We start from the raw sequence: 47015 nt of genomic DNA, 5'->3' as shown, positions 1-47015 counted from the left end.
GGGGCAGTGGGGTTCATGGGCGTGACATCCAAACCAGGCATAAGGTTGCGAAATTCGCAGTTCAGCCAGTCGGCCATAACCCGCCAAAGAGGCTAACAGCGTTGGGATGTGAAGCGCGCCAGGCAGCGGGGCGCGGCGGCATTGTGCCAAGTTGCGGGGGAGGATTGAGGGGGGGTGGAGCGTTTAAATATGAGGCCTACATAAATTAGAGAAACGCCCTACGCGACCTGTTAGTTAGGTGTTGTAACCGCCAGCACCTCCCCGCCTAAGTGCCCAGGCCTAGGCGGTTAGCAAGGGACCTGTAAATACCCAGCGTGCGTAGGTGTTGGGTAAAGGCTGCTGGTAGCAAACGGGCTCTCCCGCGCGGGGGTACGCAGCCGCCCCACTAGGTGTTGCGCCCGGCACCCTTTACGGCCGAGCGCGGGTCAACCCGCTGGCTACTGAGCGCGTTGCCTGTGCAACTCGGTGTTCAACCAGGTGCCCGCTGGTTGCGAGCCCGTTGGGCAACGCACTTGGTAAGGCTTGCCGCTCATGCTGCTTTGGGTGGCGGCCAGTTCGATAAAGTCCTCGGCGCTGTTAATCCGTTTCTTGCCTTCCAAGTAGGTCAGTTTTTTTTGCAAATGCTCGCGCGCCTGCGGGGCCGGGTAGGCGGTGCCGTTGCGCACGAACTGGCAGCCGCTGTGCTCGACAAAGTCCAGCAAGCCTGTGATCTCGGCGCGCACCGGCGGCGCCACCTCGGCCTGGGCGGCGCCCATAACGAGCAGAAGCCCGGCAGCGGCCCCCAGCCGCCATTGTCCCCAGCCACTGTTGAATGCCTGCATGTTCGTTCCTCCGTCAAAAAAATGCCGACTTTAGCCGGTGCATAGCCGCCCGCCAATACCTCCCCCCTATGGGCACCTGGGCCAGCTCCCACAGTGATGAGTGCCCCCAGCCCTGGCGCGCATTTACGCAAAATGCGGCTAACGACTTGCCGATATCGGCTTTTTCGCCCCGCGCGCCGTGCCTACAGTGAGGGCGACTTCAACGGCGGGCCCTGCTCGCCCCGTTTCAGGAATCGTGCATGCCCAGCCTGTCCTTGCGTATCGAACGAATCGACCCGCTCACCCCGCGCATTCGCCGCCTGATCCTGGTGGCGGATGCCCAGCAGCCCCTGCCCGGCTTCACTCCAGGGGCGCACATCGAGATCCAGATTGCGGGCAGCAAGCCCCAATGGCGCGCCTATTCCCTGGTCAACCTGCCGGGCCGCGCCCACTACGAGATCGCCGTGCAACTGGAAGAACAGAGCAGCGGCGGTTCGCGCTGGATCCACCAATTGCAGGTCGGCCAGCCGCTACAGGTGCGGGCACCGAAGAATCATTTCCCCTTGGTGACGCAGGCCAGCGACTACCTGTTGATCGCCGGCGGCATTGGCATCACCCCGATGCTGGGCATGGCCCGTGCGCTTGCCGCCGGCCAGCAGCCCTTCACCCTGCACTACGCCGGGCGCGAGGCCCAGGGCATGGCGTACCTGGAAGAAGTCCGGGCCCTGGGCAGCGCCCACTGCTGGATCAGCGGCGGCGACCCGGCGCGGCGCCTGCCCCTGGCCAGCCTACTGGCCCCCCCCCATAACGGCCGCCAGCTCTATGTGTGCGGGCCCAAAGCCCTGATCGCCAGCGTGCTGCACAGCGCCCGTGAGTTGGGCTGGGACGACAGCCACGTACACAGCGAATTGTTCACCGGCAGCCTCGACGCCGCGGGCGACGCCAGTTTTGAAGTGGAACTGCGCAGCAGCGGCATCACCCTCCAGGTGCCTGCGGGCAAGAGTGTGCTGGAGGCCATGCTCGACGCCGACCTGGACCCGCTGTTCGATTGCCGCCGTGGCGACTGCGGGGTCTGCGTGGCCCAGGTGCTCGAAGGCAGCGCCGAGCACCGCGACATCTGCCTGTCAGCGCGCGAGCGCAGCGACGGCCGTTTCTGCACCTGTGTCTCGCGCGCCTCCAGCGCTCGGCTGGTGCTCGACTTGTAAGTGCGTGGCCACCCCACGCGCCTGTTTATGGCTGGTTAAAAGGAGACACCATGATTCCCACGAACGAACAGATCGCCGCCCTGGTGCGCGATGACAGCGTGCACAAAAGCGTCTACACCGACCCTCAGTTGTTTGCCCTAGAAATGCAGCGTATCTACGGCCAGGCCTGGATCTACGTGGGTCACGAGAGCCAGGTGAAAAACCCCGGCGACTACCACACCACCCGCATCGGCGATCAAGACGTGATCCTGGTGCGTGGCGCCGACAAGCGCGTCAACGTGCTGTACAACCGCTGCCCGCACAAGGGCGCCAAGCTGGTAGCCGAAGGCGACGGCAACGTCGGCAAGTTCTTCCGCTGCCCGTACCACGCCTGGACCTTCAAGCTCGACGGCCAGCACCTCTCGGCACCGCTGAAAAACGCCTTCGAGGGCACCTGCTTCAACCCCAGCCACCCGGATTTCTCCATGGTGGGCCTGGCACGGGTCGACAGCTATCGCGGCTTCGTGTTCGCCAGCCAAAGCCCCCATGGGCCGGACCTCAAGGGCTTTCTCGGCGGCGTCATCACCTCCATCGACAACCTCTGCGACCGCTCGCCGGTGGGTGAAGTGGAAGTGGCCGGCGGTATTTTCCGGGTGGTGCAGCGCTCCAACTGGAAGGTCTTCTACGAGAACCTGCACGACACCATGCACGCCCGCGTCACCCACGAATCCTCGGTGGACGCGGCCCGCAGCGAGGCGCAGAGCCTGGGCGAGATGCCGTTCGAGCTGCTCATCATGGACGGCAACGGCGAGCCCTACGACTTCTGGGAAAAACTCGAACTGCGCGCTTACCACAACGGCCATGGCTACATGGAAGCGATCTTCGACCCAGCCGCCGCCGAGCGCGACGAGGTGTCCAAGGCCCACTTCGAGTGCCTGAGCGCGGCCTATGGCGAAGAACGCGCCCGCGCCATCCTGGGCATGAACCGCCACAACACGGTGATCTACGGCAGCGGCTCGCCCCATACCGTGTTCATGCAGTTTCGGATCATCCGCCCGATGGCCGTGGACCAGACCCTGGTGGAAATCCAGACGTTCCGCTGCAAAGGCGCGCCGGATGCGGTGTTCGACCGGGCGCTGACCTACGCCAACGTCATCAACTCACCCTCCTCCAACGTCATGCCCGATGACGTGGAGGTCTACGCCCGTTGCCAGGAAGGCAACATGACCCGCGGCGGCGAATGGATCAGCCAGCATCGTTATGCCGGCACCGACCAGGGGCTGCCCGACGGCGCAATCTCCACCAACGGCACCAGCGAGCTGCCCATGCGCAACCAGTTTGCCGCGTGGAAGCACTACATGACCGCCACCCTGATCGCCAAGGAGAGCACCCATGCTGTTTGATCGCACCTTCGACGTCGCCACGGACAACCTGGCCCCGGCCCACGTGCCCGGCGACACCCTGCGTGAGCTGGAACAGTTCCTCTACCGCGAAGCGCGCCTGCTGGACGAGCGGCGCTTCTGGGAATGGGACCGCTTGTTCACCGACAGCGGCATGTACTGGGCGCCGCAGCAGCACGGCCAGGCCAACCCGTTCGAGCATATTTCGCTGTTCTGGGAAAACCGCATGCTGCGCGAGGTGCGCATCCGCCGCGTGGAAAACCCGCGCAACTGGTCGCAACAACCGCCCACCCGCACCGCCCACCTGGTGGGCAACGTGATGGTCGAAGGCCTCGACCGCCAGGGCCTGCTGGTGGTGAGCGCCACCTTCCAGGTCAGCGAATGGCGCCTGGTGCAACGCCAATTGGCCGGGCGCTATACCTACAAACTGGCCAGCCAGGAGGGGGGCGGCTGGAAGATCCAGCTCAAGCGCGTCGACCTCATCAACTGCAACGACGTGTTCGCCAACCTGGAGGTATTTGTCTGATGGGGCGCCCGACCGTTCTTGCCCTGCACTACCAGAACGACGTGCTGCACCCCGACGGGCGCATCCGCGTCGGCCTGGCCGCCGACGACCCGGCCCGCGCCACCGTGCTGGACGCGGCCATGCGCCTGCAACACGGCGCCCGCGCCCGGGGCTGGCCGATCATTCATGTGCGCGTGGCCTATCGCCCGGACTACGCCGACCTGGTGCAGAACGCGCCGATCCTGCGCGCCGTGGCGGCCAGCGGTGCGGTGCGCGAAGGCACCTGGGGCGCGCAGTTCCACGACGCCCTGCAACCCTTGGCCAGCGCCACCGAGTTTGTCGTCACCCACACCCGCATCAACGCCTTCTACGGCACGCCCCTGGACACCCTGCTGCGCCAGCTCGACGCACGCCAATTGCTGGTGGCGGGCGTAGCCACCCATTCGGTGGTGGAAAGCACCGTGCGCCATGCCGTCGATTGCGGTTTCGAGGTCACGGTCCTGGCCGATGCCTGCGCCGCCGCCAACCCTGAAACCCACCGCGCAGCGCTACAGAGCATGAGCCTGATCGCCACCCTCAGCGATGTCGCCAGCACCCTGGGGGATCGGCCATGAAGCCCCTGCCGACTGCCGACCTGCAAAGCCAGGTGGCGATCGTCACCGGCAGCACCCAGGGCCTGGGCACCGACATTGCCCGCCAACTGCTGCGTGCCGGCGCCAGCGTCACCTTGGTGGGACGCAACCGCGACACGGGCGCGGCCCTGGCCGAGGCATTGGGTGAACGCTGCCGTTTTGCAGCCTGCGACGTCGAGCGCGACGACGATATCGATGCCTGCATCGCCGCCACCCTGGCCGCGTTCGGCCGCCTCGACATCCTGGTCAACAACGCCTGCGTGTATGACGACCAGGGGCTGCTGTCCGACCGTGCGCAATGGCTCAAGACCCTCAACGTCAACCTGGTGTCGGCGGCGATCTTCGTGCAAAAAGCCGCGCCCCACATGACGGGCGGCGGCACGGTCATCAACATCGGCAGCACCGGCGGCAAGTTCGGCGCCGCTGGCCGGGCCCTGTACCCAGCGTCCAAGGCCGGGCTTCTGCAACTGACCCGCAACCTCGCGGTGAGCCTGGCGCCGGCGGCGATCCGGGTCATCAGCGTCTCGCCGGCCTGGACCTGGTCGCCCTCGGTGGCCAGCCTCAGTGGCGGCGATGTGGCCGTGGCCGACCGGATCGGTGCTACCTTTCACCCGCTCGGGCGCGTGGGCCGCGGCGAGGAAATCGGCCAGGTAGTGGCCTTCCTGTGCAGCCAGGGTGCGTCGTGGATCACCGGCGTCGATATCCCGGTGGACGGCGGTTTCTCGATCCTCGGCCCCGACCAGGGCCTGTCGCCACGCACCTGGTTCGAGCGTTTGCGTGACCAGTAGGCAACTAAAACAACAACACCTGATGAGTCGAAAACGAGGTAACACCATGGGCAAGATGATGAAGGTACAGGCCAGCGACGGCAGCGGCAGTTTCAGCGGTTACCTGGCGCTCCCCGCCAGCGGCAAGGGGCCGGGGGTGGTAATCGGCCAGGAGATTTTCGGCATCAATGCCAACATGCGCGAAGTGGCCGACCTCTACGCCGAAGAAGGCTACGTCGCCTTGGTGCCAGACCTGTTCTGGCGCCTGGAACCTGGGGTGGACCTGGGCTACACCGAAGCCGACTTCGCCCGCGCCATCGACCTGTTCCAGCGCCTGGACATAGACAAGGCCGTCGAGGACATCGACGCCAGCTTCAAAGCCCTGCGTGAGCTGCCCGAGGTCGAAGCCAGCGGCCTGGGCTACGTGGGTTTCTGCATGGGCGGCAAGCTCGCCTACCTGACCGCGACCCGCACCGACGTGGCCTGCGCGGTGGGCTACTACGGCATGGGCATCGAGCACCTGCTGGACGAAGCCGAGCGCATCAAGGGCCACCTGGTGCTGCACTTCGCCGAACAGGACGGCTACTGCGACGCCAATGCCCGCGCCCTCATCAGCCAACGCCTGGGCGCGCGGCCCAACGTCGAGATCTACACCTACCCCGAGGTGGACCACGCCTTCGCCCGCCACGGCGGCATGCACTACAACAAACCCGCCGCCCTGATGGCCCACCAACGCAGCATCGCCGCGCTCAGGCAGGCCATCGGCCCGCACTACAACCTGTCCGCACTGTGGGAAAAACACATCGAGTTTGAATTCGCCGTGCGCGATGTTCCGGCGACCATGGCGACCATGGTCGCCGAGCCCTACGTCAACCACATTCCCACCATGACCGGGGGCGTGGGCTACCGCGAACTTAGCCGCTTCTATCAGAACCACTTTGTCCACGCCAACCCGCCGGACATGAAACTGGTGCCCATCTCCCGCACCGTGGGGGCCACGCAGATAGTCGATGAATTCGTCATGTGCTTTACCCACACCAGCGAAATCGACTGGATGCTGCCCAACGTCGCCCCCACCGGCAAATACGTGGAAATCCCCATGCTGGGGGTCATCAAGTTCCGCGGCGACAAGCTGTGCCATGAGCACATCTACTGGGACCAGGCCAGCGTCCTCGTGCAAATCGGCCTCCTCGACCCCACCGGCCTGCCGGTGGCCGGGGTAGAAACGGCGAGGAAACTGCTCGACGAACAACTGCCCTCCAACACCCTGATGGGCAAATGGGCGGACAGCGCCGAACGCTAGCGCCAGCCTTCCCCGTAAAGGCTGGCAAACGCTGTGGGAGCGGGCCTGCCCGCGATGGGTCCAAGCCAGGCGATACATTTGCTGCGGCTGATAGGCCGCCATCGCGGGCAGGCCCGCTCCCACAATTGAACGGTGGTGTGGGTGGGATTTTAATTTTTCCTCTGAGGGAGCGAGCCTGCTCGCGATGGGTCCAAGCCAGGCGATACATTTGCTGCGGCTGATAGGCCGCCCTCGCGGGCAGGCCCGCTCCCACAATTGAACGGTGGTGTGGCTGGGATTTAATTTTTCCCCTGTGGGAGCGAGCCTGCTCGCGATGGGTCCAAGCCAGGCGATACATTTGCTGCGGCTGATAGGCCGCCCTCGCGGGCAGGCCCGCTCCCATAATGGAACGGTGGTGTGGCTGGGATTTAATTTTTCCTCTGTGGGAGCGAGCCTGCTCGCGAGGGCGGCACTGAGTGGCGGTGACGAATGGTCGGGGTAAGACCCTTGCTCCCACAGTGGAGCGCGGGTGCAGGTGAGATGAGCGTCAGGCACTGCTCCCACAATTCAGTGAGGGTGATAGCGCAAGTGCGGCCAGGCCACCGCGCCACCGGTTACTTATCGGGCAATGGTCTGGTGCGGCAGCTCGCCGAAGCGTTCGCGGTAGTAACGGGCGAAGCGGCCGAGGTGGGCGAAGCCGTGTTCCAGGGCGACTTCGGTGATGCTCAGCTCGCGGCCATCGCGCAAGCGCTCGCGCACGGCTTCGAGCCGCAGGTTGCGCAGGCGCTCCATGGGGGTTTGCCCGTAGCAGCGCTGGCACAGGGTGTTGAGGCTGCGCACGCTCATCCCCGCCGTGGCCGCCAGTTCGGTGAGGGACAGCGCTTCCCCCAGGCGGCTGCGCATCAAGCCTTCGATCTTGTGCAACTGGCGCAACGCCTGGCGCTGGGCCGGGGACTCGGCCAAGGCCAAACCTTCGACTTTCGGCGGGTGGGTGAGCAAAAACAGCGGCAGGCTTTCTTCCAGGTGCCGCAGCCAGTGGCCATGGGCCGGTTCGCCGGCGCTGGCCCCCAGTTGTTCCAGCAGGTCATCCACCAAACGTAGCCAGCCACGGGCCTGGCCGGTGTCGAGGCGGTAGGCTGGCGGCAGGCTGAAATCGGCGGCCAGCCCACCTTCGTCCACCAGCCGTTCCTGCATCAGGCGCAACAACGCGCGCGGCACCTTGAGCAATAGCTGTTCGCAACCGCGGTGCCACACCAGCCGCGCCTGGCGGTTGGGCGAGAGCACCGCTACCTGCCCCGCTTCCAGCTCCAGGGCCAAGCCGTCGCATTCGATACTGGCGCGCCCGCGCAGGGGCATTTGCATCAGCACGAAATCGGTGAACGGCCGGGGCCGCACCTCAACCTCCGCGCCATAACGCAACACAAACAGTTGGCAGCGCCCCACTTGCGCGCGAAAGAACGCCGTATCGACCGTGCCTGCGCGCCAACTCAGGTCGTGCTCGACCAACTCACGGGCCAGCAGCCGATGGCTTTCCTGGCGCGATTGGCTGGTGAACACCGGCGTTTGGCACAGCCGCGACAGGTCGAGCCCCGCCCCCGCTAACCCGGCCATGGCTCAAAGCGACCGGTTGCGGCGGGCTTCGTTGCGTTGCAGGGTGCTGCTGGGCGTCTCGTCGAACAACTTGCGGTACTCGCTGGAGAAACGGCCCAGGTGGTTGAAGCCCCAGCCCATGGCGATCACCGAAATATTGCGCGCCGAGTTGTCTTCGAGGATTTCCTGGCGTACGGCGTCGAGGCGGTACTTTTTCAGGTAGGCCATGGGCGACATGCCGAAGTACTTCTTGAAGCCTTCGAACAGCTTGAACCGCGACACCCCGGAGATCGCCTCGATGTCCTCCAGGTGCAGCACCTCGCGGGCGTTATCGTGGATGTACTGCTTGGCGCGGATCAGGTAGTGCGGCAGCTTCACGCCGAGCACGTCGCGCAATTCGTCGGAGTAGTTGTTGGGCTGGGCGAGGATCAAGCCCTTGATAAGCGAACTTTCGATATCACGGGTGAAAAAGGTCTGGTCGTACAGCTCGCGGCTGCGCTCCAGTTCGCCGATGAAATAGCGCGCCATGCGCCACCAGGACGCAGACGCGCCGTTGACCGCGTCCATCACCGGCTCGAACCGCAGGGGCGTTTCCAGGGGCCGTTGCAGCATGTCTTCCAGGGATTTGCGCATGGCCGCGCGGGTGATAACCACCTGCACCTTGCGGCAGTCGCCATTGATGGTCAGTTCCTGGTTTTCGTGGGGCGAGACGATGATTGCGCTGTCGCGGTCGGAGGTCACCTGGCAGCCGTCCTTGCTCAGGTGCTGCTCGCCCACCAGGGGCAGGCTGAGGCTGTAGCTGTTGAGGTGTTCGACGTCTTCGATGCCCACCGTCACGTCCGTGCCGTACTCGATCACCCCCAGGGTGGTGGACATCGACTTGAGCACATTGGCGCTGTGATGGAACTGGATGCGGTTGGGGTACTGGGTCTTGAGCAGGTGCGGCCCGCAGATCCCGGCCATCCACTGTCGCGCGCCATTGAGGTCATAGCGCTCTATACGAATGTCTCGAACATGCACATCAAGGCTTGTACTCATCACGGGGCACCCACGGCTGTTTGCTGTTTTTTTGTACGCGCTCTGACGGCACGTCTTACGGTCAAACAGCAATCTTCATGCCGCGTGGGGCGCCGCGGGGCCCTTGCGAAATATGCGGATATCATTCAGCGACTAATCGGCCAGCGATAGCACAACGCCAGGAATTCCCGCTTCCCCACGCGCCCCAAACCACACAGTGGCGCTGCAAAAATGCACACAGATGAGCCGCCGGTGCGCCGGGCAGGTATCCCCCAGCGGCGGGGTTGGGTATTACCTGCCCAGATCGGCCGGCGGGTGTTACCCCACCGGCCGGCGGCACCGGTTTACCAGAATTTCCAGGTGTAGGTGGTAATCAGGCGGTTTTCGTCGAAGTCATTGCCGTGGCGGAACTTGACGTTGATGTTGCGCAGCTCTACGCCGAGGTTCTTCAGCGGCCCCTCCTGGACCACGTAGGAGAGGTAGATATTGCGCTCCGACTCGCTGTTGTCGCTCAGGGCGCCGCGGTCGATATCGCTGCCACGCATGTACCGCGTCATCAGGCGCAGGCCCGGCAGGCCGAGGCCGGCGAAGTCGTAGTCATAGCGCGCCTGCCAGGATTTTTCGTTGGGCTTGACGAAGGCAACCGCCGACCAGTTCACCAGGTACGGCTGCGGGGCGTAGCCATTGAGGGTGGGGAACGTGCTGTCGCCGAGCATGCGCTGGTAGCCCAGGCCAAAGGCGTGGGCGCCCTTGCGCAGGGTGGTCATGGCGCCGTAGGAGCGGTTGTCGATGCGCCCATAAAGGGCATCGCCGTCTTCCTTGTTATTGAAATAGCGCAGGTCGGTCTTGAGCGCATAGCCACTGCCCAGGTCGGCCAGGTAGGTGGCGCCCAGGTAATGCTGGCGGTAGATGTCTTCCAGTTGCCCGTAAAAGTAGGTGCCGGTCAGGGCCGGCGTGAAGGCGTAACTGGCGCCGCCGAAGCTCAAGCCGTCACTGCGCCGCTGCACATCGGGGCCGTTGAACAGGTACATTTTTTCGCTGTTGGAGGATTCGCGGCCGCTGATTTCGGTGAAGCGCCCACCGGTGAGGGTGAGTTTGTCCACTTCCTTGGATTCGATCAGCGTGCCGTGGTAGGTGGTCACCAATTGCCGCGAATCGTCGGTGTAGGCCACCGGCAGCGTCGGCCGGTGTTCGCCGTATTTGAGCTCGGTCTTGGAATAGCGCACTTTCGCCGTGTAACCGCCGCGCCCGTAGTCGGTGGCCTGCTCCTGGCGGCGGGTGCTGTAGGGGATGATGCTGTCCGGGCCGCGGCCGCCACCGCCGTCGAGCCGGTAGGCGTATTGCATCGAGGCGTCGAGGGCAAATTGCAGGGTGCCTTCGGTGTAGCCGGAGTTGAAGCGCAGGTCAAAACCCTGGGTCCAACTGCCGACCCGGGAGTTCTTCGGGTTGTCACCCTTGAAGTCGCGGTCGATATAAAAGTTACGCAACCCCAGGGCCAACTGGCTGTCTTCAACGAAGTCCGCCTGGGCCAACATCGGGGTCATTAATGCCGCCAGGCTGGCCGTTTGCATACCACGGGTAAACCAACTCGCTTGAAACATAACTTATCCCTCTCTTTTAATGTGCGGGCACATTAAGTAGCGGTGCGACCAAAGTAGCCGCCCCAATAGTTGGCAGTTGTTTCTTTATTAAATTTTTAAGCATGAGTCGTTAGGGTCGATGCCGGGCCGGCCACTGGGCAAACCCGCATCGCCAGTGATTAAGCGCCAATGGCGCCAGACTCTCTAGCCTGTTAATTCGAGACTCGTATCCAGTTACTTGGCGTTATCGCCCACGGCCAGGGCCGCGCCGGGCGGCCAATTTTACGGCCTGTGTTCACCGATAAAGCGGATAGACCCAACCCCCGGCAACTTATTTAATGCAGGCACAGCGTATTTATTGAATGCACGAATTAGCCCGATGCAACGAGGTATCGATTAATGAGCAGTGCAAGAAGCGTCGAACAATGGAAAAACTTTATTGAAGGCTGCCTGGACTTTCGCCCCGCCGACGGCGTCTTCCGGATTGCCCGGGATATATTCACCGAGCCGGACTTGTTTGATCTGGAAATGGAGTTGATCTTCGAGAAGAACTGGATCTACGCCTGCCACGAAAGCGAAATCGCCAACAAGCATGACTTCATGACGATGCGCGCCGGGCGCCAGCCGATGATTATTACCCGCGACGGCGAGGGCCAGCTCAATGCCCTTATCAACGCCTGCCAGCACCGCGGCACCACCCTGACCCGCGTCGGCAAGGGCAACCAGTCCACCTTCACCTGCCCGTTCCACGCCTGGTGCTACAAAAGCGACGGCCGCCTGGTCAAGGTCAAAGCCCCCGGCGAGTACCCCGAAGGGTTCGACAAGGCCACCCGTGGCCTGAAAAAAGCGCGCATCGAGAGCTACAAGGGCTTTGTGTTCATCAGCCTCGACGTCGACGGCCAGGACAGCCTCCAGGAATTTTTGGGCGACGCCAAAGTGTTCTTCGACATGATGGTCGCCCAATCACCCACCGGTGAGCTGGAGGTGCTGCCGGGCAAATCGGCCTACACCTACGACGGCAACTGGAAGCTGCAAAACGAAAACGGCCTGGACGGTTATCACGTCAGCACCGTGCACTACAACTACGTGGCCACCGTGCAGCACCGCCAGCAGGTCAACAGCGAAAAAGGCCTGACCAGCGCCGACACCCTGGACTACAGCAAGCTCGGCGCCGGCGACAAGGAAACCGACGACGGCTGGTTCGCCTTCCACAACGGCCACAGCGTGCTGTTCAGCGACATGCCCAACCCCAGCGTGCGCCCCGGCTACGCCACCATCATGCCGCGCCTGCTCCAAGAGTACGGCCAGGGCAAGGCGCAGTGGATGATGCACCGCCTGCGCAACCTGAACATCTACCCCAGCATGTTCTTTCTCGACCAGATCAGCTCGCAGTTGCGCATCATCCGCCCGATTGCCTGGAACAAGACCGAGATCAACAGCTTCTGCCTGGGCGTGGTGGGCGAGTCGGATGCCGACCGGGAAAACCGCATCCGCCAGTTCGAAGACTTCTTCAACGTCTCCGGCATGGGCACCCCCGATGACCTGGTGGAGTTCCGCGAAGCCCAGCGCGGCTTCCAGGCACGCCTGGAGCGCTGGAGCGACATCTCCCGGGGCGTGGGCAAATGGGTCGAAGGCCCCACGGCCAACAGCGAAACCATCGGCATCTCGCCGGTATTGACCGGCACTGAGTTCACCCACGAGGGCCTCTACGTCAACCAACACGGCAACTGGCAGCGCTTTTTGCTCGAAGGCCTGGCCCGCAAGGCCGAGCAAGAGCAACCGTTGAAACTGCGTGAGGTGTGAACATGAATTCGCAACTGCAATACCGCGTCGAGCAATTTCTCTATCGCAACGCCGAGGCCTGCGACGCCCAGGACTGGGACACCTACCTGTCGATGTTCAGCGACGACAGCGAATTCCACCTGCCGCAATGGGACTCGGAGCACGAGTACACCCGCGACCCGAAACGGGCCATGTCGCTGATCTACTACCCCAACCGGGGCGGCCTGGAAGACCGGGTGTTCCGCATCCGCACCGGCAAATCCGCCTCCACCGTGCCCATGCCGCGCACCCTGCACCTGCTCAGCAACGTGCGCATCGCGCCGCTGGCCGACGATGAGTTGGAGGTGCAAGTCAACTGGCACACCCTCTACTACCGCCTGCAAACCGCCGAGCAGTTCTTCGGCCGCGCCACCTACCGCCTGCGGCCCGATGGCGAGAGCTGGAAGATCGCCCGCAAGCACGTGCTGCTGCTCAACGACACCATCAATTCGGTGCTCGATTTCTATCACCTCTGACTGGCGGAAGTCTGGATCATGAGCCACAAGGTCGCCTTCAGTTTTGCCGACGGCAAAACCCTGTTCTTCCCGGTACAGAGCCACGAAATCCTGCTCGATGCGGCGTTGCGCAACGGCATCAACATCCCCCTGGACTGCCGCGAGGGCGTGTGCGGCACCTGCCAGGGGCGCTGCGAATCGGGCCAGTACAGCCAGGACTATGTCGACGACGAAGCGCTGTCGGCCGAAGACCTGCGCCAACGCAAGATGCTCACCTGCCAGACCCGGGTCAGCTCCGACGCCGCGTTCTACTTCGACTTCGCCTCCAGCCTGTGCAATGCCCCAGGGCCAGGCCGGCTCAAGGGCATCGTGCGCGCGGTGGAGCAGGTTTCGCCCAACACCGCGATCCTGCACCTGGACGCCGGCGCCGATGGCCAGCAACTGGATTTCCTGCCCGGCCAATATGCGCGCCTGCAAATACCCGGCACCCACGGCCAGCGCTCGTACTCCTTCGCCAACCGCCCTAACAGCGGCAACCAGTTGCAGTTCTTGATCCGTTTGCTGCCCGACGGGCTGATGAGCAACTACATCCGCGAACGCAGCCTGATCGGCGACGAAATCCTGCTGGAAGCGCCCCTGGGGGCCTTCTACCTGCGCCACGTCGACAAGCCGCTGGTGTTCGTCGCCGGCGGCACCGGCCTGTCGGCCTTTTTGGGCATGCTCGACGAAATCGCCGAGCGCGGCGGTTGCGGCCACCCGGTGCACCTGTACTACGGCGTGCGCAACGCCGCGGACCTGTGCGAAACCCAGCGCATCGCGGCCTACGCCGAACGCATCCCGGGCTTTCGCTTCACCCCGGTCATCAGCGACCCCAGCCCGGACTGGCACGGCAAGCGCGGCTACATCACCGAGCACTTCGACCTGGCCGAGTTCCGCGACCAGGCCCTGGACATGTACCTGTGCGGGCCGCCGCCGATGGTCGAGTCGATCAAGCAATGGCTCGACACCCAGGCCCTGGACCAGACCCGCCTGTACTACGAGAAATTCACCCAGAGCAACACCTGACACGGGAAGCCACCCCCACAACACATTCCAGGCGCCCGAAATTTTTTACTGCCCTCCACTAATAACTACAGCCCGTGCGATGCGGGCTTCACTAAAGGCGGCACTATGAAAAAACAACTCGTGGGTACACTCCTGGCGGCCAGTTGCCTGGCCAGCCTTGCGGCCCAGGCCCAAGACCCGGTGCGCATCGGCTTCATCACCACCCTCTCCACCCCGGCCGGTTACCTGGGGGAAGACTCGCGCGATGGCTTTCAACTGGCCATCGACCAGGAGGGCGGCAAGCTCGGCGGCGTACCGGTGAGCCTGCTGGTGGAGGACGATGGCCTGCAACCGGCGCGCGCCAAGCAGATCATCGACCGCATGAGCCTGGACGGCATCTCGCTGTACACCGGGGTGATCTTCTCCAACGTGCTGGCGGCGGTGGTCAACACCGCGACCAAGGACGGCTTCTACATCAGCAACAACACCGGCCCCTCCAGCCTGGCCGGCAAACAGTGCAAGCCCCACTACTTCGTGGCCTCGTACCAGAACGACACCATCCACGAAATGGCCGGCGTCGCCGCCAACGACCTGGGCTACAAGAAAATGGTCATCCTCGCCCCCAACTACCAGGGTGGCCGCGATGCCCTGGAAGGCTTCAAGCGCACCTTCAAGGGTGAAGTCACCGAGATCTACACCAAGCTCAACCAACTGGATTTCTCGGTGGAGCTGGCCCGGGTGCGCTCCTTGGCGCCTGACGCGATTTTCCAGTTCCACCCTGGTGGTGCCGGCATCAACTTCGCCAAGCAGTACGGCAGCTCGGGCCTGAACAAGAGCATCCCGATGGTGGTGCCGGTGTTCTCCATGGACGAACGCATGCTCGCCGCCACCGGTGATGTGGCCAAGGGCATGAACATCGTCACCCTGTGGAACCCCGGCTCCACCAACCCGGCCAACCAGGCCTTCGTCAAGGCCTTCAACGATAAGTACAAGCGCGTGCCCACCGTGTACGCCGCGCAAACCTACGACACCGCCCGCCTGATCGGCGCCGCCCTGAAAACCGTGGACGGCAACCTCAAAGACCCCGAGGCCTTGCGCAGTGCTCTGCGCAACGTCACGTTCGACTCGATCCGTGGCGACTTCGCCTTCGGCAAAAACCAGCACGCGGTCATCGACTGGTATTTGCTGCGGGTAGAGGCCGATGCCAACGGCAAGTTGGTCCAGGTGCCGGTGCAGACCATCGCCAAGGCGCAAGTGGACAGCTTCGCCGCCGAGTGCGCGCTGTAAGCCGACCTTCCGGTCCCGTGCCTGGCGGCCTTACCCGCCAGGCACCTTGCGTAGGATTCCCCGCATGCTGCTACTCGAACAAATCCTCAATGGCCTGCAATACAGCGCCCTGCTGTTTTTGCTGGCCTCCGGCCTGACGCTGATCTTCGGCATCATGGGCGTCATCAACCTGGCCCACGGCGCCTTCTACATGGTCGGCGCGTTCTGCGCGGCCTACACCGCGTCGCTGAGCGGCTCGTTCTGGCTCGCCGGGTTGGCGGCGGTGATCGGCTCGGCCCTGTACGGGCTGCTGATCGAAACCAGCATCATGCGCCGCCTCTACAACCGCGATCACCTCGACCAGGTACTGGCCACCCTGGCGGTGGTGTTCTTCACCAACGAGTTAATCACCGTGCTGTTCGGCCGCAGCCCACCGGCCATGCCCACGCCCGAGTGGTATTCGAGCTTCGTCGAAGTGCTGCCGGGGTTGATGTACCCGGTCAGCCGCTTGCTGTTCATCGCCGCCGGGGCCGTGGTGGCGATCGCCATGTGGCTGCTGATAAACCACACGCGCCTGGGCATGCTGATCCGCGCCGGGGCCGACGACCACGAAATGGTCGGCGCCCTGGGGGTGAACATCGCACGCCTGTACACCCTGGTGTTCGTGTTCGGCTGCGTGCTTTGCGGCCTCGCCGGGTTCATGGCCGCACCCTTGCTGTCGGTGGAAATCGGCATGGGCGAAAAGGTCTTGATTACCACCTTCGTGGTCATCGTGGTCGGCGGTGTCGGCTCGGTGCGCGGCGCCCTGGCCGGGGCCTTGCTGATCGGCATGGTCGATGGCCTGGGGCGTGCCTACATCCCGCAATTGCTGGACCAACTGTTGCCCGCCGAAGTCAGCGGCACCCTGAGCGGCGGGCTGATTTCCGCCAGCGCCTACATCGTCATGGCCGTGGTGTTGCTGGTCCGCCCCCGCGGCCTGCTGCCCGCCCGTGCCTGAGGAGAACCCCATGTCCCGTCGAGTCCTGATCGACCTGCTTTGCCTGGCGACGTTCGCCCTCCTGCCGCTGCTGGCCTCGCTGCTGCACGAACCCTTTCTGGTCAGCCTGTTTACGCGCCTGGCGATCTACGGCATGGCCGCCGCCAGCCTGGACCTGCTGATCGGCTATGGCGCGATGATTAGCTTCGGCCACGCGGCCTTCTTCGGCCTGGGCGGCTACGTGTTGGGGGTGATCGGTTTTCACACCTCCCAGGCCTTGCCGCTGTGGGGCTGGGACGGTTCCAACAGCGCGCTGCTCGTTTGGCCGCTGTCGCTGCTGGTGTGTGCGCTGTTTGCCGTGGTGGTGGGCTACCTGTCGCTGCGTACCAGCGGGGTGCAATTCATCATGATTACCCTGGCGTTCGGCCAGATGCTCTATTTCGTCCTCAGTTCGCTGTCGCTGTATGGCGGCGACGACGGCATTTTGCTCAGCGAGCGCAACACCCTGCCGGGCATCGACCTGGATAACCCGGTGCAGTTCTACTACCTGTGCCTGGGCCTGTTGGTGGCTTGGCTGCTGTTCTGCCGGCGCCTGGTCAATTCGCGTTTCGGCTACGTGCTGCGCGGCCTCAAGCAAAGCGAACGGCGCAGCATCAGCCTGGGCCTGCACCCGCTGCGCTATCGCCTCGGGGCGTTTGTCATCGCCGGTGTCGGGGGGGGCCTGGCGGGCATTCTCTGGGCCAACTACGCGATGTTCGTCAGCCCGGACATGGGCGCCTGGCACAAGTCCGGCGAACTGATGGCGATGGTCATCCTCGGCGGCGTCGGCACCCTGCTGGGGCCGGTCCTCGGCGCCGCCGTGTACCTGGGCCTGGAACAGGTGCTCAGCCTGTGGACCGAGCACTGGCTGCTGATCTTCGGCCCGTTGCTGCTGGTGGTGGTGCTGTTCGGCAAAAAAGGCCTCTACGGCTTGCTGCTCAGCCCCTGGCCATGGCGGCGCAAGCCGTCTGCCGCGCCAACCGCAATCGCCCAACACGAGGTACGCCCATGAACCCGCAACTGTCGGTCCAGGCCCTGGAAAAAACCTTTGGCGCGGTCAAGGCCACCAACGGTGCGAGCTTCGATATCGCCCCGGGGGAGCTGCACGCCATCATCGGCCCCAATGGCGCCGGCAAATCGACCCTGATCGCGCAGATCGCCGGGGAGATCCGCCCGGACAAGGGGCGCATTTTTCTCAACGGCCAGGACATCACCGACGTACCCGCCCACCAGCGCCCGCGCCTGGGCCTGGCGCGAGCCTTCCAGGTCAGCCAGCTGTACCCGGAATTCACCCTGCTGGAAAACGTCGCGGTGGCGATCGCCGCCCGCGACGGCCAGACCTTCGGCCTATGGAAGCCGATGGCCAGCGACCAGAGCCTGCTGGCCCCCGCCGCCGACTACCTGGCGCGGGTGGGCCTGGAGGCCCGCGGCCATGCGCAAGTGAGCGCGTTGTCCCACGGCGAGCGCCGGCAACTGGAAATCGCCCTGGCCCTGGCCCAGGAAGCCTCGGTGCTGTTGCTGGACGAACCGATGGCAGGCATGGGCGCCCAGGAGTCGGCGCGCATGACCCAACTGTTGCTCGAACTCAAGGGCCGCTACGCGATCCTGCTGGTGGAGCACGACATGGACGCCGTGTTTGCGTTGGCCGACCGTATCACCGTGCTCGTCTATGGCCAGACCATCCTCACCGGCAGCGTCGAGCAGGTGCGCAACGACCCGCACGTACGCGCCGCCTACCTGGGAGAAGAACATGCTTGAAGTCAGGGGTTTGCAGGCCGGCTACGGCCTGAGCCAAGTGTTGTTCGACATGCACTTGAGCATCGAACAAGGCCAGGTGGTGTCGCTGATCGGCCGTAATGGCATGGGCAAGACCACCACCGTCAAATCGATCATGGGCCTGCTCAAGCCCAGCGCTGGCAGCGTGCTGATCCACGGCCGGGAAATGCGCGGCGCGCCGTCCTACCGCATCGCCCAGGCCGGGTTGGGTCTGGTGCCCGAAGGCCGGCGCGGCTTCGCCAGCCTGAGCGTGCGGGAAAACCTGCTGGCCACCGCCACACGGGGCAAGTGGGACCTGGCGCGGGTCTACCAGTTGTTTCCGCGTTTGCAGGAGCGCCAGGACCAGTTGTCCAAGACCCTTTCCGGCGGCGAGCAGCAAATGATGGTGGTGGCCCGCGCCCTGCTGACCAACCCGCAGTTGCTGATCCTCGACGAAGCCACCGAAGGCCTGGCACCGATCATCCGCGAAACCATCTGGAGCTGCCTGGCCAGCCTCAAGGCCGAAGGCGAAACCATTTTGGTGATCGACAAGAACCTCAAGGAAATGGCCCGCGTGGTGGACTGCCACCACATCATCGAAAAAGGCCGCCAGGTGTGGAGCGGCACCCCCGCCCAACTGGCCCAGGCGCCGCAGTTGTCACAGCGCTACCTGGGGGTGTGAACAGGGAGGCGGTGCCAAACATCACTCTTGAACTGTGGGGGGCTTGTGTGGGAGCGGGCCGGCCCGCGATGGCGGCTTCTAAGTTGCAAGAAACGTATCGCCTGTACCGGCCCCATCGCGGGCAGGACCCGCTCCCACTGGGGATGGCCAGCCCCTTCTCCCACCGAGCACTGCGCCTGCCACGGTGTTTACTGCAACGGCGAAAACGGCGCTGGCAGGTACACGGCCGAGTGCATGTCGCGCAGTTGCGGGCCTGAGTTTTCCGGGGGCCAGACGCCGTCCTGCACCGCGCGGGTACGCACGTCCAAGCGTTGTTCCAAGGAGGCATAAGGCCAGATGTGCAGGTAGCGCGGCAAGCGGCCATCGGTGGCATAAAACGCGGCGTACACCGGCGAGTAGCCAGGCCCGGTGCGTGGCCCCACGGCGTTTTCCCAGCCCTTGAGCGTCGGCGCCAGGCCGGCGGGCACCAGGTCGTAGACGCGCAATTCATAGAACGGCCCATGGCGCCCGGCAGGCAACGGTTGCAGGAAGGGAAACAGCGAATAGTTCTCCACCCGCATATCGGTGAGGTAAGCGTCGATGCCAAAGGCGTCGGCTGTGGCCAGGTAACGCTCGCGCTCGGCCTGGCGTGCGCCTTCGTCGGCAAAGCCGCGCAGCACCGTGATCTGGTTCAGCGGGCCGATTTCCGAGGCCCAGCAGCCCATCAGCGTGCCCCCGGCCTGGGCCAAGCGCGGCTCAAGGCAGGCCATGGCCGAGGTGACGGTGCGCACGCGCACGGTAAAGGTCATCAATTCGTAAAGTTTCATCATTACCTCCTGCGCTCCCACAGGTTGTCGCGGCCCAAGAGGCTGAGGTGGGTGCAGCCCATCAGGTTGAGGGTTTGCACCAGTTCCTGGGTCAACAGATCCAGGGCCCGCCCGGCGCCCGCTTCGCCAGCCACGGCGACGCCGTAGAGGGTGGCGCGGCCCAGCAGCACGGCATCGGCGCCCAGGGCCAGGGCCTTGACGATGTCGCTGCCCCGGCGAATGCCGCCGTCCAGCAGCAGGCTGAGCCGGCCGCGGGCCTGGGGGGCGATGGCGGCCAGGGCGGCGAGGCTGCTCGGGGCGCCATCCAATTGCCGGCCGCCGTGGTTGGACACCACCACCCCATCGAGCCCCAGGGCAATGGCGCGCTCGACGTCCGCCGGGTGCAGCACGCCTTTGAGCAGCAGGCGTTCACCCCATTGGTCGCGTAGGCGCGCCAGTTTGTCCCAGTCGAGCAAGCTGTCCATCTGCCGGCCGATAAACGCCATCGAACCCAAGGCATTGCGTTCGTTGGGCGGCAGGTAAGGCTCCAGGTTGCCCATGCCCGGCAGCCCGGCCGGCCACATCACTTGCTGCAGCCAGCGCGGGTGGCGCAACACGTCGAGCATGTTGCGCCACGCCAACTGGCGCGGCTTGGCGAAATTGCGCCGGTCCCACTCGCGGTTGCCCAGCACCATGGCATCGCAGGTCAACAGCAGGGTGCGGCTGCCCACGGCAGCGGCGCGGCGCAGCAGGTCGTTTTGCACACGGGGGTCGCCCATGGCGTAGAGCTGGAACCACAGGTTCACTTCTGGCACCGCCGCCACCAATGCCTCAAGGGAAGTATTGGCAGCGGTGCTCAGGCAAAACGGCAAGCCTCGGGCCGTGGCCGCCCGGGCCAAGTGAATGTCGGCATCGCGGTGCAGCAAGCCGTTGTAGCCGGTCGGCCCGATCAGCAGGGGCACGGGCAACACCCGCCCCAGCACGGCCCGCGCCGTGGCGGGCGGATGGCACGGCACCATGGCGCGGGCGTGCAGGCCATAGGCGCTGAACCCATCGAGGTTGTCGGTGAGGGTCAGTTCATCCTGCGCCCCGCCGCTCAGGTATTCCCAGGCGAAATACGGCAGGCGCCGGCGGGCCATGTCGGCCAGTTCGGCAACGCTGTGGACCCGACTCAAGTCGCGGCCCCGGTAAAAACGACGCATAGGTAATCCTTGGAGGGCGGCGTAAACGCGCCGCGAAAAAAAGCCCGGCAAGAGTGGCCCGGGCGAAGGAAACCGGTGAAGCGCGAGGCTGCCCGATGCGCGGGCAGCACCGGAGCTGTCAGAACTTCCAGGTGTAGGTGGTAATCAGGCGGTTTTCCTCATAGTCCGCGCCCGAGGCCTTGCCGTTGCCGTAGCGGGTTTTCACGTCGATGCGCCGCCATTCAAACCCCACGTCCTTGAGTGGCCCGCTTTGCACCACATAACCAAGGACGATGTTGCGTTCACTCTCGACGTTTTGGTCCAGGTCGTTGCGGCCACGGTCCACGCCGCTGCCACGCAGGTAGCGGGTCATGAATTTGAGCCCCGGCAAGCCCATGCCGGCGAAGTTGTAGTCATAGCGCAATTGCCAGGAACTCTCGTTGGGCTTGACGAACGCCACCGTGGACCAGTTGACCAGGTACGGCTGCGGCGCGTAGCCGTTGAGGGTCGGGAAGGAGGAGTCGCCGAGCATGCGCTGATAGCCGACACCCAAGGCATGGGCGCCCTTTTTCAGGGTGGTCATGACGCCGTAGGACTGGTTGTCGATATCTCCATATAGGGCCTTGCCGTCTTCACTGTTATTGAAGTAACGCAAGTCCGTCTTCAGGCCATAACCGCCGCCCAAGTCATGGTTATAGGTCAAGCCCAGGTAATGTTGCTTATAGATATCTTCCAACTGCCCAAAAAAGTAAGTAGCCGACAAGTTCGGGGTAAATGCATAGGTCGCGCCACCAAAGTTCAAGCCGTCACTGCGCCGCTGCACATTGGGGCCGTTGAACAAGTACATCTTCTCGGTGTTGGAGGATTCGCGCGAACTGATTTCGGTAAAGCGCCCGGCGGTGAGGGTCAGGTTGTCCACGTCCTTGGATTCAAGTTGTACGCCGTGATAGGTGGTAATCAACTGCCGCGAATCGTCCATGTAGGCCACGGGCAACGTGGGCCTTAGTTCACCGATTTTCAGTTCCGTCTTGTTGTAGCGCACCTTGGCGGTGAGCGCCGCGCGGCCGTAGTCACGCACTTGCTCGCCCTTGCTGGCGTCATACGGGATGATCGTGTCTGGGCCCCGGCCACCGCCGCCGTCCAGGCGATAGGCGTACTGCGCCGAGAGGTCCAGGCCGAACTGCAGCGTGCCTTCGGTGTAGCCGGAGATCGCGCGAAAGTCGAAGCCTTGGGTCCAGCTGCCAATACGCGATTGCGGCGCTTCATGTTGTTTGTAGTCGCGGTCGATATAAAAGTTGCGCATCCCCAGGCTGACTTGGCTGTCATCAACGAAGTCGGCCTGTGCAACCACAGGTGTGAAGATCCCCATCACGGCCGCAGTGGTGACGCCACGGCTTACCCAGCTCTTCTGGAACATTGAACTTTCCTTCTTTTTTACATGCACACAGGCACGGCTAGTGGAAGCAGATTAATTCAGCAAAAGTGAAACTTCGGCAGTCAATCCGCAGTATTGTTTTTATAACCACTTACTGCAAAAAAGTCGTAACACAGCCATTCGCCATAACAGCGACAACCGCTTTTTTATTTATTCTTGAAACACAACGAACAGGAAAACTCTTATCAACTTACTGCATCAGGAAGTCGCTTTTGAGGCATCTCCCAAACGGTGGTAGGCGCGGTTGAAATACACCAGGCCTTCCTGGCTTTCGCCATTGCGGATACCCAATACCTCGCAATAGAAAATCGTGTGGGAACCCACTTCATGGGCCTGGGCAATGCGGCAGTCGAAACTCACCAGCGCCTCGTCCAGCAGCGGCGCGCCGCTTTCCAGGGTGCTCCAGGAGGCGCAGGAAAACCGTTGCTCGGTGTCCAGGTGACGGTTGGAAAACGCCCCCGAGACTTCCTGGTGCCCGGGCGTCAGCACGTTCACGCTGAGCACACCGTTGCTCTTGAAATGCACATTGGAAAACGACGAGCGATTCATGCACACCAGCAAGGTCGGCGGCTGGTCGGTGACGCTGCACACCGCCGAGGCGGTGAAGCCGAAACGCCCGGCGGGGCCGTCGGTGGTGATGACCGACACCGCGCCACCGAGCATTGCCATTGAGTTACGAAATCCAGTTGTATCGACCATGGTCTTACCCTCCGGTCTATCAGATATCCAGCACCAGTTTCTTGGACTTGGCCCGGGAACAGCACACCAGAATCTGGTCATTGGCGCTTTTTTCGTCGTCGGTGAGGTAGACGTCGCGGTGGTCCGGCTCGCCTTCAATCACGTCGCACAGGCAAGTGCCGCACACGCCCTGCTCACAGGACACTTCAATCTTGATACCCACCGCCGTCAGGGCCTCGACGATGCTTTGGCCTTCGGCCACTTGCACGGTCTTGCCGCTGCGCTGGGCCACCACTTCAAAGCCTGCGCCCGAGGCGTCGACTTCGACCTGGAAGTATTCGCGGTGCACATGGTCGTCCGCGTAGCCCGCGCCCAGGGCCTGGGCGATGACCCAGTCCATGAACCCGGCCGGCCCGCAGACGTACACATGCACCCCGGCCTGGGGCGTGCCCAGCACGCTGCGCAGGTCCAGCTTCTGAGCCTCGCCCTCGTCGTCGAAGTGGGTGTGCACCCGGGCCGCGAACGCCGCGTTGCCCAGTTCATCGAGGAAGGCGCTGCGGCCCCGGGAACGGCCGCAGTAATGCAGCTCGAAATCACTGTCGCGGGCGTTCAGGGCGTAGGCCATGGCCACCATCGGCGTGATGCCGATACCGCCGCCGATCAGGATCGAGCGCCGCGCCTCGCCCGCCAGGGGGAAGTGGTTGCGCGGCAGGCTGATGTCGATTTCCCGCCCTACTTGCATAAGCTCATGCACCGCCAGGGAACCGCCGCGCGAGGCCGGGTCCTTGAGCACGCCCAAGCGATAGGCGCCGGCGTTGGCCGGGTCGCCGCACAGGGAATACTGGCGCACCAGCCCGGCCTTGAGGTGGATATCGACATGGGCGCCCGCTTCGAAGGCGGGCAAGGCCTGCCCCGACGGGTCGCCCAGGTCGAGGACGACGACACCTTCGCCCTGCTCCTCGCGCTTGCGCACGACGACTTTCAATAATTGATCGCTCATACAGGACCATCCTGAATTCGTTGTCGGGCCGCGCACCTGGGCGCGCCCCGCTGTGGTTGCAAACCTGCGGCCGGCACGCTTAACGCATGAACAGCCCGCCGTTCACGTCCCAGGTCGCCCCGGTGGTGAAGTAGGCGTCTTCGCCGGCCAGTTGCACGACCAGTTTGCCAATGAACGCGGCGTCCCCCAGGCGCTTGACCGGGATGCCCTCGATCAGTTTTTCCAAGCGCTCGGGCGGCACGGCGGCGCGCACCGCCGGCGACTCGATGGGCCCCGGGGCGATGGCGTTGACCGTGACCCCGCTCGCCGCCAGCTCCTTGGCGAAGATCTTGGTCAGGGTGATGATCGCGCCCTTGGACGCCGCGTAATGGGCGCCCGTGGCCGTGCCGCCGTTCTGCCCCGCCAGGGAGGCCATGTTGATGATCCGCCCGTAGCCCTGCGCGGCGAGGTAGCTGCCCAGCACCTGGCAGCCGACAAAGGTGCCGCGCTGGTTGACGCTGACCACCCGGTCGAATTCCTCCGGGCTGATCTGCATCACAGGCGTGGTCATGGTCATGGCCGCGTTGTTGACCAGTACATGCAGTTGGCCCCAATGGGCCACTACTTGCGCCAGCGCCCCTTCAAAATCGGCCTTGTCGGCCACGTCGAGCTTGAGCGCCAGCACCCGCTCGCCGCTGGCGTCCAGTTGCGCGGCGCTGGCTTGCGCCGCCGCCAGCGAGCGGTCGCTTATCACTACCCGGTAACCGGCGCCCAGCAGTTGCTCGGCGATACTCTTGCCCAGCCCCTGGCCGGCGCCGGTGACCAATGCGACCTGTGTCATGGCGTAGCCCTCAGAGGATGTAGCCGATACCCGCCAGGGTGTCGGTGGAGTTGATGAGCTGGATCAGCTTGCGCTGGATCTTGAAGCTGTCGCCGCTGCGCACCAGCTCGAAGGTGACGTCGGCGGTGTACTGCTTGAGCACGTCCTTGCGGAACTCGCGCAGGTTCTGCGCGCACCGCACGGTGACCACGCCCTGCTCGTCGCTGAGCACGCGAAAGCGCGACTGGCTGCGCACGGTGCGCGCCCGTGGCGTGGTGGAGATCGACTCGCCGCTGGTCAGGCGCGTGACGCGCAACTGGCGCATGTGGTGGTCGTCGTAGGCGTAGTTGAGGGTGTTCTCGAAATCGGTTTCCAACGGGTCGATGGGGATGATGTAGGTCGCCGTCTCGGTCCACAGCTCCAGCCACGCGGCGAATTCGCCGTGGTCGAGCATGTCCGCTTCCTGCCAGATGAAAGCGCTGACTTGGTTGAGCAATTGCAGGTTGTTCATGGGGTTCTCCGTCACTTGGCCGACATCATCTTTTTCCACTGCTGGTAGCCCGCCCGCATACCGGTTTCGGCGCTCACGTCGCTCACCCGGCCATCGGCGGAGGCTTTCTCGCCCGGCAAACCACGGTTGAGCATGATCCACAGGTCGCTGCCGGCGCTGGCGCCGCGCTGTACGCGCTCCCAGGCTTCGGAGTCGTCCGGGGTGCCAAAGCCCATCGGGCCCTGGAAGTGTTCGTGCAGGCGCAGGCGATAACGGTTGGCCACGGCCGGGCCGCCGTCCATGGTGATGACGGCGTGGTGGATCTCGGTTTCGTTCACCGCGATCGGTTGCAGCACCCGGAAGAACGCCATGGAGCAAGCGATGTTGGGGAACAGGTTGAGGTTGAAGCCCGAACCGCCCACCGCGCGCACGATGCGCCGCACCGCCGCCTCCTCGTGGCCTTCGGCGCGCAGTTGCGCGGCGAGGTCTTCGAAGCGCTCCGGGATCGGCAGCTCGAGGTTAGCTTCAAGGTCCACCAGGTCGGGGATCATCACCATCACGCTGTGGCCGTTGCCCAGGTCTTCGACGTAGCCCGGCCCTTGCACGAAGTCGAACAACTCCAGGGTCTGCTCGTCCACCGAGGACAGGAACGACTTATGCACCAACGGGAAGTGGTAGGCGTCGGTGGTGTTTTCCAACTGAATTTTCCAGTTGCCGGGGAAGCGGAAGCGGTGCTCACCGCCGACTTTCACCGGGTAGCCGGCGCCCTGCTTCATGAACAGGTCGATCCATTTTTTTGCCGCACCCAGGTAGTCGGCCAACGGCTCGATATCGTCCTTGAAGGTGGCGAAGATCATGCCGTTGTATTGCTCCACCCGCAGGCTGACCAGGGGCAGTTCGGCCTTGTCCAGGCAATCGGCGTAGCTTTCCGGGTGTGGCACACCGCGCAGGCTGCCGTCCAGGGCGTAGCTCCAGCCGTGGTACGGGCAGACGAAGCTGTTGGTCTTGCCCTTTTTGTGTTCGCACACTGTGGCCCCGCGGTGGCGGCAGCGGTTGAGCAGCACGTGCACGTCTTTTTTGCGGTCGCGCACCACAATCACCGGTTGCTTGCCGATGTAGGTGCTCTTGTAGCTGCCGGACTCGGGAATTTCGCTGGCGTGGGCCACCCAGATCCAGGTGCTGTAGAAGATCTTTTCCAGTTCCTCGTCAAACAGCTTGGCGTCGGTGTACAGTGACGTGTGCACGCGGTCGCTCTGGACCAGGTCGGACGGGCAAGCGTCCAGGGTTACGGTGTTTATCAGGTTATTCACGGTCACTCCTCGTCGGCTCGGTTCGCCGACTCTAAGAATTCTGGGGGTCACTGGCCGGGCTTGCCGGGCACGGGCAGGTGCGCGGCGCTGTTCCAGGTGCTCACGGGGCGGCTGAACAGGTTCTCGGTCTGGAAGTGCGCCATGCGCCACTGCCCTTGCTCCCGGGTAAAACGCACCGTCAGGCGGGCGCTGTTGAGGTGCGAGGCCCCCGAGGCGAAGGTCGAGGCCTGCAACATCACCCAACTGGCCTGGGCGCTGTCACCGCTGACCTGGATCAGCTCCGAGGTCAGGAAGTGCACGTTCAGCGAAAAATGCGCAGGCTCCACCATATAAGTGGCGAACATCGCCTTGATCGCCGCGCGCCCCTGATAGCCGCCGAAGCTGTTCTGGTACTTGGCACCCTTGCCTTCCCAGACCGCGTCTTCGGTGAACAGCCCGGCCAGTTCGTCGAGGGGCGAAGCCACGCCCAACTCGTCGCACAGGAACATGTAGCGGTTCATGCAGGCGCGGATCGCGTTCTCGCTTTCCAGTTGCTCCAGGCGCAGCTCCAGCGCGCGAATGTGCTCGTGTGACGACATGGCGACCTCGCAGGCTCAGCGCTGGATAATCAGTTCACGCCCGGTGCGGGCCTCGACCTTGCAGTACTTCCACAGTTTGTACGGGCCATCACCCACCGCCGTGGTACGGAACAGGTTGCAGGCAGCGTGGACGGTTTCGATGTCCGGCACGTCGGCCAGCAGGTAGGTGGTCCAGGGCCAGCCGGCGGACGGGCCGACCATGCTCTGGTCGTCGTCCATGTTGCCCAGCACGGTCACGCCCGGCAGGTCGGCAATGCCGTTCCACATGGCGCCGAACGCCGCCCAGACTTCCAGGGCTTCGGGGCGCGGGGCATCGAAGAAGTTTTGGTTGATGCCGATGCAAAACAGGACGCGCAGGGCTTTTTTGTCGCTCATGGGGTTCACCGATTCGAGTTGAGAAAAATTACAGGTAGCCGGGCAGCGGCTTGTTGCCGAAGAAAATCGCGCCGGCGTTCTGGTAGGTCATGTCGCCCATGAAGGCGTGCTGGGTAATGACCTGGGTGTCGTTGACAAAGCGCGACAGCGGGCTGGTGCGGTAGACCCCGCTCATGCCCGAGAGCATTTGCGCGGTGCGCGCCACCTCGGCTGCCACGCGGGTGGCGTGGGTCGAGGACAGGCGCAGCATGTTGGTCTGCTCGACGCTCACCGGGTCGCCCGCCAGGACACTGGCCCAGGCATCGTCGATGGCTTGGTAGAACCACGAACGCGCCGCCCGCAGGGAGGCTTCGGCCTTGGCCATTTCGACCTGGGCCAGGGGCCGGTCGGACAACGACGGCGCGCCGGTTACCGAGATGCGCCCGCTGGCCATGCCGCTCAACTCGTCCAGGGCCGCACGGGCCACGCCCAGGCCCACCACCGACAACACCTGGGTGGCAAAAGACAGCGACGGGTAGCGGAAGAACGGCTCGTCCAGGTTGGCCGGGCCGCCGCGTACGAAGGTCCACTCCTCCGGTACCACCACACCTTCGACCACCACGTCGTGGCTGCCGGTGCCGACCAGGCCCACGACGTTCCAGGTTTCCTCGATGCGCACTTTTTCCCGTGGCATCACCGCCAGGCGTGGCAGGCCAAGCATCTCGCCGTTTTTCGGGCTGATGCCGACGCCGATCAGCGAGGCGCCCATGCAGCCGCTGGAGAACTTCCAGCGCCCGTTGACCTGCAACCCGCCCTCGACAAAAGCCGCAGGTTGGGGTGGAAAGATGCCGCCGGCGAAGACCACGTCGGGCGAGTCGGCGTAAATCTTCTTGATGGTTTCCAGGGGCAGCGCCGCCAGGTACACCGGGCTCATGCCGAAGCTTGCGACCCAACCGGCCGAGCCGTCGGCCACCGAGATGTCTTCGACCATTTGGCAGAACTCGGCGGGCGAGCGCTCGTCACCGCCAAAGCGCTTGGGCACCAGGGCACGGTACACACCGAGCGTGCGAAAGCGCTCGATGATGTCCTGGGAGATGAATTTCTGTTGGTCGAACTCTTCGCTGCGGGCGCGGGTACGGATCTCGGCCAGCAACTGTTGAAACGCTTCATTGGCCGTGATCGGCACGCAACGCTGTTGATTCAGCTCGCTTGGCGCGTTCATGGGTTTCTCCATAGTCAGCATCACGATTTACTCTTCCAGGCGCCGGGCCAGTTCGCGGGCGACTGCGCACAGCAGTTCGTCCGCGCCATGGGCGGCAATGAGTTGAAGGCCTACCGGCAGCCCCGAAGCGCTGTGCAACGGGATGCTCAGGGCCGGGTGGCCGGACAGATTGAAAGCGCGCACCAGGGACGTCATGCCCAGGGCGGCGCGGGTGTCGGCCGCATCGGCGACCAGCAAGGGCAAATCGGGCATGGTCGGCAGGGCCAGGATCGGCGTGACGGCCAGGGCTGCGTCCACTTCTGCGGTAAAGGCGCGGCGGATAATGTCGGCATCGGCCAAGGCTTGAGGCGAGGTCAGGCTGGCGGCGCGCAGGCGCTCGGCGACGTCGTTGCCGACATGGCCGGTTGCCAGGAGATGGCCGCAAGCGGCCCAGGTTTCGCCGTTGATGACCGCCATTGCCGCGCCATAAGCAGCGGCCATGCCCGGCAGTGATTGCGCCACCAACGGCCAGCCGCAGCGGGCCAGGGCCTGGCTCACGGCCACCTGAACCGGGGCACAGGCCGCTACGCCGACCACGCCAATGGTCAGGCTGTGGGGCAACTTGGGTGTGGTGAAGGTGGGGGCGATGGCGTGCATCGCCGCGATCAGGCTGTCCATGTCCCGCGCCAGCGGCCCCACGCAATCGAGGCTGCTGCGGGCGGGCATCACACCCTGGCGGCTGACACGGCCGAAGGTGGGTTTAAGGCCAAACACACCGCAGCAGGCCGCCGGTATGCGCACCGAGCCGCCAGTGTCGGTGCCCAGGGCCACATCGCACAGCCCCGCCGCCACCGCCGCCGCCGAACCACTGGAAGAACCGCCCGGGATGTAGCCCGGATAACGCGGGTTGGCCGGGGTGCCGGTCCAGGCGTTGAGGCCGGTGGTGCCGAAGGCCAGTTCATGCAGGCTGGTTTTGCCGGTGACCCGCCAGCCCGCCGCCAGCAATGCCGCCACCACCTGGGCATGTTCTGCCGCGGCCGGGGCATCAGCCAATGCACGGCTTGAAGCACGGGTCGGGTAACCGGCGATGTCGATGGTGTCTTTGACCATGACCGACAGGCCGTTTGCTCCTAAGGCTAAATCCTCGACAACGATCGACATGCGTTTGTACCTGTTTGTTAGGTGCCGCCAGAACGGACGACCTGAGCGTGGGGCCCGGGTAATCGCTTAAATCTAAAATCATAATATTTACGTGAATTGTCAATTGAATTTTACCAAATAAAAGAGTGTGTATTTTCGGTGCAAATTTTGCTTTTTCGCACCATCCGCGTGCAGTTTGGTAACACCGTAAAAAGGCCGTAAAACCCCGGAAAATAATATTTTTATTCATATAAATCAGTATGTTAAATAATAAACCATGATCGTTACCGCGCAATTATCCGGAAAAAACCCTAGGTTCTAATTTCGGAAAAAGTTGCCGAACAAAAAAATAATTCAGGGCAAAAACAGGCGTAAAAAACACCTAAAAAACAGGAATTTTTTGCCCGTTAAAAAACCCGTTTCCGCGGCCCTCGGCCGCTTTCTTGATCCAGATCAAAGCCTTGTTCGGCCTGGTGTGCTGCCGGTTTTTCAGCGTCCGATGATGGCCTTCCAGTAGCCACTTTCCGGCCCCTGGCCGCAGGGTCGTCGAGGCGGTGTTACCCCGGTCGCGGTAACAGCCTTTTGCCATGCACCAGGAAATTTCTGGCATGCAATCTGCTTTTGCCCTCAACGCCTTCGACCGATCACCCAGGGTCGCTGGCAGCCTCGCGGCTCGGTAACAGAGCCTGGGCACAGCAACCGTTCACCAAAAAAACAAATAGGGCCGCACCTTGGGCCGTGCTCGCACCCCGCGTGGTCGAGGCGGCTGGCCAATTAGCCTTTTGCAGCGTTGCAACTCTTCGGAGAAAGTCATGTTTTTCAGAAAAGCCGTGTCCACGTTGTTGTTGAGTGCCGCCTGCGCCACCGCTGCGCAAGCCGAAGTGAAAATCGGTGTCATCACCTCCTCCACCGGGCCGATTGCGTTGGTTGGCCTGCCGCAGAAAAACACTGTGCCGCTGCTGCCCACCCAGGCAGGCGACCACGCAGTGAAGTACATCTCGCTGGATGACGGCAGCGACCCGACGGCCACGGTGAAGGCCCTGAAGAAGCTGATCGACGAAGAAAATGTCGATGCCATCATCGGCCCAAGCGGCTCGCCCAATGCCATGGGGGTGATCCAGTTCGTCGCCGAGGCCGGCGTGCCACTGCTGGCGCCGGTGGGCACCGCCGCTGTGGTGCTGCCCATGACCGAGCAGAAGAAATGGGTGTTCAAGACCACGCAAAACGATGACCTGATCGCCACCGCGCTGTTCGAGCACATGGCCAAGAAAGGCGTGAAGACCCTCGGTTTCATCGGCACCGCCGACCCCTACGGCGAGAACTGGGCCAAGGTCATGGCCGGCCTGGCCGCGCAGCAGAACATCAAGGTCGTGGCCAACGAGCGCTTCCAGCGCCAGGACACGTCGGTGACGGGCCAAAGCCTGAAAATTCTCGCCACCCGCCCCGACGCGGTACTGGTGGCCGCGCCGGGCAGCTCGGCGGTGATGCCGCAGACCACCCTGTTCGACCAGGGCTATCGCGGCCAGGTCTACCAGACCCACGGCGCGGCGCTGCCGGACTTCCTCAAGCTGGGCGGCAAGAAGGTCGAAGGCACCATCCTCGCCGCGAGCCTGATGCTGGTGCTCGATGAGATCCCCGACAGCCATCCGTCCAAGACCATCGCCCGCGACTACACCCAGGCCTACGAAAAACTCAACGGTAGCCAACCGGCGACCTTCGGCGGCAACACCTTCGACGCCGGCCTGCTGCTCAAGCAAGCGATCCCGATTGCCGCGAGCAAGGCCGCCCCCGGCACCCCGCAGTTTCGCGCGGCCCTGCGCGATGCCCTGGAACAAAGCCATGAAGTGGCCGGCACCCAAGGGGTCTACAACATGACGCCGCAAGACCACAGCGGCTTCGACCAGCGCGGCCGCGAGCTGATCGTGGTGAAAAACGGCACCTGGAAGTTGCTGCGCGACAACTAATCGACACCGGTCGCCCTGCCCGCGTGCCGACGCCTGACCCGGGTCGGCCTGCGGGCCTGATATTCAATCGGTAGAAAGAGCTCTCATTTATGAATTTCCAGATAGCCATGCTGCTGGGCCAGGACGGCATGACCAATGGCGCGATCTACGCGCTGCTGGCCCTGTCGATCCTCCTGGTGTTCACCGTGACCCGGATCCTGCTGATCCCCCAAGGTGAGTTCGTGACCTACGGCGCCTTGACCATGGCCACCTTGCAGAGCGGCCACCCCACCGCCCTGGTCTGGTTGCTGCTGGGCCTGACGTTGCTCGACTGCGCCCTCGACCTGTGGGGTGCGGCGCGTTCGAGCCAGGCCTTTCGTTTCCCCCGGCGCGTTGTTTTCAAGCTTGCCTACGCCGCCCTGCTGGCGGTGCTGATCCATACCTTGCCCCTGGCCGAATTGCCGATGGCAGTGCAAGCGCTGCTGACCCTGGCGCTGGTGGTGCCTTTGGGGCCACAGATCTATCGCCTGGTGTTCCAGCCGATTGCCTCGGCCAGCTCCCTGGTGCTGCTGATCGTCTCCATCGCGGTGCACGTGAGCATGGTCGGCATCGCCCTGCTGCTGTTCGGCCCCGAAGGCGCACGCACCCGGCCGTTCTCCGAGGCCGGGCTGGAGTTGGGCCCGGTGACGTTCAACAGCCAGACGCTGTGGGTGCTGGCGGTGTCGCTGGGGTTGATCGTGGGCCTCTACCTGTTCTTCGAACGCACGCTCTACGGCAAGGCTTTGCGCGCCACGGCGGTAAACCGCATGGGCGCGCGGCTGATGGGTATTTCGCCGACCCTGGCGGGCAAGTCCACCTTCCTGCTGGCCGCCCTGATTGGCACGCTGTCGGGGATTTTGATCGCGCCAATCACCACCCTCTATTTCGATTCCGGCTTCGTCATCAGCCTCAAGGGCTTCGTCGGCGCCATCATCGGCGGCTTGGTCAGTTACCCGGTGGCCGCCGTCGGCGCCCTGGCGGTGGGGTTGATCGAAGCGTTCTCGATGTTCTGGGCCAGTACCTATAAAGAGATCATCGTGTTCACCCTGATTATTCCGTTCCTGCTGTGGCGTTCGTTCACCAGCCGTCATGTGGAGGAAGAAGAATGAACCCACGCTATCTGTTACTCGCCCTGTTGCTGGTGGTGGGCGTCGCGCCGCTGCTGTTGCCGCCCTACTACGTGACCTTGCTCAACTACATCGGCATGTACGCCCTGGTGGTGCTGGGCCTGGTGCTGCTCACCGGCGTCGGCGGCATGACCAGTTTCGGCCAGGCTGCGTTCGTCGGCCTGGGCGCCTACACCTCGGCCTACCTGACCACCGCCGAGCAATTGCCGGGTTGGCTGGCCTGGGCCGCGGTGTCGCCCTGGCTGACCCTGTTGGTGGGCGTGGCGCTCACCGCCTCGGTGGCCCTGGTGCTGGGTGCGCTGACCCTGAAACTGTCCGGGCACTACCTGCCGCTGGGCACCATTGCCTGGGGCCTGTCGCTGTATTACCTGTTCGGCACCCTCGAATCCCTCGGCGGGCACACCGGCGTCGGCGGCTTGCCGTCGGTTTCCCTGTTCGGCCTGAAGCTGGATAAGGGCGAGAACATGTTCTACCTGATCTGGGCCCTGCTGCTGCTCGCCATCGTCATCACCCAGAACCTCCTGAACTCGCGCGAAGGCCGCGCCATCCGCGCCCTCAAGGGCGGCCAGGTGATGGCCGAGGCGATGGGGGTGAACACCTTTCGCTCCAAGATGGTGATCTTCGTCATCTCGGCAGTATTCGCCGCCGTTTCCGGCTGGCTGTATGCCCACACCCAACGCTTCGTCAACCCCACGCCCTTTGGCCTGAACATGGGCATCGATTACCTGTTCATGGCCCTGATCGGCGGCGTGGGCAGCGTGTGGGGCGCACTGCTCGGCGCGGGCATCCTGACCCTGCTCAAGCAATGGTTGCAGGACTGGCTGCCGCACCTGCTGGGCAACACCGGCAACTACGAAATCATCGTGTTCGGCATCCTCATCGTGGTGCTGATGCAGCGCGCACCGGGAGGCTTGTGGCCGTTGCTGATGCGCCTGGTGCCCGCCCGCTTGAAGGTGCGTAACAAGGTGCAGACGGTCGATACCGACGCCGCGCCGCTGACGTGCCGGGAGCTGCCCAAGCACGGCGAGCTGATCCTGGAGGCACGCCACGTGACCAAGCGCTTTGGCGGGTTGGTGGCCAACAACGACATGAGCCTGGAGATCCACTCGGGGGAAATCCTCGCCCTGATCGGCCCCAACGGCGCCGGCAAAAGCACCTTGTTCAACCAGCTCTCGGGTGTCGATACACCGAGCAGCGGCGAGGTGCTGTTCAGGGGCCAGAAGATCAACGGCCTCAACTCGCGGCAAGTGGCGCGCATGGGCATGAGCCGCACCTTCCAGCACGTAAAACTGCTGGGCAACATGAGTGTGCTGGAGAACGTCGCCATCGGCGCCCACCTGCGCGGCCAGCAAGGCGTGATGTCCGCGGCCCTGCACCTGGAGCGGCGCGAAGAAGCGGCCCTGCTCGGCGAAGCCAAGCGCCAGCTCGAGCGCGTAGGCCTGGGCGACTACTTGTATGAAGAGGCCGGCAGCCTGGCCCTGGGCCAACAGCGCATTTTGGAAATCGCCCGCGCCCTGTGCGCCGACCCGTGCCTGCTGCTGCTCGACGAACCCGCCGCGGGGCTGCGCCTGAAAGAAAAAGAAGCCCTCGGCCTGCTGCTCAGCCGCCTGCGCAGCGAAGGCATGGCGATTTTGCTGGTGGAACACGACATGGACTTCGTCATGGGCCTGGTGGACCGCGTGGTGGTCATGGAATTCGGCCAACGCATCGCCCAGGGCCTGCCCGAAGACGTACAGAAGGACCCGGCCGTGTTGGAAGCCTATTTGGGAGGAGTGGAATGATGAACATGCCAGTGCAACCGCAACTCGCGCCGCGCAACCGGGTGGACGATGCCGTGCTCGACATCAAGGGCCTGAGCGTGGCCTACGGCAAGGTCGAAGCCCTGAGTGACGCCAGCCTGACCGTGGGCAAGGGCCAGATCGTCACCGTGATCGGCCCCAACGGCGCGGGCAAAACCACCTTGCTGTCGGCGATCATGGGCGTGCTCGGCTCACGCGGCCAGGTGCATTTCGACGGCAGCCTGCAAACCCTGCCCGAGGTGGAAGTGATGGTTTCCCGTGGCCTGGGCCTGGTGCCGGAAAAACGCGAGTTGTTCACCAGCATGAGCGTGGCCGACAACCTGCTACTGGGCGCCTTCCAGCGCCATCGCCGGGGCGAGCGGAACTACAGCCAGACCCTGGGGGAAATCTACGAACTGTTCCCGCGCCTGTGGGAACGCCGCGAACAACTGGCCGCGACCCTCTCCGGCGGCGAGCGGCAGATGCTTGCCGTGGGCCGGGCGTTGATGGCCAAGCCCAAACTGCTGATGCTCGACGAACCGAGCCTGGGCCTGGCGCCGCTGATTACCCGGGAGATTTTCCGCATCATCACCGCCCTGCGCGAGCAAGGGGTGTCGATCCTGCTGGTGGAGCAGAACGCCCGCGCCGCCCTGCGGGTGGCCGACTACGCCTACGTGCTGGAAACCGGCCAGATCGCCATGCAGGGCCCGGCCCGGCAACTGGCCGACGACCCACGGGTGATCGAGGCCTACCTGGGCCTGGCCAGCAAGCACCAGGAAATGCTCGCCACCTGAGCCACGCCCTACCCCGGCGCCGGCAATGGCGCCGCCTTGTGAACACCCGGAGTCGCGATGAACCCTTCCCCCCTGCGCATCGGCATTGCCGGTGCCGGTGCCATCGGCTGCACCCTCGCCGCCCGCCTGGCGGGCCATGGCCACACGGTCAAAGTCCTGGCCCGTGGCGAAACCCTGGCCGCAATCCAGCGCGACGGCATCCACCTGACCGACCTGGACGGCCACCACCACGTGCAGGTCGAGGCCAGCGACGACGCCGCCAGCCTGGGCGAGCAGGACCTGATTTTTGTCTGCGCCAAGGCCCAGGCCCTGGGCGTGCTGCTGGCGCAACTGCAACCGATGATCGGCGCCGAGACGGTGGTGGTGCCGGTGGTCAACGGGGTGCCCTGGTGGTACTTCCACGGCGAGGGCGGGCGCTTCGACGGGCAGCGGGTCAACGCGGTCGATCCCGACTCGGCGCTCAGCCAGGCCCTGGACCTGCGCCACGTCATCGGTTGCGTGGTGTTCATCACCGCCCACTGCCCGGCCAGCGCCGTGTCCGAGTCCCACACCCCGCACCTGATGATTTTCGGCGAGCCAGACAACCGCCTCAGCCCCCGCCTGGAGCGAGTACGCGCGCTGGTGGAAAGCGTCGGCATCGAGGCGCGGGCCACCGAGCGCATCCGCGACAACCTGTGGACCAAGATCATCGCCAACCTCACCTCCAACCCGCTCTCGGTGATTACCGGCGCCACCCTGGAACAGCTCTACAGCCTGCCGCAATTGCGTGACCTGGTGAGCAGTTGCCTGCACGAAGCGCTGCTCACGGCCGCTGCCTACGGCGCCCGGGTGAGCATCGACCCGCAGACCTTCCTGGAACTGGGCGCCGCCATGGGCGCGGTGCGCACCTCGATGCTGCAAGACTACGAAAAAGGCCGGGGCCTGGAGCTGGCCGCCATCGGCGACGCCGTCCTGGAACTGGCCGACAGCATGGCCATCCCCATGCCCGTCACCCGGCACCTCATCACCCTGGCCCGCTTTCGCGGCGAACAGGCCCACCCCTGACTCACTGCCACAAGGACTGCGACATGAACCCATCGCCATTGGCCCAACCCCTCACCTGCGACGACGCCGAATGGGCGCTGCGCGTGCAACTTGCGCAGTGCTACCACCTGGTGGATTTCTTCGGCTGGACCGAAACCATTTTCAACCACATCTCCGCGCGCCTGCCCGGCCCGGCCCACCATTACCTGGTCAACCCGTTCGGCCTCAACTACACCGAGGTGACGCCGGCCAACCTGCTCAAGGTCGATCTGCACGGCAAGAAACTCGAAGACTCGCCCTACGACGCCAACCCCGCCGGTTTCGCCCTGCACAGTGCGGTGCACGGCGCGCGGGAGGACATCCAGTGCCTGATCCACACCCACACCACACCTATCTCGGCCATCGTCATGAAAAAGGCCGGTTTCGCCCACCACGACTTCTACGGCGCACAGCTCTACGGGCGCATCGGTTACCACACGTTCGAGGGCATCACCCTGTTCGATGACGAAAAGGCGCGGATGATCGACAGCCTCGGCGACAAGCACATCCTGGTGCTGCGCAACCACGGCATCGCGGTGGGCGAAAGCAGCATCGCCAAGGCGTTCTTCCTGCTGTGGACGGTGCAGCGTGCCGCCGAGATCCAATGCCAGGCCGGCGCCCTGGGCGGTGAGGACAACCCGCTGCCCGAGGCCATCAGCGAAAAATGCGCCGAGCTCACCGCCATGCTTATCCGCGAAAGCGGTTTTGCGGTGAAATTCTTCGACGCCATGGTGCGCAAAATGCGCGCCGAACGCGGCCAGTGCTGGTAATCGCAGGAGCATCGCGTGGCTAACCCAAAGGAACACACCGCGCCGGCCCTCGTGGCCGCGCCAGCGGAACTGCCGATTTCGCGCCTGGACACCCGCGGCCACCTGCTGGCCTGCAACGACGCCTACCTGGCGCTCAGCGGCTACACCCGGGAGGAGTTGCTCAACCAGCCCCACGAACTCATCAACCACCCGCAAATGCCCGCGCTCGTCATCGAGCGCATGTGGCAAACCCTGCACGGTGGCGTGCCCTGGACGGCGCCGGTGATGGGCCGCGACAAACAGGGCCTGAGCTTCTGGCGCACCCTCTATGTGGTGCCGCTGTTCGAGGACGGCCAGTTGAATGCGTTGGGCACGGTGTACCACCCACTGGACCCGGCCACGAGCTTGCGGGCGCAACGCCTCTACCGCCGGCTGAACGACGGCCACGGCCCGCTGAGCGTTGCCCGGCAAGTGCGCGAACACGCCAGCAGCCACGGCATCGCCTGGCTGCTGGGGTTGGCGGTGAGCGGCGCCCTGCTGGGTGGGCAGATCGACCTGGTACCGGGCCTGCTGGTGCTGGGCGGTGTGTTCGCGGCGGCCTGCCAGGGCCGCGCCAAACTGCACGCCGATGGCCGCCGGGTCATGGCCCGGCACGCGCAGGTCTACAGCGATGCCTTGCTGGCGCCGCTGCACGATGACAGCAACGGCATCGCCAGCTGTTTCGACATGGCCCTCAACAGCCAGAACACGCGGATGCGCACGGTCATGGCGCGCATCCAGATCAACGGCGAAACCGTGCGCCAACGGGCACAGGAATCGTCCCACCTGGTGCAAGCCCAGTCGGGCCACCTGCAACGGCAACTCGAAGAAGCCGAGCAATCCGCCGCCGCGGTGGAGCAAATGAGCGCAACCATCCAGGAACTGTCGCGCAACCTGCAACACACGGCCCAGGCCACGCAGGCCGTGGATCGCCTGGCCCGCGACGGCGATCGCCTGTCCGGGCAGAGCCAGCGCTCGATGACCGGGTTGTGCACCTCAGTGGAGGAAATTGGCGAGGCCGTGGACCACTTGGCCGAATCCATCGAGTCCATCAGCGGCGTGGCCCATGTGATCCGCAGCATCGCCGAACAGACCAACCTGCTGGCGCTCAATGCCGCCATCGAAGCGGCCCGCGCCGGTGAGAGCGGCCGTGGCTTTGCGGTGGTCGCCGACGAAGTACGCACCCTCGCCACCCGCACTCGCGAATCCACCGAGCAGATCCAGCGCTCCATCGAGCAGCTACGTGACGGCAGCGCCCTGGCCCTGGCCACGGCACAACGGGGCGAGTCGGCCGCGCGGCAATCGCGCGAGGACGTGACCCAGGTGCAAGCCGCCCTGCGGCGCATCTGCGACGAGGTCGGGCAGATTTCCGGGATGAGTTTACAGATGGCCTCGGCCATCGAAGAGCAAGGCCAGGTGGCCCAGGACATCAACGGGCAGATCGCCCAGATCGTCAGCCTGGCGCAGACCAGCAGCGACCAATCCCGGCGCAGTACCCAGATCGGCGATGAGCTGCATCAACTGGCCAACTCCCAACTCGACCTGGCCCAGCGGTTTCTCCAGGGCTGAGGCGCTCCGCCGCAGTGCCACAGGCCTGGCGTGCGCTGGTCTTTTGCCGCGGGCAGCGCGACAATGGCGCCCGCGACTCCACCCAAGCTCACCAGAAAGACTACGCCAACCTTTATGACCACCCCGAAAAAGCGCCTGAGCCGATACAACCCCGCCAGTGAGGACTTCAAGAAAGAAGAGTTCCCCTTCTACTGGCTGGCTCGCCTGCATGGACGCTACTCCATGGCCATGGAGAAAGCGCTGAAGAAAATCGACATGGACATCCCGCGCTGGCGGATCCTGTTCATCCTCAAGGAAAACGGCGAATCGAGCATTTCGGAAATTTCCATCCACGCCATCGCCAAGCTCTCGACCATCACCAAAATCGTCTACCGCATGAAAGCCGACGGCCTGGTCGAAACCAACACCTGCGCCAGCGACGGCCGGGTGACCCAGGTTTCCCTCACCGAAACCGGGCGCCATACCATCGAAGAGATCCAGCACGGCACCAGCGACATCTTCCGCACCAGCTTCAAGGGCCTGACCGAAGCACAGATCACCAAGCTCAACGCCACGCTGGAAAAAATCTTCAACAACCTGCCGCAAGACTAAAGCCTGCTCACCCTAGCCTGGGCCGCGCCCACAGCACCCGCCCGGGCCGCGAGCCGATGAACAGCGCCAGCAAAATCAGCCCCATCGAAGCCAAACCCGCAGCACTGGGGCGCTGGCCGAGCATCAGCAGGGAACTGACGATGCCGAACACCGGAATCAGCAGCGACAGCGGCGCCACCCGCGACACCGGGTATTCGCGCAACAACAGGTTCCAACCCCAGTAGCACAGGTGCGTGGCGCCATACACCTGGAAGGCCAGGGAAAACAGCGTGACCCCGTGCAACTGCCCCGGCAGCGCCGTAAAGGGCGCCGCACCGTGCAGCCACCACGTCAGCAGGAACAGCGGCACAGGGGCAAACAGGCTGGCCCACACCACAAACGCAAAAATCTCCCGCACCTTCGACACCTTGATGACCACATTGCCCAGGCTCCAGGCCAAGGCACTGGCCAGTACCAGGGCAAAACCCAGGGCGGTGCCTGGCCCGGCGCCGTCCAGCACGACGCCCACCAGCCCCACCGCCGCCAGCAGCATGCCGAGCACCTGGGGCAGTGTGAGGCTTTCGTGGAACAGCAAAACGCCCCACCCCAAGGTGAAAAACGCGCTGAACTGGATCAAGAGCGACGCGCTGCCCGGCGGCACCCCCAGGGCGATCCCCAGGTTAATCAGGGCCCACATAGCGACGCCAAAAATCAACCCATAAGCCGCCAACCAGCGCAGGGCAACCTGCGGCCGCTTGATGAAAAACACCCAGGGCAACGCGGCCAGGGTGAAGCGCAGCGCGGTCAATAGCAGTGGGTCGATGCCGGCAAGGCCGAGCTTGGTGATGGGGAAATTCAGCCCCCAAACGGCCGTCACCAGGACGGCGAGTAGGATGTGTTTTTTCTGCATGGTGGCCTGTGTTTCCCCCGATAGCGAAGCGCAATGGCGCGATACGGCGGGGAATATGCCGTACCAGGAAATGGCCCGCTTTCAGGCCAGGGACAAATACTATTAAAATCAGGCCATGAACAATGCCACCCTCGACCCTGACCAGAACGTAGAGCGCGACGCCGTTGTGACCGCTTGCGAGTACGCCGACGCTCAGTTGTTCGCCGCGCACACCCATCAACGTGGGCAATTCGCCTACGCCGCACGCGGCGTCATCACGGTGTTCACCGACGAAGGCAACTGGGTCGTCCCGCCCCAGCGCGGCATCTGGGTGCCGGCCCAAGTGCAGCACTCCATGCACATGCGCGGGCCGGTCACCATGCTCAACACTTACATTCACCCACAGGCCGGGCAACGCCTCGGGCTCGCGGCGCACTGCCAGGTCGTCGAGGTATCGCCCCTGTTGCGCCAGTTGCTGATGAAAGCCATCCACGTCCCCACGCACTACAGCCCCACGAGCCACGATGGCCACCTGATGGGCTTGCTGCTGCATGAAATTGCCGCGATGCCCGCACTCTCCCTCAACGCCCCGTTGCCCAAAGAACCTCGCCTGGCGCAGGCCTGCCGGGAGTTCCTCGCCCACCCTTCCCAGGAAATCAGCATCGACGCCATGGCCCAACGCAGCGCCATGAGCCGACGCACCTTCACCCGCCTCTTCAGACTGCACACCGGCATCAGCTACCTGCAATGGCGCCAACAGGCCTGCCTGCTGGCCGCAGTGGCCCGGCTGGGAAACGGCGAGCCGGTGACACAGGTGGCCCTAGAACTCGGTTACAGCAGCTCCAGCGCCTTCGCCACCGTATTCAAACGGGTCTTGGGGGAGGTGCCGAGTCGGTATGTCGTCGGCCAACCGCTTTAAGCACCCGCAGGCTTTCGGCTCGCATTACCAGCCCTTTCCCACACGCGCCCTCTTTAATTACGCGGGATCTACAGGGATACTGCCATCACGTTGACATCGCGCAACGGGGGGCCACGGACGAAACAATAAGAATCGCCAGTGAGGCTGTATGGTGTTTGTTGAAAAGCCGTTGAAGTAAAGCCATGGGCGCAAGGGCCACAGGCCGATAGCCCGGCTGCCCTCTAATAAATATAAAAAAGGAGTTTAGTGTGGGTGCTTATCGACTATTGCTGGCGCTGCTGGTGGCGCTGTCCCATATGGGCGTGAAGTTCTGGGGAGTCAACTTAGGTGTGGTCGCCGTTATATCGTTCTTTATCATCAGCGGCTTTGTGATGACGTCGCTGATTGAGCGTCATTACCGCAGCCTAGATAAAGTGGGGCTGTTCTACCTTGACCGCCTCTTGAGGCTGTACCCGCAGTTCATCGTCTATTTCGTCATGTCCTGCCTGGTGATTTACTTCATGTTGCCCGGCACGCCCCAAGCGGCCACCCTCACGGCTAAGAACATCCTGACCAGCCTGCCGATCCTGCCACTTGGCTTCTACATGTACGGCATCACCCTGCCGCAAATCCTGCCCCCGGCCTGGTCCCTTGGGCTTGAAATGTGCTTCTACCTGTTGATTCCATTCCTGCTGATTTACAAGGTACGCGGCGGTTTTTTTCTCGCGTCGCTATTGGTTTTTTCCGTTGCTTTCATCGGCAAGATCGACAACGACATCTATGGCTATCGGTTGCTGCCGGGAGTTTTGTTCATCTTTCTGTGCGGCAGTTACCTGTACCAGGCTAAAACAAAAGAGTTGTTCATCGTGGCGACCACCACCCTGGTGGCTGCCCTCTTGTTCCTGGCCATCATGTCCGGCGCTATAACGCGCCTCATACTCAATGCCGAAGTCACCCTAGGTATCGCCGTGGGCATTCCAGCGGTGTACCTGCTGAGCAAACTCAAGTACCACCCCATTGACGAGTTCTTCGGGAACATCAGCTATGGCGTGTTCCTCAACCACTTTGTGGTGATGTATGCACTGCGCCACTTCTGGCCTGTTGAATACAGCGTCCCGATTATTTGTGCGGTGCTGGTGCTGTCTTTCTTGTTAAGTGGGGTGACCTACTACTGTGTTGAAAAACCGGCGCTGAAACTTCGGCATACACTGCGTGCGCGCTCAAACGCCCGGCCACAAGCCATGGAGCCGGTTGCACCTGGGCTGAGCAAGGCTTGAGAACGTGCGTGCACCCAACAGAATGGCGCTCAATCGCGAGGGCATTGCAGCACCGGAGAAGATGAAGAGGCTCACGGCATTGGCGCACGCCAATTCGCACTACACCCGCCCTCAGTGCGTGACCTCCCTACGCGGAATTGGCCGCGATCCTCTTGCGACGATGTTGCAATGGTATGAGGGCACTCAAGCAGGTCTTCAATCGAACAGGGGCAAAACCGGCAGCGGTATGACTCACCGTGGCCACAGAGCTCGGCGGACTTGTTCCGCCGCGCCACAGCGGTAACGGCCGGCCTGATAGCCTTCGCGCAAAGCCTGCGCACCGTGCCAAGCTACAGACCGTCGCACTGGAGGACATCGACAGCCGCTTGTACGAACGTGGCGACACCGCATTTGACATCTTTGCTCAGATAGTTAACGAGCTCGCAGTACCCAAACCATTACACATAAAGGATTGCACCATCGGCAAGGTGCGTGATGGCCTTCCCGAAGGCAAACTGAGAACGGAACTAACACGAGTCACCAAGCTTCATTGGTTTCAATATCTCGCTGGATTCAGCAACACCATCAAACACCGTCAACTCATCTCGCACCAGCCATCACAGAAGTACGAAGAAGGTACTGGCGAATATCTTGGAGGTGGAGCGCAGGTAGCGGCTTTCAAATATCACAGCAGGGAATTTAAGAGCTACTGGGTAAAGGAGGTGCTGGAAGGCACAGTCGAAATGCACAATGAAATTGTCATTCTCGGCATCACTCTCAATGAACATTGCCTGACTCCAGCTCTGCCCTGACCGCAACAACACCAGCGTGCAACCAACGCTCACATTGTCCAGTGTGAACGAACCCGATACTTTGTGAACGTTCTGCAAGAAATCCGAAGCACAAAAAAGGGCTCACCTTTCGGTGAGCCCTTCTAGACCGCCCAGCAGAGCGGATTTTGTTTGGTAGGCGCGATTGGACTCGAACCAACGACCCCCACCATGTCAAGGTGACCACAGGCAATTCATAAGCTTATGATTTATAAAGAAAAAATATGGTTTTCTGGCACGCCCAGAGCACGAAATACCATCCATAAGAATCAGTAACTTAGCGTTGTATATTCCTACAGTAGTATCCCCTCTTCCGGCGTCCAGCCATACGATCACAATCCCTATACATTAAAATCATCATACGACTGCTCGTGGGCCAGCCTTCGGCGCTGGTACAGCCCGAAAAATCTGGCCAGGTATCAGTGAAGCGTTCGATCCGGGACCGATGCCCTTAGCGCCTGAAGCTGACCATCCGACATGGCCGCCATAAGTGATTCCGCTTCCAGCCGTAAGCACTCAATCTCTTCTGGAGGCTTCTCCAGCAGCGGTAGCCCAGCCGCCACCATTTCATCAAAATCGTTCATGACTTTTTCTCATCGAGATCTACTCAGTTAATTGCTAATCGTCTCAATGCGAACCAGGCAGATTTTGCCTTCGACACAGCGAGTGGTAGAAATCTGCTTCACCTCTGCGGCGTTCTGCCGAATGCATACCCTTCCCACAACCCATCAAAATATCCTCCTGCTACGCTCAAAACACCAAGGAGGATTCACAATGCCAAACTCAGACCTGCTCCCTTCCCTGCTTTTCAAGATCAACGAGAACCAACTCGCACTTGAGGCTGCCATCATGGAGCTCTCAAACTGGGTGGAGCAGAGGGGCTCTGCCGACGTAGCCGACAACGTTCGCGGCGCTCTGGATACGATCGACCGCAATGAAGAGTTCATCAAAATAACGCTTGCGGTTCTGATGACTCCGAAGTGAGGCTCCCCAATCTGGACGCTGACCTGAAGGACGTGCTGACTCGTCTACTTAACAGGTGAGTGAGATTGGCCAATTGTTGCCCGATCACTGGCCACCGAAATAGTGGTCAAAAGGCGTGTCAATACGGGCCGTATCAGTTGATTTTCTTGGCTTTATACGGCGGATTGATGCCATGGATAGTTACCGTTTAGTTTGCGCAAGTTCAATTATTACCGCTTTTACCTAGGGGGTGGGACTGCGGACGATATGCCGAACCCCGCCTCAGAAGCTGGGTTTTTCATTCCTGCTTCTGAGGCTCACCCAAGAGCACAGGAATGGACGCACTTACCAGTCGTGCAAATTTGGTCGACAGCCCGGGATAGGGAATCGCGAAACTTTATAGAAGCTCATAAAAAATATCGTCACCCTTAAATTTAGCGCGAAAGATAGGAGCTTCCCACAGCGCACAACCTCACTAAAGTGCAAAGCGAAACTTCTCCACCCTCTCGAACAAGAAATAAATTGCAACAAAGATCTATTGAAATATCCTAAACACCAAGAAACCAACATTTACTGACCAAAAATGAGAGGCTATGCCTTTTATAGCTGGATGGAAACCCAGTTCAATAAAACCACACCCAATGGTAACGTATGCTTTCGCATTGCTCAGCATAAGAAAAAACATGAGCAAACTTGTTGATTGAATAAAGGATTAACGAATGACTATCGAGCGAGAGATTTTCTCGGCCCTTATCGCGCAAAACGCATTTCAAGGTGAAAAGCCGAGCGTACAAAGCTTCGCCCAGCTGGCCGTAGACAAGGGATTTAGAGCGCTTTCGTCAAGGCAGCAGGCGGTGGTAAACCCCTTCCTGAAAAAACAATGCGAGGGTATTAAAGAACCAAATGAAAAACATAACAACTGCCAAAATAGTATAGGCGGTCGCGATTTGGTTGCAGCGCTTGAGAAATCCGAAAGTTATAAGGGATGGCGCTGCGAGAGCTGCCGAAGCGTATCTTAAAAACAATAAATCAACACAAATAGAGTAGCAACCTAAAACCTATAGAAACAAAAAAACACTATTACTCTCGCTACTCCTGATTGTTATTGCAGCAGGCCACCATGGCCTGCTCGCAGGTCTTTCTATTCTTTAAACCCTGTTCAACCCACCATCAAATCCCCGTTCACTCGTCACGCACCTGAGCGCTTCGGAAAAATATTGCACGATGCTGCCAAATCTTTCTGCGTGTCTAATTTTTCCAGAGAGAAAATGGTGCCCATGTATCAGATAGCACTACTGGTTGTTTTCGGTATCGCCACACTCTGGTTGGGCTACCAATGGGATAAGAAGAACCGTCAAAAAGAGCTGGCCGCAAAAAGACAAAGCGAAACCCGGGCCTCCTAGGGTCGCTGGCAGACATCCCTGATATACGTCTGCGCCGCCCTCAAGGCTGCTTGGTCGGCAATGATCCCGGCCCTGATATCGAAAACAGTTCGTCCAGCAATTGAAGTGAGTTCGACGGTTCCTGCATTGCCCAGGCTGGCGGCGCTGGTGGCTTCGGGCACGTGGCCACCACCGGCACTACAACTTCCCGCGATGCGCAGCCGGCGAGCAGAATCGTCAGCAGCACGGCGCAGCCTTTCGTTTTCAGCAAGATCATTGGCTTTCTCCTTGGTTGCCTTGGCATCGTTGTCTGCCCTTGCCTGCTCAGCGACTTGCTGCTTCTCCAGCGCCTGACGGGTTTGGGTGTTGGCGGCGTTGCTGATGGTGGCGAGATCGGACTGGTGGGCCATGGCCTGATCCGATAGTCGCTTACCGTAGCGCCAGTCCTGCACCTGCCAGGCGCCCGCCCCGCTCCCGGCCATCAGCACCAGGATCAACGCTGCCCAGCCAGCAATGCGCCAGGTGGCGGGATTCATGCCAGCACCGTCAGCGCTTTCGCGTATAGCGCCCGGCGATTCGCCGCGCCGTTCTGGCCGCCGTTGATCCTGCTGGTGATCTTGTCGAAGCTGCCGGCATCCGCCAGGGTGTTCAGCCCCGCCCGATGCCAGAACCACGCCGCCGACATGGCCGCGTGCTGGGGCTCCTCAAGCAGCTCGGGGTGCTTGAGCAGGTCCAGGCCCAGGGCTTCGCCGCATGCCGCGTAGTTGGCCCGGCCGGTGACCTGGATCAGGCCACGCCCGCGGAACTTGGAGCCGTCACCCGCGACGGTATTGCCCAGATCCTTGCGCCCCTCATACCCGGCCTGCTGCTTGGTTGGCCCCCAGATCTCGCGCACGTAGCGCAGTTGGCCAGACTCATGGCCGATCTGTGCAATGAACGCCGCCACGCGCGCAGGCGTGACAATGCCGAACTTGCCCATGGCGGTGTTGAGGACAGGTGCAAAAACGCCGGCTTTGGCGCCGGCGTTAGGGAGGATCAGCAGCAGTTGCTGCGCGGTGATGGGCATTACTTTTCTCCAGGCAAAAATATACCCGCTCGATGGCGGGTGGCTTAAAGTTGCGGCGCTGTCAGTTTTCGTCGGCTGGCAGCGGGTATCGCTGTTTGATGGCAGCGACTGCCGAAAGCCAGGCACTGTAGTCCGGCTCAGCTCCCGCGATGATGGCGTCATAGTCCGCCTCAAAACGCAGCGGATCTGACTCGCTCGCAAAAGCGGCGCGCCTAGATGAGCGAGCACCTTCTAACGCCGCGGCACGCTTCTCGCTCTCCTGCTGTTCAGCAGTGATGACCTGGCTGAAATCAATCATGGGGCACCTCGACGGCT

49 protein-coding genes and 1 tRNA gene are annotated in these 47015 nt (G+C 62.9%); 27 read left to right on the top strand and 23 right to left on the bottom strand.

Annotation, left to right across the window (positions count from 1 at the left end; translation table 11 throughout):
* Window positions 1–437: 437 nt before the first annotated feature.
* Window positions 438–821: a DUF5329 domain-containing protein gene (locus CKW13_RS23180; RefSeq protein WP_011077871.1), complete on the bottom strand. Its 384-nt coding sequence runs from the start codon at window positions 819–821 to the stop codon at window positions 438–440.
* A gap of 239 nt (window positions 822–1060) precedes the next feature.
* Between CKW13_RS23180 and CKW13_RS23175 the strand changes: the two genes are divergently transcribed.
* From CKW13_RS23175 to CKW13_RS23150, 6 genes are read left to right on the top strand one after another with little or no spacing between them, the layout of a single operon-like run.
* The gene (locus CKW13_RS23175; protein ID WP_095111093.1) at window positions 1061–2005 is read left to right on the top strand and encodes a PDR/VanB family oxidoreductase; all 945 of its coding nucleotides are present in this window, start codon (window positions 1061–1063) and stop codon (window positions 2003–2005) included.
* Between the two features lie 50 nt (window positions 2006–2055).
* Complete coding sequence (locus CKW13_RS23170) at window positions 2056–3387, top strand: Rieske 2Fe-2S domain-containing protein (RefSeq protein ID WP_011077869.1); 1332 nt, start codon at window positions 2056–2058, stop codon at window positions 3385–3387.
* The gene (locus tag CKW13_RS23165) at window positions 3377–3910 is read left to right on the top strand and encodes an aromatic-ring-hydroxylating dioxygenase subunit beta (protein ID WP_011077868.1); all 534 of its coding nucleotides are present in this window, start codon (window positions 3377–3379) and stop codon (window positions 3908–3910) included. Before CKW13_RS23170 ends, CKW13_RS23165 begins: the two co-directional genes overlap by 11 nt.
* The gene (locus tag CKW13_RS23160; RefSeq protein WP_095111092.1) at window positions 3910–4503 is read left to right on the top strand and encodes a cysteine hydrolase family protein; all 594 of its coding nucleotides are present in this window, start codon (window positions 3910–3912) and stop codon (window positions 4501–4503) included. Before CKW13_RS23165 ends, CKW13_RS23160 begins: the two co-directional genes overlap by 1 nt.
* On the top strand, window positions 4500–5309 hold the full coding sequence (locus CKW13_RS23155; protein WP_095111091.1) for an SDR family oxidoreductase: 810 nt from the start codon (window positions 4500–4502) through the stop codon (window positions 5307–5309). Before CKW13_RS23160 ends, CKW13_RS23155 begins: the two co-directional genes overlap by 4 nt.
* Window positions 5310–5355: 46 nt before the next feature.
* Window positions 5356–6591, top strand: coding sequence for a dienelactone hydrolase family protein (locus CKW13_RS23150; protein ID WP_011077866.1), 1236 nt, complete (start codon window positions 5356–5358; stop codon window positions 6589–6591).
* A 597-nt stretch (window positions 6592–7188) separates the two neighbouring features.
* Here the strand turns inward: CKW13_RS23150 and CKW13_RS23145 are convergent.
* From CKW13_RS23145 to CKW13_RS23135, 3 genes are all read right to left on the bottom strand, one after another.
* A complete protein-coding gene (locus tag CKW13_RS23145) occupies window positions 7189–8181 on the bottom strand; it encodes an AraC family transcriptional regulator (protein WP_095111090.1) in 993 nt (330 codons plus the stop codon).
* A gap of 3 nt (window positions 8182–8184) precedes the next feature.
* Complete coding sequence (locus tag CKW13_RS23140; protein WP_176465174.1) at window positions 8185–9198, bottom strand: AraC family transcriptional regulator; 1014 nt, start codon at window positions 9196–9198, stop codon at window positions 8185–8187.
* Window positions 9199–9521: 323 nt separating this feature from the next.
* On the bottom strand, window positions 9522–10778 hold the full coding sequence (locus tag CKW13_RS23135) for an OprD family porin (RefSeq protein WP_095111088.1): 1257 nt from the start codon (window positions 10776–10778) through the stop codon (window positions 9522–9524).
* Between the two features lie 378 nt (window positions 10779–11156).
* On the opposite strand from CKW13_RS23135, the gene antA reads away from it, so the two are divergent.
* The 8 genes from antA (at window position 11157) to CKW13_RS23095 (ending at window position 18795) form a co-directional block, all read left to right on the top strand.
* Window positions 11157–12560, top strand: a complete 1404-nt coding sequence (gene antA / locus CKW13_RS23130) for an anthranilate 1,2-dioxygenase large subunit (RefSeq protein WP_011077861.1) — start codon at window positions 11157–11159, stop codon at window positions 12558–12560.
* 2 nt (window positions 12561–12562) lie between these two features.
* A complete protein-coding gene (gene antB, locus CKW13_RS23125) occupies window positions 12563–13054 on the top strand; it encodes an anthranilate 1,2-dioxygenase small subunit (RefSeq protein WP_011077860.1) in 492 nt (163 codons plus the stop codon).
* A gap of 18 nt (window positions 13055–13072) precedes the next feature.
* Entirely contained in the window at window positions 13073–14098 is a 1026-nt protein-coding gene (gene antC, locus CKW13_RS23120; protein ID WP_011077859.1) for an anthranilate 1,2-dioxygenase electron transfer component AntC, read from the top strand.
* 105 nt (window positions 14099–14203) lie between these two features.
* Complete coding sequence (locus CKW13_RS23115; RefSeq protein ID WP_095111087.1) at window positions 14204–15364, top strand: ABC transporter substrate-binding protein; 1161 nt, start codon at window positions 14204–14206, stop codon at window positions 15362–15364.
* 64 nt (window positions 15365–15428) lie between these two features.
* Window positions 15429–16340 carry a branched-chain amino acid ABC transporter permease gene (locus tag CKW13_RS23110; protein WP_016502303.1) on the top strand — a complete coding sequence of 304 codons (912 nt, stop codon included), beginning with the start codon at window positions 15429–15431 and terminating at the stop codon, window positions 16338–16340.
* A gap of 10 nt (window positions 16341–16350) precedes the next feature.
* Window positions 16351–17370 (top strand): branched-chain amino acid ABC transporter permease, encoded by a 1020-nt coding sequence (locus tag CKW13_RS23105; RefSeq protein WP_095111086.1) that lies wholly within the window; start codon window positions 16351–16353, stop codon window positions 17368–17370.
* Entirely contained in the window at window positions 17367–18116 is a 750-nt protein-coding gene (locus tag CKW13_RS23100) for an ABC transporter ATP-binding protein (RefSeq protein WP_011078048.1), read from the top strand. Before CKW13_RS23105 ends, CKW13_RS23100 begins: the two co-directional genes overlap by 4 nt.
* Entirely contained in the window at window positions 18109–18795 is a 687-nt protein-coding gene (locus CKW13_RS23095) for an ABC transporter ATP-binding protein (protein ID WP_011078047.1), read from the top strand. Before CKW13_RS23100 ends, CKW13_RS23095 begins: the two co-directional genes overlap by 8 nt.
* A 188-nt stretch (window positions 18796–18983) precedes the next feature.
* Here the strand turns inward: CKW13_RS23095 and CKW13_RS23090 are convergent, their stop codons facing one another.
* The 13 genes from CKW13_RS23090 to CKW13_RS24315 all read right to left on the bottom strand — a co-directional run bounded on the left by CKW13_RS23090 (window position 18984) and on the right by CKW13_RS24315 (window position 30356).
* A complete protein-coding gene (locus tag CKW13_RS23090) occupies window positions 18984–19601 on the bottom strand; it encodes an NIPSNAP family protein (RefSeq protein WP_095111085.1) in 618 nt (205 codons plus the stop codon).
* 2 nt (window positions 19602–19603) lie between these two features.
* Window positions 19604–20782 (bottom strand): alpha-hydroxy acid oxidase, encoded by a 1179-nt coding sequence (locus tag CKW13_RS23085; protein WP_095111084.1) that lies wholly within the window; start codon window positions 20780–20782, stop codon window positions 19604–19606.
* A gap of 118 nt (window positions 20783–20900) precedes the next feature.
* Window positions 20901–22178, bottom strand: a complete 1278-nt coding sequence (locus tag CKW13_RS23080; RefSeq protein WP_095111083.1) for an OprD family porin — start codon at window positions 22176–22178, stop codon at window positions 20901–20903.
* A 216-nt stretch (window positions 22179–22394) separates the two neighbouring features.
* A complete protein-coding gene (locus tag CKW13_RS23075) occupies window positions 22395–22895 on the bottom strand; it encodes a flavin reductase (protein WP_095111082.1) in 501 nt (166 codons plus the stop codon).
* Window positions 22896–22914: 19 nt separating this feature from the next.
* Window positions 22915–23874: a PDR/VanB family oxidoreductase gene (locus tag CKW13_RS23070; protein WP_095111081.1), complete on the bottom strand. Its 960-nt coding sequence runs from the start codon at window positions 23872–23874 to the stop codon at window positions 22915–22917.
* A gap of 79 nt (window positions 23875–23953) precedes the next feature.
* Window positions 23954–24694, bottom strand: coding sequence for an SDR family NAD(P)-dependent oxidoreductase (locus CKW13_RS23065; RefSeq protein ID WP_095111080.1), 741 nt, complete (start codon window positions 24692–24694; stop codon window positions 23954–23956).
* Between the two features lie 10 nt (window positions 24695–24704).
* On the bottom strand, window positions 24705–25184 hold the full coding sequence (locus tag CKW13_RS23060) for an aromatic-ring-hydroxylating dioxygenase subunit beta (RefSeq protein WP_095111079.1): 480 nt from the start codon (window positions 25182–25184) through the stop codon (window positions 24705–24707).
* An 11-nt stretch (window positions 25185–25195) separates the two neighbouring features.
* Window positions 25196–26473, bottom strand: a complete 1278-nt coding sequence (locus tag CKW13_RS23055) for a Rieske 2Fe-2S domain-containing protein (protein ID WP_095111078.1) — start codon at window positions 26471–26473, stop codon at window positions 25196–25198.
* A 47-nt stretch (window positions 26474–26520) separates the two neighbouring features.
* Window positions 26521–27051 carry a nuclear transport factor 2 family protein gene (locus tag CKW13_RS23050; protein WP_095111077.1) on the bottom strand — a complete coding sequence of 177 codons (531 nt, stop codon included), beginning with the start codon at window positions 27049–27051 and terminating at the stop codon, window positions 26521–26523.
* A 15-nt stretch (window positions 27052–27066) separates the two neighbouring features.
* The gene (locus CKW13_RS23045; protein ID WP_095111076.1) at window positions 27067–27426 is read right to left on the bottom strand and encodes an IacB protein; all 360 of its coding nucleotides are present in this window, start codon (window positions 27424–27426) and stop codon (window positions 27067–27069) included.
* Between the two features lie 28 nt (window positions 27427–27454).
* On the bottom strand, window positions 27455–28627 hold the full coding sequence (locus CKW13_RS23040) for an acyl-CoA dehydrogenase family protein (RefSeq protein WP_095111075.1): 1173 nt from the start codon (window positions 28625–28627) through the stop codon (window positions 27455–27457).
* 27 nt (window positions 28628–28654) lie between these two features.
* Window positions 28655–29767 (bottom strand): amidase, encoded by a 1113-nt coding sequence (locus CKW13_RS23035; protein WP_095111074.1) that lies wholly within the window; start codon window positions 29765–29767, stop codon window positions 28655–28657.
* Window positions 29768–30128: 361 nt separating this feature from the next.
* Entirely contained in the window at window positions 30129–30356 is a 228-nt protein-coding gene (locus CKW13_RS24315) for a hypothetical protein (RefSeq protein ID WP_141234014.1), read from the bottom strand.
* 202 nt (window positions 30357–30558) lie between these two features.
* Here CKW13_RS24315 and CKW13_RS23030 point away from each other — a divergent pair, with 202 nt between their 5' ends.
* The 8 genes from CKW13_RS23030 to CKW13_RS22995 all read left to right on the top strand — a co-directional run bounded on the left by CKW13_RS23030 (window position 30559) and on the right by CKW13_RS22995 (window position 39437).
* On the top strand, window positions 30559–31710 hold the full coding sequence (locus tag CKW13_RS23030) for an ABC transporter substrate-binding protein (RefSeq protein WP_095111073.1): 1152 nt from the start codon (window positions 30559–30561) through the stop codon (window positions 31708–31710).
* An 89-nt stretch (window positions 31711–31799) separates the two neighbouring features.
* Window positions 31800–32837 carry a branched-chain amino acid ABC transporter permease gene (locus tag CKW13_RS23025; protein ID WP_095111072.1) on the top strand — a complete coding sequence of 346 codons (1038 nt, stop codon included), beginning with the start codon at window positions 31800–31802 and terminating at the stop codon, window positions 32835–32837.
* Window positions 32834–34636, top strand: a complete 1803-nt coding sequence (locus CKW13_RS23020; protein WP_095111071.1) for an ATP-binding cassette domain-containing protein — start codon at window positions 32834–32836, stop codon at window positions 34634–34636. The genes CKW13_RS23025 and CKW13_RS23020 overlap by 4 nt, the downstream gene beginning before the upstream one ends.
* A complete protein-coding gene (locus tag CKW13_RS23015) occupies window positions 34636–35427 on the top strand; it encodes an ABC transporter ATP-binding protein (RefSeq protein WP_095111070.1) in 792 nt (263 codons plus the stop codon). The genes CKW13_RS23020 and CKW13_RS23015 overlap by 1 nt, the downstream gene beginning before the upstream one ends.
* 57 nt (window positions 35428–35484) lie before the next feature.
* Window positions 35485–36471 (top strand): ketopantoate reductase family protein, encoded by a 987-nt coding sequence (locus CKW13_RS23010; protein ID WP_095111069.1) that lies wholly within the window; start codon window positions 35485–35487, stop codon window positions 36469–36471.
* A 23-nt stretch (window positions 36472–36494) separates the two neighbouring features.
* Window positions 36495–37259 (top strand): class II aldolase/adducin family protein, encoded by a 765-nt coding sequence (locus tag CKW13_RS23005; RefSeq protein WP_095111068.1) that lies wholly within the window; start codon window positions 36495–36497, stop codon window positions 37257–37259.
* A 51-nt stretch (window positions 37260–37310) separates the two neighbouring features.
* Window positions 37311–38846, top strand: a complete 1536-nt coding sequence (locus CKW13_RS23000; protein ID WP_095111095.1) for a methyl-accepting chemotaxis protein — start codon at window positions 37311–37313, stop codon at window positions 38844–38846.
* Window positions 38847–38960: 114 nt separating this feature from the next.
* Window positions 38961–39437, top strand: a complete 477-nt coding sequence (locus CKW13_RS22995) for a MarR family winged helix-turn-helix transcriptional regulator (RefSeq protein ID WP_095111067.1) — start codon at window positions 38961–38963, stop codon at window positions 39435–39437.
* Between the two features lie 7 nt (window positions 39438–39444).
* On the opposite strand, the gene CKW13_RS22990 is transcribed toward CKW13_RS22995, so the two are convergent.
* Window positions 39445–40326, bottom strand: coding sequence for an EamA family transporter (locus CKW13_RS22990; protein ID WP_095111066.1), 882 nt, complete (start codon window positions 40324–40326; stop codon window positions 39445–39447).
* 115 nt (window positions 40327–40441) lie between these two features.
* Between CKW13_RS22990 and CKW13_RS22985 the strand changes: the two genes are divergently transcribed.
* The 3 genes from CKW13_RS22985 to CKW13_RS24310 all read left to right on the top strand — a co-directional run bounded on the left by CKW13_RS22985 (window position 40442) and on the right by CKW13_RS24310 (window position 43271).
* Window positions 40442–41224 carry a helix-turn-helix domain-containing protein gene (locus CKW13_RS22985; RefSeq protein ID WP_095111065.1) on the top strand — a complete coding sequence of 261 codons (783 nt, stop codon included), beginning with the start codon at window positions 40442–40444 and terminating at the stop codon, window positions 41222–41224.
* Between the two features lie 248 nt (window positions 41225–41472).
* Window positions 41473–42480 carry an acyltransferase gene (locus CKW13_RS22980; RefSeq protein WP_095111064.1) on the top strand — a complete coding sequence of 336 codons (1008 nt, stop codon included), beginning with the start codon at window positions 41473–41475 and terminating at the stop codon, window positions 42478–42480.
* 236 nt (window positions 42481–42716) lie between these two features.
* Entirely contained in the window at window positions 42717–43271 is a 555-nt protein-coding gene (locus CKW13_RS24310) for a hypothetical protein (RefSeq protein WP_141234013.1), read from the top strand.
* 151 nt (window positions 43272–43422) lie between these two features.
* Here the strand turns inward: CKW13_RS24310 and CKW13_RS24545 are convergent.
* Together CKW13_RS24545 and CKW13_RS24540 are read right to left on the bottom strand one after the other, a co-directional pair.
* Window positions 43423–43532, bottom strand: a tRNA-OTHER gene (locus tag CKW13_RS24545).
* Window positions 43533–43708: 176 nt separating this feature from the next.
* Window positions 43709–43873 (bottom strand): hypothetical protein, encoded by a 165-nt coding sequence (locus CKW13_RS24540; protein ID WP_176465173.1) that lies wholly within the window; start codon window positions 43871–43873, stop codon window positions 43709–43711.
* Window positions 43874–44063: 190 nt separating this feature from the next.
* On the opposite strand from CKW13_RS24540, the gene CKW13_RS22975 reads away from it, so the two are divergent.
* Together CKW13_RS22975 and CKW13_RS22970 are read left to right on the top strand one after the other, a co-directional pair.
* Window positions 44064–44273, top strand: a complete 210-nt coding sequence (locus CKW13_RS22975) for a hypothetical protein (RefSeq protein ID WP_095111063.1) — start codon at window positions 44064–44066, stop codon at window positions 44271–44273.
* A 698-nt stretch (window positions 44274–44971) separates the two neighbouring features.
* Window positions 44972–45271: a hypothetical protein gene (locus CKW13_RS22970; protein ID WP_095111062.1), complete on the top strand. Its 300-nt coding sequence runs from the start codon at window positions 44972–44974 to the stop codon at window positions 45269–45271.
* Between the two features lie 380 nt (window positions 45272–45651).
* On the opposite strand, the gene CKW13_RS24605 is transcribed toward CKW13_RS22970, so the two are convergent.
* From CKW13_RS24605 to CKW13_RS22955, 3 genes are all read right to left on the bottom strand, one after another.
* Complete coding sequence (locus CKW13_RS24605) at window positions 45652–46170, bottom strand: lysis system i-spanin subunit Rz (RefSeq protein ID WP_218192070.1); 519 nt, start codon at window positions 46168–46170, stop codon at window positions 45652–45654.
* Window positions 46167–46700, bottom strand: a complete 534-nt coding sequence (locus CKW13_RS22960; RefSeq protein WP_095111060.1) for a glycoside hydrolase family 19 protein — start codon at window positions 46698–46700, stop codon at window positions 46167–46169. The genes CKW13_RS24605 and CKW13_RS22960 overlap by 4 nt, the downstream gene beginning before the upstream one ends.
* A 61-nt stretch (window positions 46701–46761) precedes the next feature.
* On the bottom strand, window positions 46762–46998 hold the full coding sequence (locus CKW13_RS22955) for a hypothetical protein (RefSeq protein WP_095111094.1): 237 nt from the start codon (window positions 46996–46998) through the stop codon (window positions 46762–46764).
* Window positions 46999–47015: the final 17 nt, after the last annotated feature.

Source organism: Pseudomonas sp. Irchel 3E20 (genome assembly GCF_900187645.1).
Classification (GTDB): domain Bacteria; phylum Pseudomonadota; class Gammaproteobacteria; order Pseudomonadales; family Pseudomonadaceae; genus Aquipseudomonas.
Note: the sequence above shows the minus strand (reverse complement) of the source record. Positions and strands in the feature narration are given on the sequence as shown.

Bases quoted from the DNA above. Each gene is read 5' to 3' on its own strand.
- CKW13_RS23180 (WP_011077871.1), bottom strand. From the start codon at position 821: ATGCAGGCATTCAACAGTGGCTGGGGACAATGGCGGCTGGGGGCCGCT.
- CKW13_RS23175 (WP_095111093.1), top strand. From the start codon at position 1,061: ATGCCCAGCCTGTCCTTGCGTATCGAACGAATCGACCCGCTCACCCCG.
- CKW13_RS23170 (WP_011077869.1), top strand. From the start codon at position 2,056: ATGATTCCCACGAACGAACAGATCGCCGCCCTGGTGCGCGATGACAGC.
- CKW13_RS23165 (WP_011077868.1), top strand. From the start codon at position 3,377: ATGCTGTTTGATCGCACCTTCGACGTCGCCACGGACAACCTGGCCCCG.
- CKW13_RS23160 (WP_095111092.1), top strand. From the start codon at position 3,910: ATGGGGCGCCCGACCGTTCTTGCCCTGCACTACCAGAACGACGTGCTG.
- CKW13_RS23155 (WP_095111091.1), top strand. From the start codon at position 4,500: ATGAAGCCCCTGCCGACTGCCGACCTGCAAAGCCAGGTGGCGATCGTC.
- CKW13_RS23150 (WP_011077866.1), top strand. From the start codon at position 5,356: ATGGGCAAGATGATGAAGGTACAGGCCAGCGACGGCAGCGGCAGTTTC.
- CKW13_RS23145 (WP_095111090.1), bottom strand. From the start codon at position 8,181: ATGGCCGGGTTAGCGGGGGCGGGGCTCGACCTGTCGCGGCTGTGCCAA.
- CKW13_RS23140 (WP_176465174.1), bottom strand. From the start codon at position 9,198: ATGAGTACAAGCCTTGATGTGCATGTTCGAGACATTCGTATAGAGCGC.
- CKW13_RS23135 (WP_095111088.1), bottom strand. From the start codon at position 10,778: ATGTTTCAAGCGAGTTGGTTTACCCGTGGTATGCAAACGGCCAGCCTG.
- antA (WP_011077861.1), top strand. From the start codon at position 11,157: ATGAGCAGTGCAAGAAGCGTCGAACAATGGAAAAACTTTATTGAAGGC.
- antB (WP_011077860.1), top strand. From the start codon at position 12,563: ATGAATTCGCAACTGCAATACCGCGTCGAGCAATTTCTCTATCGCAAC.
- antC (WP_011077859.1), top strand. From the start codon at position 13,073: ATGAGCCACAAGGTCGCCTTCAGTTTTGCCGACGGCAAAACCCTGTTC.
- CKW13_RS23115 (WP_095111087.1), top strand. From the start codon at position 14,204: ATGAAAAAACAACTCGTGGGTACACTCCTGGCGGCCAGTTGCCTGGCC.
- CKW13_RS23110 (WP_016502303.1), top strand. From the start codon at position 15,429: ATGCTGCTACTCGAACAAATCCTCAATGGCCTGCAATACAGCGCCCTG.
- CKW13_RS23105 (WP_095111086.1), top strand. From the start codon at position 16,351: ATGTCCCGTCGAGTCCTGATCGACCTGCTTTGCCTGGCGACGTTCGCC.
- CKW13_RS23100 (WP_011078048.1), top strand. From the start codon at position 17,367: ATGAACCCGCAACTGTCGGTCCAGGCCCTGGAAAAAACCTTTGGCGCG.
- CKW13_RS23095 (WP_011078047.1), top strand. From the start codon at position 18,109: ATGCTTGAAGTCAGGGGTTTGCAGGCCGGCTACGGCCTGAGCCAAGTG.
- CKW13_RS23090 (WP_095111085.1), bottom strand. From the start codon at position 19,601: ATGAAACTTTACGAATTGATGACCTTTACCGTGCGCGTGCGCACCGTC.
- CKW13_RS23085 (WP_095111084.1), bottom strand. From the start codon at position 20,782: ATGCGTCGTTTTTACCGGGGCCGCGACTTGAGTCGGGTCCACAGCGTT.
- CKW13_RS23080 (WP_095111083.1), bottom strand. From the start codon at position 22,178: ATGTTCCAGAAGAGCTGGGTAAGCCGTGGCGTCACCACTGCGGCCGTG.
- CKW13_RS23075 (WP_095111082.1), bottom strand. From the start codon at position 22,895: ATGGTCGATACAACTGGATTTCGTAACTCAATGGCAATGCTCGGTGGC.
- CKW13_RS23070 (WP_095111081.1), bottom strand. From the start codon at position 23,874: ATGAGCGATCAATTATTGAAAGTCGTCGTGCGCAAGCGCGAGGAGCAG.
- CKW13_RS23065 (WP_095111080.1), bottom strand. From the start codon at position 24,694: ATGACACAGGTCGCATTGGTCACCGGCGCCGGCCAGGGGCTGGGCAAG.
- CKW13_RS23060 (WP_095111079.1), bottom strand. From the start codon at position 25,184: ATGAACAACCTGCAATTGCTCAACCAAGTCAGCGCTTTCATCTGGCAG.
- CKW13_RS23050 (WP_095111077.1), bottom strand. From the start codon at position 27,051: ATGTCGTCACACGAGCACATTCGCGCGCTGGAGCTGCGCCTGGAGCAA.
- CKW13_RS23045 (WP_095111076.1), bottom strand. From the start codon at position 27,426: ATGAGCGACAAAAAAGCCCTGCGCGTCCTGTTTTGCATCGGCATCAAC.
- CKW13_RS23040 (WP_095111075.1), bottom strand. From the start codon at position 28,627: ATGAACGCGCCAAGCGAGCTGAATCAACAGCGTTGCGTGCCGATCACG.
- CKW13_RS23035 (WP_095111074.1), bottom strand. From the start codon at position 29,767: ATGTCGATCGTTGTCGAGGATTTAGCCTTAGGAGCAAACGGCCTGTCG.
- CKW13_RS24315 (WP_141234014.1), bottom strand. From the start codon at position 30,356: ATGCCAGAAATTTCCTGGTGCATGGCAAAAGGCTGTTACCGCGACCGG.
- CKW13_RS23030 (WP_095111073.1), top strand. From the start codon at position 30,559: ATGTTTTTCAGAAAAGCCGTGTCCACGTTGTTGTTGAGTGCCGCCTGC.
- CKW13_RS23025 (WP_095111072.1), top strand. From the start codon at position 31,800: ATGAATTTCCAGATAGCCATGCTGCTGGGCCAGGACGGCATGACCAAT.
- CKW13_RS23020 (WP_095111071.1), top strand. From the start codon at position 32,834: ATGAACCCACGCTATCTGTTACTCGCCCTGTTGCTGGTGGTGGGCGTC.
- CKW13_RS23015 (WP_095111070.1), top strand. From the start codon at position 34,636: ATGAACATGCCAGTGCAACCGCAACTCGCGCCGCGCAACCGGGTGGAC.
- CKW13_RS23010 (WP_095111069.1), top strand. From the start codon at position 35,485: ATGAACCCTTCCCCCCTGCGCATCGGCATTGCCGGTGCCGGTGCCATC.
- CKW13_RS23005 (WP_095111068.1), top strand. From the start codon at position 36,495: ATGAACCCATCGCCATTGGCCCAACCCCTCACCTGCGACGACGCCGAA.
- CKW13_RS22995 (WP_095111067.1), top strand. From the start codon at position 38,961: ATGACCACCCCGAAAAAGCGCCTGAGCCGATACAACCCCGCCAGTGAG.
- CKW13_RS22990 (WP_095111066.1), bottom strand. From the start codon at position 40,326: ATGCAGAAAAAACACATCCTACTCGCCGTCCTGGTGACGGCCGTTTGG.
- CKW13_RS22985 (WP_095111065.1), top strand. From the start codon at position 40,442: ATGAACAATGCCACCCTCGACCCTGACCAGAACGTAGAGCGCGACGCC.
- CKW13_RS24540 (WP_176465173.1), bottom strand. From the start codon at position 43,873: ATGAACGATTTTGATGAAATGGTGGCGGCTGGGCTACCGCTGCTGGAG.
- CKW13_RS22975 (WP_095111063.1), top strand. From the start codon at position 44,064: ATGCCAAACTCAGACCTGCTCCCTTCCCTGCTTTTCAAGATCAACGAG.
- CKW13_RS22970 (WP_095111062.1), top strand. From the start codon at position 44,972: ATGACTATCGAGCGAGAGATTTTCTCGGCCCTTATCGCGCAAAACGCA.
- CKW13_RS24605 (WP_218192070.1), bottom strand. From the start codon at position 46,170: ATGAATCCCGCCACCTGGCGCATTGCTGGCTGGGCAGCGTTGATCCTG.
- CKW13_RS22960 (WP_095111060.1), bottom strand. From the start codon at position 46,700: ATGCCCATCACCGCGCAGCAACTGCTGCTGATCCTCCCTAACGCCGGC.
- CKW13_RS22955 (WP_095111094.1), bottom strand. From the start codon at position 46,998: ATGATTGATTTCAGCCAGGTCATCACTGCTGAACAGCAGGAGAGCGAG.